Source organism: Microcoleus sp. T3_B1 (assembly GCF_036700445.1).
In the GTDB taxonomy this organism is placed as follows: domain Bacteria; phylum Cyanobacteriota; class Cyanobacteriia; order Cyanobacteriales; family Microcoleaceae; genus Microcoleus.
The window spans coordinates 1,365-44,699 of the sequence record NZ_JAUBOX010000067.1 but is presented as its reverse complement, the minus strand read 5'-3'; the positions used below and the strand labels follow the sequence as shown (position 1 = coordinate 44,699).

Below are 43,335 nucleotides of genomic sequence, written 5' to 3'. Positions count from 1 at the left end.
TTGGGGATTTTTCTCAAAGCTTTGTGGGATACCACCATACTCTGGGACCTGTCTGATGAGTGTGCTATATTCAGATTGTTGCCGATTGTCGGGGATTGTCTGGATTAAAAGTATCAGTAATTCTGCTCTACAAATACTAGACAAGTCTAGACATTTGCTTCTTACTTCATCGGGAGCATGGGAGCGGCTATCCCTCGGTAAGCTTTCACGGTTTAGCCAACCGCGATAAATTTATGGCTGCATTTAAATCCCTGTCCATCGAATGACCGCAACTTTCACAGTTGTAAATCCTTTCTTTCAACGGCATATCTTGGATGTGTCCGCAATTTGAGTTAGAGTCGATGGGGAAATCACTTTCCCCACCTCTCATTCAGAACCGGACTTGAGACTTTCACCTCATCCGGCTCCTCTTTGACTGAGCTTTTTACACAAGCACCATAACTACCATCGCTGGCAGTTTTTGTATCATGGCAATGACGATGAAGAAGTTGGAGATTGCCATATTGGTCTTTCCCTCCCTGAGATTTTGGTTGAATATGGTCAATTTCCATAACATCGTCTTGCTTGAAATAGTTTCCGCAGTACGCACATTTTCCTTTCTGCTTTTGGAGTAGCCTTGCCATTCTCATTGGAATTTCAGGATGTTTTCCCAGTCTGGTTCCCCAGTAGGTAAAATCTCCGTCATAAACACTTCTGTTACCTTGAACCTTGACGAACCTTGTGATTTCTGTCTCGCCGTGTTTGGCTAACTTCAATCCTTCGGTCGTGCAGAATCTCCAGTTGTCCGTGCCTACTGTTTTCCAATATCTTGAGAATATTTCGTACTTATTGCTTTTTGGGCAACGACGAATAGCCCATCTTTTTAATTTTTGCCAGACTAGATAATCCATGTTGCTGAATGTTTCCTGACTGACAACATGGGAGTAGTAGTTTGACCAGCCTTTGATAATTGGATTAAGTTCAAGTATTAATTCGGACTGTTTTCCGTTAAGCTGACGGTCTATCACTTCTCCCAGTTTTTTCTGGTGGGTGGCTCTTTTTTCTTTGCTTGGGGTGATGAGCGTATTAAATCCTAGTGGATTACCGTTTGAATTTCTGGCACTTCTATATTTGCCAGTGGGATATTGTCGAATGTTAAAGCCAAGAAAGTTAAAACCATTTTGGTCTTCTACTGCTTCGAGTGTGTGACAGATTCTGGTTTTGCTTGGTTTTAATTCTAATCCCATTTCGGCTAACCATTCGGATATAATTCTCTGACAACCTTCGACAACTTCTTTTTCTTCGTGCATACACACAAAGTCATCAGCGTACCTGATTAGTGCAGTGGCTTTCACTTTGTCTCTCGGTCTAATTTTGTAGCCGTTGACATCCTTCCTATCGATTGATTTGACATACTCTTTAACCAGCTTTTCTAAACCATGTAAGGCTATATTTGCCAGTAAGGGGGATATTACCCCACCTTGAGGAGTACCTTCATCGGTCGTGAAGAGTTGGTTTCCATCCATTGCACCAGATTTAAGCCATGCCTGGATCTGCTGGGTGCATTCTTGGGAAGCTGTTAATCTTCTTTAGCAACGCTTGATGATTGATTTTATCGAAGCATTTAGCGATATCCGCATCCAATACATATCGAGGCTTTTGGTTGATATGTATGTAGATTGCGACTATAGCATCATGGCAGCTTCTACCCGGACGAAAACCATAGGAATTTTCCTCAAATATGGCTTCCCATTCCGGTTCGAGTGCTAACTTAGCTAAGGCTTGAGTTGCCCTGTCCCTGATTGTGGGTATTCCAAGTGGACGTTTTTCACCATTGGATTTGGGTATCCATACTCTGCGAGTTTTTCGACTTTTATCCGTAAGTTGTAATTGTCCTGCAAGTTTGAGACGTGCTTCTGGGGATAGAGATTTAATTCCATCCACTCCTGCCGTCTTCTTACCTTGATTATCTTGTGTTACCTTTCTGGTAGCTAGTAGCTTGGCTGACCGTGAATTTATCAGAGTCTTTTGAAGCCTGCGGACAGCTTTGTAATCACCACGACTTTTGGCTTTGTAAATGCGTGTTTGTAACTTGTAGACGACTCTTTCTACCTGTTTCCAGTTGATGTCTCTCCATTGCTGGTTTGACTCTTGACCTATACAGATAGGGATGTCATTCTCCCATTCCACCCTGAACTGTTGTTCGGTTTTAGACTTATACATTACTAATTACACCTTTACAATCTGAGTCAAAGTGTCTACGTCAGCATATCTTCGATATTACTCAAAGCTTTGGCTTCTTAGACAATCCTTCCCCTCGATTCATGCGGATGGTTTCCTGCTCAGATTTCGACCATTCTGAGAGATTTTGAGGGGTTACTTCGTTCCAAATCACCTTTTGTTTGAATCCTTAGAGTCCCACTTTCCACGCCCGTTTATGGGTAGTGCATACTGGTCAGACCTGCAATTGCCAGCACCGTTATCTTTGCCTTTTGGCTTGGGCAATAACTGTCGTAGCCCATTAAGCATCACGATGGTTCAGACGTGGATTCAAGCCGCAGCTTTACTCATAAATTCATGCTCGATGGTGTTCTGCGTACAGTTCGCAGTTACCACCTTTCTACCCCGCTTTACCAATTTTGATAACCAATCTCCTCAGTAGGGGTAGTGCTGTCACTACTGCACTTGTAGGGTATGACTTCTGCTTTCTAGGGTACTTGCAGTCACATACAAGGTAATTCAGTTGTCATCTACAGGGGATTAAAGTGCGAACTCAATCCTTTTAAGGATTACCCCAGAGAAGCCAGTTATCCCCCGTTTTCACGGTTTCGACTGAACGAATCGCACACAGGTCTTGCTTGATGGGAACCAGCGGTCGGCAACGACGATCTCGCAGCCAAACTTTTTAGCTTTGTATTCTAACTGGCGCTTGAATTCGTGGAATCCGCAGTCAGCTATTACCATACCGCAAGTTTGTGATTCTTTAGCATTCCACAGACATTCAAATCTTCTACTACTATCGTTGCGTGGTTTTTGCATAAGTAAGTAGTGATTTGATGCAGAGTATCTTTTCTGAGGTTTGCTATTTTTGCATGATGCTTTGCTAGTTCAATTTCGGCAGTGCGCGAGATGGTGATTGACTTGCAAGTTGTATGAGGCAACCCTTCGTGAGTTTTTATCCAGCCGATTGTCGGTAACTTTATAGACGTACCACCTACGGGGATAGGCTTACCGCTAGCATCAATCGTGAAAGAGTCGTGATGCCCTTTCTTCTTAAACCTGGGATATCCACCTTTTTTTGAGAAAAATTTAGCAAACGCATCTCCAAGATTGTCAAAGGCGTATTGAGTTATCTTTTGACAGATTTCCGCCTCCTTTATCCACGTAAATTCAGGTTTTACATGATTGTTAAAGAATTTTTTGAGCAAGTATTTGTTGGGCTTCAATCCATCTTTATAAAGGCTGCTCCAAGTAGCCAGTCCCCAATTATAAGTAAATCTCGCTATGCCAGCGTGTTTACTCATAACTGTTGATTGACTTTTGTTTAGCTTTAACTTTGTTTTGATGGATAGAAGCATTGTTCGACCTCAACACTGGATTTCTTTGTTTAACTCTGCCACGTCCTGTACTGGTTTGTCAATAGCATTTTTTAAATTTTCTTTGATTTCCTTGGAGTAATTTCGCCAACCGTACAGCCGACAGGAGAAACAGTGAATTATTGCCATCAGGTCTTCTACTAATTCATGTTGAGGAGACAGTGATTCTTGGTTGGCGACTATAATTTCACATCCGACTGATACGGCAAGTTCTTGGATGAATTCAAAGGCAAATCTGCACATCCTATCTTTGTGTGCAATTACAATTATTGATATTTCACCTTTGAGCATTGACAGCATAATTGCTAGAAACTTTTTTCTTTTAAAGTTTAGTCCGCCACCAATTTCTGATACCCAGTCGTCAACGCTCAGTCCTCGTCCCAAGCAGAAGGCTTCCATCGCTAGCAACTGGTTTTTTAGCTCTGGCTTTTGCCCGCTGGATGAAACTCGACAGTAAACTACGATCTTTCGTTTGGCTTCTACGGGCTTCAAGCCGTTGGCTATCAAGAAATCGTCTTCTGTGTAGAACCGATGCCCCGACAGGGTGCGCTTGGCTGGTAGTTTTCCTGAAACATCCCAACGCTGGAGTGTTTTTACTGACAATCCGAGCTTTTTCGCGAATTCGTGTGGTTTAAACAAAATGGTACACCGTAGCTTTGTCTATAAGTGTACCATTTTGTCTATTTATTCGCTACCTAGGTACTAGCTCCCATCCCAAATCCCAAATCCCAAATCTAAAATCGGCTGACCATTTTTTCATGAATCATCTTCATCTGTGACAGTTCTTCCAGCAGTCCCTGCGGTAGAGGAATTTTCACAGATTCCAGCATACTTTGAATCCGATGCCTCCAATCGTGACGGGCTAAACTCTCAACATAGTTGCGTTTGTATATAGAATTAAGCCTCACCTCGTCCTGTAAAAGTTCATTAATGAATTCAACACTTTTTTGCGGGTCATCGGGCAACTCAATAGTAGCATCTTCCCAATTCATCAACTCATCCATTAGAGGTGTAGTTGGACGCTTCCCAACTACCGCACCGCCAGTCGCAGTACCATAAAACCAACGCAGTGTAATAAACGAGTAAGGAAACCGACGCATACCAGGATAGAGAGTGTCAAATGCCAAGGTGAGTTTGCTATGTCTGAGAATGTGAAATAGCAGCCGAGTATCTGGCTCGTCTCTACGCATTTCGTAAGGCAATTTCGGAAATTCCTCTGCTGTTCTGGGCGTAGATTTATAGTAAATTTGTTCGGAACCAGGTTGATTGAATTTATTTAACAACACAGTGTCATAATGTGAAGGTATCCGCCCGAAGCTTGTTAAATCTATTGAACGCTTGAGTTGACACGAACCCTGAGCGAGAACATCAGCAGCAAAAGGGATCAGGGATACTGGTATACCAAAACGTTTTTTCAGTTCATCTATAATTTCTGGAAGTGCCACGAATAAATGATCTAAATGATAGACATTTTTTGAATAAATTTCCGGTGCCCAAGAATCGAAAATATAAGCGATGACAACATCAAAACGCTCCCTCCACTTAGGTATACTTGAGAGTAGTTCCAGATCGGCTCCTGATATCCCAATCATCAGTAAAACATTAGGTTTGTCTGACAATTGAGGTAAAGGTGGTAAATTATATACACCTGTAGTAGACTTAACAGCTTTACGGATTACTCGACCAGCTAGCGGATAAAGTGTGGATGACCACTGGATTACATCGCGGGCAGATGGTACCAAAAGTTGTGCGTTGCAGGTTCGTACCACAATATTTTCTAATTCAAAAACAGGGTCCCAGGAAACGCTCGACCATAAACCCCGTGAAGAAAGTACAAAAATATTCATAGCTCGATTTTAATTTTATTAAATGATCCCGCACATTATACCAAAGACGAGGGGACTAGGGTAAATTCAATAGTTCTGGACGCAACAATCCTATGGATAGAGGCAACGCCGGAGGGATTGCCCCTACGAAACGCTATATGAACGCTATATGTATAGGCGGTGCGTAAGTCCTGTTTAATTAAATTTGAAATGCCAATTCCCCTGAATCGACTTCCCAATTTACCTAGCTACTAGCTAGCAAATCTAGCCGATCGCACCTATGGCAGCACTTGCAGTGGGTGAATCTATCCCGTAATCAGGGAAAACAATAACACATCTATGGTTTCAATGTCAATATTGATGATAATTTTTTAACAATATGTATTTTGCCGCGCTCGTCGCGATCGCGTCTAGAAAGAGCGGGTTGATAAATGCTAAAGTCCCTAGGATTTATGAACCTTTTCCTTCTTCCTATTTCCCCTTCCCCTTCCCCTTCTTGAGACTAAACATTTAACCACTCAAGGAGTACCCTGGGCGCGGGTAACAAAATCATTAACAAAAGCCCGATCGCCAGCAACCCCAAAAAATCCCGCCGATTATCCAATTCACTGACATCATTCAACGCCGGTTCGTCGTTTAGCGGCGTGAAAAACAAAATAATCGCCCACAGCAGCAAACCCTGTTCCAAAAAAGAAAGCAGCAGCATACAAAGTCTAGCAACTTGCCCGATCGCCATACTCGCTCGCTGGCCGAACATCGCGTGTACAATGTGCCCGCCGTCGAGTTGTCCCACCGGCATCAAATTAAACGCCGTCACGATCAAACCCAAATAACCCGCCACCGCTACCGGATGCAAATCGATCGCAGTTTCCGCATTGAAAGCACCACCCAAGGTTAACTTGCTCAAGAGACTCATCAGCAGCGAAAAATTGGGTTTGAAAGAGTCAAAATTTAACATTCCCGACTTGTCTGACAGCGGTACAATTGTCGAATGATCCAAACCCCAAATTAATAATGGCACTGCCGCAACTAAACCCGCCAGGGGCCCGGCAATACTAACATCAAATAAAGCTCGGCGGTTGGGAATTGGGCTCCGTATTTGAATGAAAGCGCCAAAAGTTCCCAAGAAAAAAGGAATCGGAATAAAATAAGGCAAAGTCGTGCGAATTTTGTAAAATCGGGCAGCTAAATAGTGGCCGGATTCGTGAATTCCCAAAAAAGTAATTAGAGCCAGCGAGTAAGGCAAACCCTGCAGCAACATTGATGGGTTGGACTGCAAAGCTTGTTCAGTAACTCCGGCAAGTCGCGCCCCGACAAGCGTAGTCGTAAACACCGTGATTAGCAGCAAAGCTAAGGCGAAAAATGGCCGGGTTACAGATTCGGTTGTGACAGGAGTTTCCCCTGATTGGTGGCTGGGATTGGGAACGATAGCAAAAAAAGGTTGACCGCTCAAGCTGTTTTGAAATACTACTAAAAAGCGATCGCCAAAAAGCCTCTCCACATTCTCCCGAATCGCCTGATAAGCCGCCTCCGGGTTTGTCCGCAACTGTCCGCGACAAATTACAGCCTGCGGCCGAAATTCCAAATCTCGCAAAAAGTAAATTGACCAAGGAAAACAATCGCGCAAACTCGCTTCTTCTTCTTGATTGATCGGGCGCACGGGCGGTTTTGGCTTTACAGGTTCAGTCGCAGAGTCTGCTACCTGCTCAACAGTTTCCGCCGTAATTTTCTTGCGCCCCAACTGTACCAAAAACCAATACAAAAAAGGGCAAACCAGAAAAGGTATAATTACCAACTCCGGCGGTACAGTTTTGCTGGTGCCGTACACTAACATCCAACCACTCCAAATCAGCGCGGGCGCCATCATTACCAGCCACAGCAGCCATATCGGAGTCCTGGTGATGCGGCTGGTGCCGTTCTGCAACAAGAAGTACGATATCAGCCCCAATACGAACAACCATAGTAAAAAGAACATAATATTTATCCCATTCCCTTCTGAAATACTTCCTTGAAACAACAGAGTTCAGTCTCCAAACAACCCAGGCCCGTGCTCGACAATATCCTGGCTTTCCCCCCTAACCGGGATACCCTGGGTGCAACAGCCTATTTCATTGTAGAAAACCAAACTAACATCCTGGTGGATTGTCCCGCTTGGGATGAGATTAACCAAACATTTTTGCGGGAACACGGCGGCGTGCGACTGCTGTTTCTCACCCACCGTGGCGCTATCGCCCAGGCGCGGGAGATTCAGGAAGCCACGGGGTGCGAGATCCTGATTCAAGAACAGGAAGCTTATTTACTGCCGGGTTTGAAGGTGACGGTTTTTGAGCGTGAATTTGTTGTGAGCGATCGAATGAAAGCATTTTGGACTCCTGGCCATTCTCCTGGTTCCTCTTGCCTTTATCATAGTGGCAGCGGTGGAGTGCTGTTTTCGGGCAGACACTTGCTTCCCAACCTCGAAGGTGCCCCAGTACCGCTGTTGACGGCAAAAACTTTTCACTGGCCTAGGCAAATTAACAGCGTCAAGTCAATTATCGATCGATTTTCGCCGGAAACTTTACAGTATATTTGTCCCGGTGCAAATACTGGTTTTTTGCGGGGAAAAGGATCGATCGATCGAGCTTTTGAGAAATTAGCCAATCTGGATTTAGCTGTTTGTTTGCAGTCAAAACCTGAACCCTAAATGTATGCTACAAAATCAAAAAATGATCTGACGCGCTAATTATAGCGGTAAGGTGCGCCTAAGCTGTTGTGCATTTAAATTGTATATTTCGAGTCCCGATCAAAAATCGTCAAATCCTCTCCCCCTCTCCCCTTCTCCCCCTCTCCCTCTCTAGTACCATAGGCAATCTAGATGCAACACAGCTTAGCGCACCCTACATTATTCTTCAGTCACTTAGAAAGGAAGTTTGTTGGTGAAGTAGCGGTTGAAACCGCCGATTCTTACCGTGGAAAAAACTGTGGAAAAAACCGAAAAACAAAAAATGCTTGCCGGCGAATTGTATTTAGCTGCCGATGAGCAATTAATTTTAGATCGCCAGCGAGCCCGCCGCCTCGCCAGAACTTACAATTCAACCCGCGAAGACGAACCAGACAAACGGTTAGAAATTCTCGCCGAATGGTTCGGTGCAGTTGGCCCAAAAGTTGAAATCGAGCCACCTTTCTACTGCGACTACGGCAGTAATATTTATGCGGGAAACGGATTGTATATGAATTTTGGCTGCGTGATTCTCGACTGCAATCGAGTTAATATTGGCGAAAATTTATTGTGCGGGCCCAACGTACAAATTTACACCGCTTTTCACCCCACAGACCCGGAAATGAGAATTTCTGGCCTAGAACTCGCCGCTGAAATTAATATTGGCAATAATGTTTGGATTGGCGGCGGCAGTATTATTTGTCCAGGAGTCACTATTGGCGACAATAGCACGATCGGCGCAGGCAGTGTTGTTGTCAAAGATATTCCCGCAAACGTTGTGGCGGCGGGGAATCCTTGCCGAATCATCCGGCATCTACCTTGATGTGGTACGATCGACACAATCGTGCGATCGGCTCCTTGGAGCTTAACCAAAAAATTTTAGGTATTAGAACAGCCGGTTTAAGATTTTTCACGTAAAATCCCCGAAAAAAACCGTGCAATAAATCTCAAATCTAAAATCTAAAATCGCTTAATATCAAATCCGTTAGCATCGGAATAGTAAATTCGAGTTCACGGTTGACTGTTGACAGTGAACAGTCAACAGTCAACAGTCAACAGCCAACATCATTCCGGTGTTACCGGAAATGATATAATTTCTCGTTCCCGGTTTCCACACTACCAAGCTTTTCTTATGACGACTGCAACAGTTTATCCCAACGCTCCTGATCTCGGCACCGACGACTACATAGCAGTCGGTGTAGCTACCTGCTTCATCAAAGAAGAAGGCGAAGTTTTTGAAGTGCAAGTAATCGAAGCTATTCCCTCAGCAGCTTTAGAAGCAATTGTGAAGGGAATTCCCACATCCTATTTAATGGTTTGCGGGACGACTTTGGGAGCAGTGCTCGACGGCGAAACACCCAAAATGTTGCCAGAATTCCCGACATCCGCTCAGTTTAGCGAAGAATTTGGCTTTCGGGCGATCGCTGCTGCCCGCACTTACAAAATCCGCCCCCAAGCTCAACTTCACATTCCCTTGGGAACAGTTCGCAACGACTTTACTTATTCCTTAGAACGCAAAAGGGTGCTCAACTCCGAGCGCATCATTCGCACTGAAGACAATGTGAAACAGCACGAACACACTCACAAGGTTCTTTAAACAAATCCCGCAACTGGGGCAATTTAGCAGTGCCTCAGCCAGCGGATGCACGGAAAATAGTTTTGATTGTTGAGATGTAAATTAAAGATTTAACAAGTTTTTCCTTCATTAATAATGAACGAAAAACTTTTAATATTTCGTTATTAAGCAATACTGCGGACAGTTTTTGATTACCAACCGTAGAATAACGGTTTCAAGGCGATCGCGTACTCGAAATACCAACCGAAAATCAAGGGTTTCAGACTACGAACTAAAAACAGTCTGGACTATTGATTAATACACACACCAAACATCTCAACCTAAAATGTCTACTGCTCACATCACCTAAATAACATAAATTATTAACGACTGTAAACAAAAATTAAGTAGTTGATAAACTTTTTTAATTGGTCAAAAATGTGGTATGATATTATTCCTGTTTAACAAAGTGATATCAAATCGGGTAGCCTCGGAATTAATATTACCCACCGCTAGGACACGGCAGTGCCGTGTCCCTACAATTAATCTGGGTAGGGAAACGGCACTGCCGTGTCCTTTATATCATTTCGGTGCAACCGGAAACGAGAGGATCTGCTCGGGGGGAAAAAATTAAAAAATCCCCGCAATTATTGAATGCTAGTAGTTTAAGACGACTGGCAGGCGGGCGAGTAGATAGTAGGTGAGCTAAGGATTTCAATCTCACAAATTGGTCAAACCATGCGAAGCTTTGCGAGAGTAAAGTGGTGGAAATTAACTCAACTATTGCCAGCGGGATTAAAGGGCGAATACCATCTTGGGTATCAAACTGCGCTCTTAATTTTGGGGGGAACAATTCTGGCAGCTAGCATTACGGGTTGTATCAGCTATCAAAGCGTTCGCCGCTTGATTATCACCAAAAGCGAGCGAAATGCTTTGTTAGAAGTTAGGGAGCGGGCAAACAAGATCGATCGCTGGCTCGGCACTAGAAAGGCTGAGATCGAAATCCTCGCCCACACTCCTCCCGTTCGTTCGATGAATTGGTCAGTGGCACAGCCTTATTTAAAATCGGAAGTAAATCGACTGCAAGAATTCCAGCACTTGGCATTAATTGATCCCGACGGTTCTTATTTCACCACAAAAGTGGGCAGATCCTTGATTAATGTTAGCGACCGCCAACACTTCAAAAAGGCAATGGCTGGGGAAGTCTATGTTTCAGATCCTACCATTTCTCGCACGCTCAAAAAACCAAGAAGGATTGTTCCCATTTCGGCTCCAGTGTGGTCAAGTTCGGTAAATTCTCTTGATAAAACAACCGAAAAGCCGATCGGAGTAATGAACGGCGTCATTAGCATGGATCGAATTGCCGAAGTAGTAGGAAAGCTGGAATATGGGGCAGGAACTTACGCTTTTGTTCTCAATTCTCAAGGAGTGCCAATTGTCCATCCCGACGCTCGATTAATCGGAAATATCCACAAGCCGGCTCCGAGTCTTTTAGAGTCCGCAGATGCTAATTTGGCGAATGTAGCGCGGGAGATGGTTTATCAAAAAACGGGCATTGTGCTGACTCAAATCAACGACGCCAGAGTTTATGTTGCCTATCTTCCTTTAGAACAAGCTGAATGGTCGATCGCCGTTGTAATTCCCCGCGACAATCTCGAAAAAGAACTCCTTCCTTTCAAGATACTAGCAGTAGCCGCCGGCGTACTTGCCGCCGCAGCTATTTTCGCAACAATGGTGGCGCTCAAGCTGTTTGTCCTAAATGGCATTCGCAGTCGCACAGAAGCCCTTCTCCACCGCTTGACCGGCCGCATTCGCGCTTGCTTGGGCCTCGATCGCATCCTCCAAACTACAGTAGACGAACTCGGTACTTTACTGAAGCTCGATCGAGCAATTTTCGCATGGTACGACCCCCGACAAGATACTTTAGAATTTGGCTGGGAATATTGCCGGGAAGGTTTGCCGGGGCGCTTGGGAATCTTTGGTGTTCCAGGAGGGCCCTCTGGAGATTTAGCTGCACGGCTTCACCGCTGCGAAACGATACTGCTACATAAAACCGCCGCCCCTGATGCCACAGCGTCTGAGGAACACGCCCATATCGAACTCACAAATCGTCACTACGCAGCAGTACCCGTACTAACTCAGAATCATCGGCTTGGATATCTGTTTGCCTGTGCAAAGCGCCGGTTTGCGACTCCCGACGAGGTGGAAGTTTTGGAAGCAATTGCAGACTCGCTGGCGATCGCAATTTCCCAATCCCAACTCCACGGGCAAATTCAAGAAGAAATCCAACTTTTGGAAGAAGTATTAGCCAAACTCATAATCACCGAAGAGCATTTAGTACAAAGCGAAAAAATTACAATTGTGGGTCAACTAGCCTCCGAAGTTGCTCAGGAAATTAATAACCCGATTAACTTTATTTACGGCCGCCTGATTCACCTCAATGATTATATCAAAGATTTGCTTAGTATAATTCGCCTCTATCGAGAACAATATCCTGAGCCTGTGCCACGAATTGCCAAAAAAATAGAGCGTTGCGACCTAGATTTTATCAGCAAAGAGTTGCCACAAATCCTCAATTTTTTGAAAATAGGAGCCGATGGCATTCGCCAGATAGTCCTGGCTTTGAGGAAATTTTCACTTCCTGACGAAGCCAACAAAGAACACGCCAACGTTAATGAGAGCATCGACAATCTTTTGCTGTTGCTGGCTCACAGACTGGAGCAAAAAATATTAGTAGTCAAGGAGTACAACAACCTGCCACCAATTTTTTGTTATCCCGGTCAACTGAGCCAGGTATTCGCGAGTCTGATCATCCATGCTATAGATGCAGTTAAAAGTATTGAAAATTCCGCTCAAATTATTACAATCAAAACCGATATTGTCGAGGAATATAAAGGCAGATTTATTGTTGTAGCGATCGCCCACAATGGCTCAATTATTCCGCCGGAAATTCAACCCAGAATATTTGAGGAGTTTGGTCATACTAAATCCTTTAAAAATTTTACCGGGTTGGAGTTGTCGGTTTGCTATAAAATTATTGTAGAATTGCACGGCGGCCGCCTGACAGTTGAATCTCCGGTTCAACCTCAAATTAAATCTCAAACTGGGGGCGGTGCTGAATTTAGGGTAAAATTGCCGATCGTTTGATATCGCATTTGGCCGCCAGAGAAACCCGTCGCAAATCTTGCTAGCAAGCTGCGCGAAAAGCTTAATTTCGGTTTGTACTGATACCAATTTTTTATGAGGTTGCATAGAATCTGATCCCCCCTAGCCAAGAGGGCGGGCACGGGGGCACCGCCCCTACAAAGGGGGGGACAAGATTCCTCTCAAAGTCCCCCTTCTTAAGGGGGATGCGAGGGGGATCGAGATATGTGCAACTTCACATTAAATTGGTATGAGGACTTTAGCCATAAAACAGAGGGCTGAAGTCCTCACTACAAACCTAACGATCATTTGTTAACCCAAATTGCTATGATAGGATTATGGAAATAATAAAGGTGCAACCACAGCAAACAACCAGCCTCCCATGACTAAGACTTCCGCAACAATTAATAAAATATTTCTGTTCATTTTCAAATTAAGCATTTTCACATTAAGAGCGATCGACCAAAGAGCGAATTTTCTTCCACCAAGCAGCGGGCGAATCCTCCGGGCGATACGCGGCATCAAACATCGACAAAATTAGTGGCAAACCCCCCACCTTCGCACTCATCAACAAGTGCATTGCCAGACAAAATACCAATACCACCCAACCAGAAGCGTGTAAATAATACCAAACCCGCGTCAATTCCCCAGCCGGCAGCCATTCTTCCTTAACCATACTGCCAGAAGCGATCGCCCAAGTCAGTGCCAGCAACATCAACGTGTTCACAATCCGGTGCAAACTGTACCACCAAATCGGTTTTCCCAACTGCGTTAGTTTCCCAAAAGAATCCGGCTGCACCAAGCGTTTTTGACCTGCGTGGAAACTGTACAATGCAAAAGCCGGCATTATTCCTAACAGCAACATCTTGCCAAAAGTGCCGTGAATCCCGATAATATCTGCAATCTGGGGCACGGGGACTTTGCCAAACCGCCCATCGTAGGTGTTGTAAACCAGAAATGCGCTCACAATTGCTAAAAGGGCGATCGCAGCGTTAACCCCGTGCAGTAACCTGAGCAGCAGTGGCTGGTACAATCTAGATGGCGGCATCGTTAATTCTGCTAGTTGATAAATAATCTTTTACATAATACAGCTAAGCGCAAATTTTTTCAACCCTCGCCAATTGTGAAATAAATCTGAAATAAAAATGAAAACATTATGATAAAAACGCAATAATATCAAAATTAAGTGTAAACTAAAACAGTCAAGAGGAACACTTTATTTATAACACCTAACACTTTACAAAAATGGATGCAGCCACTACCATCTTACTTTCCTTGGGACTAGCAGCAGATGCTTTTGCTGTCGCTGTTTCGAGCGGTTTAGCAATCAAACACATGAAGGTCAATAAAGCTTTAAAAATTGCCTTATTTTTCGGAGGTTTTCAAGCTTTAATGCCCGTAATAGGATGGTTAATCGGTCTTAGTTTTAGTTTTTTGATAACACCGATCGACCATTGGATAGCTTTTGGGCTGTTGAGTTTCATTGGCGGGAGAATGATTTACGAATCGCTGCAAGGCGAAGAATGCGAGAAAAAGTTCAATCCCTTAGATACGGGGACTTTGATAACGCTGTCGGTGGCGACGAGTATCGATGCCCTCGCAGTTGGTATCGGATTTGCTGTCCTGAAAGATTCTATTGCTCTTGCGGTGACTGCGATCGGATTTATTACTTTCTTTTTAGCCTTTGCAGGCGTGTTTATCGGGAACAAGTGCGGCAACTTGTTTGCTAATAAAATTGAGATATTGGGCGGAGCAATTTTGATTTTTATTGGCAGCAGAATCTTGTTTATGCACTTGACAGAACTGCCATTAGTCATTAGTCATTAGTCATTAGTCAGCAGTCATTAGTCAGTAGTCATTGGTAATGGAATGGGTAATTGGGAAAAAGGTAATTGGCAAAAAGATAATTGGGAATTTTCCCAAATGACAACTGACAACTGCTTTCCTAACAACTGACAACTGACAACTGACAACTGACAACTGACAACTGACCAAAAAATGCTATAACAGCAATATTGCGTTAAAGGATAAAAATTTTGTGCTGAAACTTTACGGCGGAGCCCGCAGCAGGGCCTCAATTGTCAAGTGGTATCTAGAAGAAATAGGAATTCCTTACGAATTCGTCACCCTGGATATGCAAGCAGGGGCACACTTGCAGCCAGAGTATCTCGAAATTAACCCGATCGGCAAAGTACCGGCAATTGTTGATGGAGATTTTAAACTTTGGGAATCCGGCGCAATTCTGCTATATTTAGCTCAAAAACATGGTAAAATGCCAGACACTTTGGAGCAGCAAGCTCAAATCGTGCAGTGGGTCACGTTTGCTAACGCCACCCTGGGGCCGGGAATATTTACAGAAGCAACTCGCGATCGCGAAACTCCCAAGTTGTTAAAACCGTTAAATGAAATCTTCGAGAAACAGCCATTTTTAATGGGTGATGAATTCGGCGTCGCCGACGCAGCAGTCGGGTCAATTTTAGCCTACATTCCGATGATGCTAAAACTCGACCTCAGTCCTTATCCGGCTGTTGTAGATTACATCAAGCGGATCACAGAAAGACCGGCATTCAAAAGTGCGATCGGCGGTAGCTGAAGCAAGGCACTACACGGATTAATTATTCATCTCTCTCTTCTCTTCCTCTGCGGTCTCTGCGGTCTCTGCGGTTAAATCATTCCGAAACAACCGTAAACGAGATCAGCCCAAAAACTCAACACGTAAAAGCAGGAGCAATTCATAAATTGCCCCTGCTTTTAGCAAAATCAAACTTATCTGAATCCTACAGCCGCCTGCCAAACAAAAGCCAGCAGCAAGAAAAATACGGGAATGACCGGCAAAACATTAACCAAAGGCTCAAAAATCGAATAAGCTTCGGGCAGTTTTGCTAAGAGTAATGCAGCTTCCATGAATCAACCTACCTATCCAACACAATTTTCATAATTGTCGCATATCTTCACCCACGGCAATCATGATCGATCGACTCTCGGTGCAAGCCAGTAGGCAAACTCTTCAGTAAATCGATCGGCAAAAATCGCCTCCCGCATCCTCCCAGTAAAGCGAATCAACTCCGTCACATTGTGAATCGCAAGCAAAGTATACCCCAGCACTTCGTTAGCCCGCGCCAAATGGGCCAAATAAGCCCGACTGAATTTTTGGCAGGTATAACAAGGACAAGACTCATCCAGCGGAGCAAAATCGTCCCGGAACCGAGCATTTTTCAAACTCCAGCGTTCCCCACCAACAAAAGCCGTCCCGTGGCGGGCCAGCCGAGTCGGAATCACGCAGTCAAACATATCTACCCCACTCGCCACCGCCAGCGCCATTTCCCGATAAGTCCCAATCCCCATCAAATAACGCGGTTTATTGGCCGGCAACAGGGGCGCAGTCACCTTCACAATCTCTGCGATCAAATCCCCCGATTCCCCCACACTAACGCCGCCGATGGCGTAGCCTGGTAAATCCAAATCTACCAACTGGTTCGCCGCGCGCGATCGCAAATCAGGGAAAACGCCCCCCTGGACGATGCCGAACAAAGCTTGATCCGGACGCGAGTGAGCTTGAATGCAGCGTTGCAGCCAGCGGTAAGTGCGATTTGTGGCCGCCTCCACCTCCTCCCGTGTAGCCGGGTAAGGGGGACACTCGTCAAAGGCCATAATCACATCGGCGCCCAACTGATTCTGAATTTCGATCGATCGTTCCGGCGTCAAATTAATCATGCGGCCATCGCGGGGAGAGCGAAAAGTCACCCCATTCTCAGAAATAGTCCGCATTTGGCTCAAGCTAAACACCTGAAAGCCACCCGAATCCGTCAGCATCGGGCCCGGCCAAGCCATGAATTTATGCAATCCGCCCGCGCCTGCGACAATTGCTTCCCCCGGCTGCAAGTGCAAGTGATAAGTATTTGCCAAAACCATTTGAGAACCCGCCGCCTCAAGATGTGCAGGTGTCAAAGTTTTGACATTAGCTAGCGTCCCCACTGGCATAAATTTAGGTGTTTCCACAACACCGTGGGGAGTAGCAAAAACCCCTGCACGCGCTTGGGTATGGCTGCAATTAGCCTGACATTTAAAAGAAAATTTCGCCTTGTCCTCAGTCATTAGTCCTCGATGCTCGTTAACCGCTACTCGGCCGTCCGTGTTATTTGAGATGTTGCACCATTCTCAATTACTTGTTTAGGAACAGGCTTTTCGGCCTGTTCCACAAGAAAATTCACTCTTTGTGGAACAGGCCGAAAAGCCTGTTAAGCGAGAATGGTGCAAGATGTGAGTGTTATTTAATCTATTGTTGTTGACATCGCGACAAAAAACTCATGACCGAGAATTTCTAGATGGTACCCGCCACGTGATTTATCCGTGGAATCAATCCAAAACCGACAATCGAAAATCCTCAAGCCCCCGAATTTATCTCGCGCAAGTCAATCCAAAATCGACAATCGAAAATCTAAAATCGAATGACCCCGCCCAAAAACGGAGACAAGTTTCCGACAATCGTCGTGGAGGGCAAAAAATTTTAGACCTTAGTTCTACCTCCCAGATTCACGGCGCTGCGAGTAAATCTAAAATCTAAAATCTAAAATCTAAAATCGACTGACCATTAAAAGGGGGAATCATCATCATCCAATTGCAGATCCCAGTTGCCTGAGAGTACCTGATCGACAACCGCATCCAAAGCCGCAGCATTTAAATTCCGGGCGAATTGTTCTTGCAAAGGATTGGAGAGGGGAATTAACCGCAACAGCCGTCCGTCTTGAACCAAGTCAAAATAAGCACCATCGACCGGGGACTGTTTCAGTTCCAGGTAATCAAAACTATACACGTTCAAATAAAGCGCATGATTGGCAATCAGGGTAGAACGGTGGGGGTTGGCGAAGACTTCGAGTACATAACCTTCCCCTTCGCTATAAATCTGGCCATCTTGTATGTGAAGGTAGCGGACACGTCCTAAATCAAACAGCAATCTTTTGATATCGCGTTTGTTGACGACAATCCCTGTATCGATGATGCAAGGAGCAACTACCCTGTTATTCAATTGATCGTGACTCATGGAGTAAAAGCCTCTGTTGTAGTGTATGTTCCCGTCTTGAAAATCAGGGAGTTAGCTAGAATTTTTGGGAAGGGAAACGCGGATCTTGAGTTTAGTCTTTTTAGATAGGGAGCTTTGGGATCGCTGCCGACAGAGGTTTTCCGGGGAAAAGAGCGGGCGACAGGAGGAATGCTCGATCCAAAAAACTAGGGTGTTACAGTCCAATTCTGGCACACGCTAATCGATTGACAACTGCATACCAGATGAAAAATTTTCTATCTTATGGTGCATGATAAATGGGTTCGCTCTACGATCGACTTTTTCCGGAATCAAGGCGCTGCCATCGCAGCCGCAGTCGCTTTTTATACTTGTTTGCCGGTACCGGTGTCTTGGACTTTGGAGTTTCGGGGCATTGCCCGCTTGGCACCGGCGATCGGGCTTTTGATTGGGGGGATGGTGGGACTGGCGGATGTTGGGTTGCAGTTGTTGGGAATGCCTGCTCTGACTCGATCGGCCTTGGTGGTAGTCTTGGGCATCGCGGTGACTGGCGGGCTGCACCTAGACGGGGCAATGGACGCGGCGGACGGGCTGGCTGTACCCGACCCCGTGCGTCGGCTGGAAGTCATGCGGGACAGCGTTACAGGGGCTTTTGGGGCGATGGCTGCGATCGCGATCGTGCTGCTGAAAACTGCCGCTCTCTCGGACTTGAATAACTATCGCTGGCTGGCTTTGATGGGTGTCGCGGGTTGGGGGAGGTGGGCCCAACTGGTGGCGATCGCCCGCTATCCCTATCTCCGGGCAGAGGGTAAGGGAGCTTTTCACAAGGAATCGATTTATTCTCCTTTTGATTTTATACCGGGAGTGCTGTTGCTGCTGAGTTTGAGCGTGGTGCAAGTTGTCTTGGAGGGCGATCGGTGGCTGTTGGCGGTGGGGATGGCTTTGGGGGGAAGTGCGATCGGGATTTTTGCCGGAGCCTGGTTTAACCACCGTTTGGGCGGCCACACGGGCGATACTTACGGTGCTGTAGTCGAGTGGACGGAGGCTTTATTGCTGTGTCTTTTGGCGGCTTTGGAAGGTTGATTAAAAGTAAGATTTTTTCTCACATTTGCTAACAATCAGTTACATTTGCCTTCTGGTGTTCATGTCATATAGAATGAATTTAGCCACTCAGATGTAGGTGAAAAACCTTGGTAGTACGCAACCGCTATATAAATAAGTTGCCTCTACATTATCAAAGCAAATAATCAGATTGGCGTGGGGCTGTAAGCGATAACCAAGCTGAAGGCAAGAATATAAGTGCTTGTAGAAAATTCTACGGGCATCGGTTGATACGCCTTGGTTGAGATCTGATCTCAACTTATGTATTTGTTAGCAAATGTTAGCAAAAAAGTATCGGTTAAATTGTTTCTGAGTTAACGGCATCATTCTGCATCATCCAAACGAAAAAGCTGAGGATTTGCTCGACAGGGGGCAGAGGATAGACGGATAAGTCGATCGTCACAGTTTGGTTTTCGAGTTGGATAAATTGCCATTGAATGCCATTACTCACGCTCCCATAAATGATGGGGATGTTTTTTTCTTTGGCTTGATTGAAGCGTTGAGCGGCAACCATTTCGGCAATACACTGACCCAATCCGCTTTTGAGGTCGGTCTTTTTAGCTTCGACAATTACAACGGCGGGGGCTTCAATTTCTAGGACTTCGGACGATCGCGTCAGCAGAAAATCAAACACTCCATTCAGTCCGACAGCTTCGTCGATGGTGAAATCTTCGCCGGAGAAGAGGCTAATTTGGCGATCGAGAATCCGCCTCACTTCCAGCAGTACGGGATAGATGATTCCTTCCGATCGCGCTTTTTCACTTCCCGATGTAGCGACGATGGGGAGGCTATCATTGAGAGTACCGCTGAGAATGTCTGAGGGTGCGATCGGGTTTAGCGGAGGTATAAAGCGAGTTCCCTCTTGGACTGTGAGACCGAAAGCTTGTTTCGCTTTGGCGATCGTAGTAAATTGACTGTATGGCATGATTTTTTTATTTTACACACTTTATAGGTTTGATTTCGAGCGTTTCAATACAGCGCTTCATTAAGGAACTTTCCTAATTATGCTAGGAAATTTATGTCATTGTTTTTTAATTCCTGAGTTTGATGGTTAAAGGGTGATTGAAACTTTACGGCACTTCCCACACTTGGATTGTTCGCTCATTACCCCCACTAACAATAGTTTTGCCATCGGCGCTCATGGCAATGTATTTACCCAAGTCTGAACCTGAAAGAGTTTTTATCAATTTTTTGTCCGGCAAGCTCCAAATTTTGATGGTTTGATCGCTACTTCCACTGACCATAAGTTTTCCGTTCTGGCTGATAGCTACCAAATTAACTGACCCTGAATGTTCTGTAAGGGTTTTACTCAATTCCCCAGTATGCAGATTCCAGACTTTGATGGTTTTGTCCCCACTGCCACTGACAATAGTTTCCCTATCCGGGCTAATAGCAATGGAATTAACTGAACCTGAATGCCCTGCAAGAGTTTTTATCAATTCTCCACTATACAGACTCCAGACTTTGATGGTTTTGTCCCCACTGCCACTGACAATAGTTTGTCTGTATGAGCAGATGGCAATGGATTTTACCGAAGATGAATGTCCTTCAAGAGTTTTTATCAATTGTCCGCTATGCAGATTCCAGACGTTGATGGTTTTGTCGTTACTTGCACTGAGGAGAATTTGCCCATCCAGGGTGATGGTGGCGGAATTAACTAAGCCTGAATGTCCTGCGAGAGTTCTTATCAATTTCCTGCTATGCAGGTTACAAACTTTGATAGTGCAGTCTTTACTCCCACTGATAAGAGTTTGCCCGTCCGCGCTAATAGCTAAAGAATTAACCGCGGTTGAAAGTCCTTCTATAATTGCGCTAAATTCTTTAGTATGCAGATTCCAAATTCCGAGCTTGTTGCGACTCCCACAGATAAAAGTTTGCCCATCCGGGCTGACAGTCACAGAATTAACGGATGTTAAATATCCTTCAATAGTTCTTATCAATTCCCCGCTATGTAGATTCCAGGCTTGGATTTTATAGTAACTCCCACTGACAAGAGTTTGTCCATCCGGGCTGATGGCAAGGGAAGAAACCAAAACCGAGCCTGAATGTCCTCTAAAAGTTTTTATCAATTCCCCGCTATACAGATTCCAGACTTTGATTGTACGGTCATTCCCACTGACAAGAGTTTGCCCATTCGGGCTGATAGCAAAGGAACAAACCGAGATCAAGCGTGGAGGTGTTGTAAGAGTTCTTATCAATTCCCCGCTATGCAAATTCCAGACGTTGATAGTATTATTATTACTCCCACTGACAATAATTTGCCCATCCGGGCTGATGACAAGAGAATAAAGCGAGCATGAATGTCCTGTAAGAGTTCTTATCAATTCTCCGGTATGCGGATTCCAAACTTTGATGGTGCAATCGTAACTCCCACTGACAAAAGTTTGCCCATCCGGGCTGATAGCAATGGATGTAACTGAAGATGAATGTCCTGTAAGAGTTCTTATTAATTCCCCGCTATGCAGATTCCAGACTTCGATGGTACCGTCACGGCTACCACTGACAAAACTTTGCGCGTCTGGGCTGATGGCAATAGATACTGTATCGGGGGATGAATGTTTTGTAAGAGTTCTCATCAATTCTCCGGTATGTGGATTCCAGACTTTGATGGTGCCATCGTAACTCCCACTGACAAGAGTTTGCCCATCCGGGCTGATAGCAATGGATGTAACCGAGTTTGAGTGTCCTGTAAGAGTTCTTATCAATTCCCCGGTATGCAATTTCCAAACTTTGATGGTTTTCTCGCTTTGACCCCCACTGACAAAAGTTTGTCCGTCCGGGCAGATGGCAACGAAATCAATTAAACCTAAATGCCAGCCAAAAGTATACGATTTCCCTCCCGTCCTCCACAGGTTGTATTCTTTTAAAATCTCTTCCACTCTCGGTTCCGATCTATCTCGAAGCGACAAATATGCAGCTTTTCTTACTTGCTCTGATTCATCTTCTAAAGCACGAATCACCAAATATAAACCAGCTTCTCCATACTTAAGAGCTTCGGAGACAGCGGCAATTTTTTGATAAATAATTGTACTTGCCAAGCGCTTTTTTACACCTTCAATACCTCCCAAAACAGCAGCGTTAGTTGGTATTGAGGATTGACCGCCAAGGACGGCATCGTATTCTTTAGGCTCATTATGATTTTGTGTCATAGCACTTTGATCAGTTTAATATACAAAATTTGATTAAACTTAACTCTTGTTTTTGAAGCTTTTACCTATTGTTCAAGCATTATTTTCAACCAATTTAACAAATAGTAGTGAGATCGGCGTGCGCCAAGACTTTGCAGGTGACGAGAAACCGGGTTTCTGCGACAAATTTCGGTTGAGTACGAAAAATACACTCAGAAACCCGGTTTCTGAGATCGTGCGCTATAATTCCTGTCGTTGGGTGGCGATAAACCGGATTTTTTCACCTAATACCCCTGAATGTCATGGCATATTTTGGTTAAAAACCCGGTGTTAAATGAATGGAAAATGCAACTGCAAATTTTCCATTCATTCTCACTTTTTACGCTTTCGGCTCAACCCAAACAGTCATCCCCTCAACCCTCAAACCTTTGCCGCGAGTGCCGCAATATTGACCGTTAGCAGTAACAGGAGTATCGCCCACATTCTGGATGTGAGCCGTATAAAATACGTCATACTTATCAGCTTGCGGCCCAGTCAGCCGCGCGGCAAATCCCTCAATCCGCTTGGCTTTGCCCCGGAATCCAGCTAACTCCCCTTCCGAGATCCAAGCAGTATCGCCAACTCCTTCAACGTGAGCCATGTACTGCAAATTTAAACCGGCAACGGGAGGCTCTATTTTAATTTGAAATCCTTCCACGCGGCGGCCTTGAGCTTTAGTACCCGCGTATTCTCGATCGCTAAAAGTTCGATCGCCAATTCCTTGAATATGCGCCAACACTTTTAAACCCACAGGCGCCGCAGCTTGCGAACTAGCAGACGGCGCGATCCAAACTTTGATACCCTCGATCCTCAAAGCTTTGCCACGAGTGCCACAATATTCGCCGTTGGAGGACACGTCGGTGTCGCCGATATTCTGAATGTGAGCGGTATAAAATACGTCGTACTTATCAGCTTGCGGCCCGCTCAACCGCACTGCAAATCCTTCAATTCGTTTCGCTTGACCCCGAAAACCGGCCAATTCTCCCTCGCTGAGCCAAGGAGTATCGCCAACACCTTCGACGTGAGCCATGTACTCGACATTTAAGCCGGGAATTGGGGGATCGATATTAATTTGAAATCCTTCGACGCGCCGCCCTTGACCCTTAGAACCCGCGTATTCTTGAGAACCGAAAGTTCGATCGCCAATTCCCTGAATGTGCACCAAAACTTTGATTCCCAAAGCGCCCTCTACTGCCACCGCTGGTTGAATGTCCCTAGGTGCTCCAAAAACAATGTTCCCGGAACCGGTTGTCTGAAGAGACTTAGGTACTTCCACACTGGGAACAATAATCACCTCGTGCATGGGGGCAGAAGGTGCGGGGGATTCCAAAATCTGGATCTGTGGCGCAACTGTAACTTGTTTCGGTGCCACATTTCCTGACGGGATGACAATCACTTCTGGCAAAGGTTCGGCGCTGATTTTTTGTTCTGGCGCTGGTTTAAATGCGGGTTCGACTTTTGCAGGTGCTGCTTTTACCATCTCAGCAATGGTTAATTTGCCTCTGGAAATGGCTACGGCTATTTGTTTGCCAAAAGCGGCGCTGACTGTTTCTTCGAGGATTACCCACTGTTCGTCGTCTAATTTGTCTTGCTGTTCCACCAGGGCGAGGACTGCTGAAACTGGGTGTTTGCCGCTGACTAAGGATTCTGCGTCTGAATGCAGTTGAGTTGGGGTTGATTCGGAAATTGCGCGCTGCAGTTCGCGGGCTCTGGCATGAACTGATTGTAAGGGCGCGAAGTCGCTTTGTTCGCGGTGGGCGATCGCCAATACTCGATCGATCACTTTCAATGCTGCATCGCGAATTTCTGCTTTACCTTCAGAAGCTGCGGCAGTCTCGACTAAGTTTTGAATGTCTTTGAGGGAAGTAATTTCCCCTGGGGCGATCGCGGAGTTGTTTGCTTCGAGAGCTTGTTTTTGGACTGCAGCAAAGTTGCGGCTGTAGGTGGCTACTTCTTGCAGCAAGCTGTCAGAGGGAGGAAGGCCGGAGTCTTGCAGTTGTTTTGCTGCTTGGGATAGGCGATCGGCCAAATTAGCATAAGTTTCAGATAGTCGGGCTATTTGTTGTAGCAAATCTTTATGAGCTAGTTCCATATGGGTCTTGCAGTAAATATTTAACTTGCTGATTATAGACGTTGAGCGTCTTCTGAAGGTAGAAGGCAGTAGTCATCAGTCATTAGTCCGAGGGAAGAAGAAAAATGCTCCCCCTCTCCGACTCCTCCACTCGGACACTCTCCGACTCCCGCACCCAGACACCCGGACACTCTCCGACTCCCCACTCTCCGACTCCTCCTCTGGCATCCCCCATGTGATCGCCGTCACAACCTTGCAAATAATTAGTCACACTCTGCGACTCCGGCTGTCACGAGTGGCCCGTCACAATGTCACACCGATCGAGCAATAGCCGTCACTGCTGATTCTGTGAAAAAAGTTGATACTGAGGCTTGAACCAATAAAATCCGGAAGTGTTATGGTACTAATTCGCGACCTCGCCCAGCAAGCTCTGGCTCTAGGCTATCTAACCCTTGAAGCCGAAAATCAACTGCGGCGGATGTTAACTACCACCAAATATGACTTGGAAGACTTAAATGCTTTTATGGCTTTGCAACTAGCAGCTATGTCCGGAGGAGTGAAACAAGAGTCTCGCGAGCTGAAAAAATTTGAAATCTTTGGCGAGACGGCTTCCGAAACTTCCTTTTAGTAATTAGTTGGCTTTTGATTAGTTGAAATTTAGTAAGGGACATTTCTACAGTGCAGGTTCGTGAAGTTGTAAAACAAGCTATTGCCGCTGGATATCTGAGTTTGGAAGCAGAAAATGAAATGCAGAAGATTTTTTCCTCAGCAAAGTGTGATTTGGAAGATTTGAATGCTTTTATGAGCTTGCAGTTAGCTGCGATGGCTGGTCGGGTGAGGCAAGAGTCTTTGGAAGTGATTAAAATGCCAATTTACCCGGATAGGAATTAATTTCTTGTTCACTTATCTGGCAAGATAACGATTATTTTCTATCCTCAACAAACGCGGAAAAGCTATAATTTTTGGATGACTTCTCTACTAATTAAATTATAAAATATTGGTATTTTGGTTCAATGGGTGTTGAGCAAATTAAATAAAATTGAAATAAATATTAAAATGAATATGTCAGTGGAGAGTGAGGACTTGACTCGTCAAAGGTCAGGCTTGGATGACTAGACCTGTCAAGGTGTTTGCTTCGTAACAGTTGAGCATTATGCTTGAAAAGTTATGTATTGTTAATTCTCTATCAAATGGAGAAGATTTATCGATCGCCCCAAGCAGAGATTTCAAGCGTTTGAGCCACTTTGTAGGCGTTGCATAATTGCGGGATAATTTTGATTGTTTTTTTGTGGAATGGGCTCTCGTAGTCCGAAGGCGTGTATTTTCACACCAGGCGGAACACCCCACAATATATTAGTGTCAACTTAAGCTTTTAGTCCGCCAGTCCTCCCGCTCACCCGGAAGTCCGCCAGGGAATGAATTCCCTGTCTCATAGCGAAAGTCCTCTCAAAGAGGACTGAAGAACTCATTAGTCCTCTTTGAGAGGACTTTGACTTTGAGACTCTTGCTGAAACCCCTGCCGGAATGAGGGTTTAACGTTAAGTTGACACCAATGCCCACAATAATCATCCTCAAATTGTGTAAGGCTCATTTTTCACTTTCTTGAGAGGTATGGCTGGGATGAGGGCCAACAATTTATGCTCAATGATTAACTGGACTTGGTATGAAACAGCTAATATTATTTACCCTCCATCGACCGCAATAAAATTAGTTGGTAGTGAGGATTTTGACCGTCATAAAACTCGCTCGTACTTCCCGTCACTACAAACGTTATAACGGTTATTATACCCACTTTTATATAATCCTTGAGACTATTTCCTACGAGCTCGACGCTCTAACTCTTTAATTACTCTCAGAACAAACAGCGACATTAAAGCGCCAATTAATGCCAGTTGCCACAACCCGCATCCGGCAGCAGTTCCTAAAGCTGCTGACACCCAAATAGCGGCGGCAGAGGTGAGGCCGTGAACTTCAACTTTGCCTCTTTCCTGGTGATTTTGCCGCAGGATTTCTCCGCCTCCCAAAAACCCAATCCCGGCAGCAATCCCTTGAATTACGCGCGCTACAGCATCTCCTCCGTTTTCATTTTTCCCCATTGCCAGCGGCATTAAAACAAACAGTGCACAACCCATACTTACTAGCATATGAGTTCTCAATCCCGCTGGTTTGTTTCTGAGTTGGCGCTCCCATCCAATAATTCCGCCAACAAACATGGCTAGGCACAACCTTAACAGTATGCCTAGCCAATGATCGGGAGACCACAAGTTAGCGATCGACAATGTTTTACTGCAAATAATTAATCCGAATAGCCCAATATTAGCGGAGCACGATGTCCGATCGCAATCTCACTGCCAAATCTTGTTCCGGGCGAATCACGAGCACGTCAACGCTGCGCCGCCCCAACAATACTCCAGCTAAAGCGCCGATCCCAGCGCCTCCTAATACTTCTTCAGTCGCGATCGCTTTGTCGCCGGTAATGCCTGCGAGTGCTGCTGCTGCTGCTGCACCCAAGGCTGCACCTTGCGCTACTGAACCTGTGCCAGCACCTTTTTGGACTCTTTCGGTTCGGGTAATAATTCCTGAATTTCCGTCAATCCGATAGCGTTGGCGGCGGCTGATAATTAACTCTCTGGCAACAAATTGAGTACCACTTTGATTGCCTCTTCTGACAGGTTGCAGTGCCCCGACTATCTGGCTGCCTGCAGGGATTAATACTCTGCCTTGAGGTGTGCGGATGTCTTGCGCTACTGTTAAAGTTAAAGGTGCCGTTTCTTCGCGGGTGACAACTATTTTGTCTTTTTCATAGCTAACTGGAATTACACTGCCCGACGGAATTCGGATGCTATCAAATTGGGAAATTCGTTGTTGGGCTTCTGCGGGAGTAGCTACCACCAGCGGCGCGCTGGTTCCCACTGTAATGCCCAGTGCGAGGATTGCTGCTGTTGCTGAACGCCATTTTTGAGAAGTAATCATATAAATTGTCTCCTTGCTGTCGTTTTTGTTTACTTAGGAACGCACTACTGCTAAATTTGTTTCTGGTTTCGCATTCATCTGATGTTTTGATTATGGCAGGCTGGAATTCTACCAGTTGGGAAGATAAGGTTGATAATCCAGAAGTTTAAAATTTGGAAAAATCGAGAAAATCCCCAATACAGGGGCGATCGGGAAGATAAGGAAGATAGTCAACAGTCAACAGCCAGTTGATTTGAGATTTGAGATTTGAGATTTGAGATTTGAGATTTGACTCCACAGATGGATCGGGAAGCTGGAAAGTAGGTGTAAAATATTTCGCTTGTCAACAGTCAACAGTCAACAGTCAACAGTCAACAATTAATTGTTGAGAGCGTTTAAGGCTAGCAATCCAGCACCGAAAGCTGGTTCGTATCGGGGCGAAATTACCTTAGCTTTTGGGGCGATCGCACTTATGGCCGCTTCAAACCGACCTCGGCAATTTGCCTCTCCACCCCACACACCTCCTACGATCACAATTTCAAATTCTTCTGTTTGGTTAAATAGCGCTGAAATGGCTATTTTTGTTGAATAGGTTAATTCGGCCACAGCATTATTGATAATGCAGTCAGCGACGCGATCGCCCTCTGCTGCTGCTCCCTCGACAATCGGCGCTAAAGCAGCAATTTCTTTGACTCCCCAACCGCGCCCGTAAACGACTTCTACCAATTCTTCTAGGTTATTGAGGCCTAAATGCTCTTGAAATTTTTCCGCAAGCACAGTAAAATCTTCGCGTCCGTCATAGAACTTCAAAGCAGCTTGCAAACCCTGAAGGGCGATGTTATATCCGCTGCCTTCATCGCCTAAAATGTATCCCCAACCGCCGACTCGTTTAGTTTTCCCTTGACGGTTTTGCCCAAAAACAATCGAACCGGTTCCTGAAATAACGGCGATACCCACTGGATGGCCTGTACCGCCAGCAAGTGCGATCGCGCAGTCGCTGGAAATTACTATATTCCTGGGCAGGAACGATCGGGTTACTGGTAAAGTATTCGTCAACTGCAAGTTCTGCACTACAAATTGCACTATTTCACGATCTTTTGGACGCCCGACGCCTGCTAGTCCCAGACCAATTGCTTCTATGTTGAGATTGCCTACAGACTCGACCTGAGCGGACAGAACTGCTCGTTCGATCGCCAATTGGATGGATTGTTTTGCTGTCTCAATTCCCAGGGTTTGATAATTTGACGGCCCTGCTTCACCCCGTCCTAAAACAAGGTGGTTGTCATCCATTAAAAGGCAGATTGTTTTAGTGCCGCCGCCGTCGATGCCGAATACGTAGCTCATGAATAATTTAGAGAAGAATAGAGCAACCCAGATTAACAGATATCTCTCTATTCTACGCTTTGTACAATCAGATTAAACTGAGATGTTGCACCATTGTCAAGAAGCCTTTTATGAACAGGCTTTCGGGCCTGTTCCACAAGAAAATTAATCTCCTGTGGAACAGGCCGAAAAGCCTGTTCTTCAGAATGGTGCAAGATGTGAGATTAAATCGACAGAGCAATGCTAATAATAATTAAACCTAATAATGCTAACCAAACCAGATGGCGCTGACACCAATTTTTGATTGATTGTGGCCAGCCGCCGCTGCTGTAACGGATCGTCTGTGGCACAAGTGGCTCAGCTTGATTGTGATAAAGCGTGCATTCTTTGGCAAAGGGACGCTGCGGGTAGTTGCAAGTGTCGTCTTCGTGATAAATACAGGTAGTGCACAGAAATTCTTCGGGTTTCGATCGATAAAGAGGGATACCCGGATGACCGAAAGCTTTGAGGGGGATTTTGCAGTGTGCACAGGCGAGCGCTTGGGCGTCTACAGGTTGGTGACAGCGGGGGCAATCAGGCATAGACAGCAGGGTGATGGGGTAATGTGGTGGGTAGGCTCATTAGGGGGTTTTCCGAACGCCGAGAATGGGCGATCGCCTCGCCATCAGGCGGCTGGATGCTCCAAAATAGAAAGGTAGGTGTGCGCTGATGTAACTTTAAGTTTACAGATGGTTTCGCAGCGACAGCAGGCGACCTGAGCCGATCGGGTATGAAAGGGCCAACATTAGGAAAAATCTATGGATAACAATAGCAACTTACTCAAACAACTGGTAATGCTGGGCATTGGTACTACCTCCCTGGTGGCAGAGAAATTGCAGGAAGTGAGCGAGCAATGGGTCAAAGATGGCAAAATCAATTCCGAGCAAGCCAAAACCTTTGTGGATGACATGACGGAGCACCTCAAGTCTGAACAGGGCAATTGGGATACGCAGTTGCAGCGGCAACTACGGAATATGCTGCAAGATATGGGAGTTCCCCGACAGTCGGAAATGGATGAGTTGCGCGGAAGGCTCGATCGTTTAGAACGTCAGATGCGGGATTTAGAAAACCGTAACTGGCGCTGAGTTCGATCCTCTTCTGCAAGCTTCGCTAACGCCCGCGAGAAGTTCGCTGCTATCTTGTGATAAGATTGTCACCCGAAGGCAGAAGGCTAAAAAAAGGCACTTATGTAGAAGCCACTTATGTAGAATTACAAACATTCTGACTTCATACTTTTGCCTTTCAAATTATCTGGAACCTGCCCTTTTTTGGTAGAAAAGTTCAGATAACATTTGGTATTTCTTGTTGTACGAGATGTCTTAGATATCTGAGATATCGCGGTTAAAAGTATTAGGAGGATTAATTTTGCGAGGAGTTCTAGTCAGCTTGGGAGTAATGCTGGTTTGCTTTTTGTTTTTGATAGTCGCTCAAATGGGCGGTTCTGGGTCCCAAGCAGTTGCAGCCGAATTGAACAATCTTTTACCCGAGACTGCTATTGAGAAGTTGTCAGCGCAGTCTTTGAATGAAAATAGCTTGCTAGTAGCTGATGCTACTTTACCGGAGGTACCAGCTACTATCGCTGGCAATAACATGACTGATAATACTGAGAAAACTGTTAATACTGAGAAAACTGTCACCACAGATTCAGGTCTGAAATATGTTGAATTGACAGAGGGTAAGGGGGCGACTCCAAAAACCGGGCAGACGGTTGTCGTACACTACACGGGAACTTTGGAGGATGGCACGAAGTTTGACAGTTCGCGCGATCGCAATTCTCCTTTTCAGTTCAAAATTGGCGTAGGTCAAGTAATTAAGGGTTGGGATGAAGGTGTCGGTACGATGAAAGTTGGAGACCGCCGCCAATTGATTATTCCCCCTGAACTCGGTTACGGTGCTCGCGGTGCGGGCGGGGTGATTCCTCCTAATGCTACGCTGATTTTTGATGTGGAATTGTTGAAAATCGCTGGTTAGGTAGCTCAATCTAATTCAACGTAAAACTTTTACGGTGTTTAGAAACCCGGTTTTTTTTAAGAAACCGGGTTTCTGTGTATGTTCTGGTTGATTTACGATCGCTTCGGAGATGCCAGATTGCGAAAGCAGGTAAATTGGGCGTCGAATAATAGTTTGATGATTCCTGTGGGCCCGTTTCTGTGTTTGGTAATAATTACTTCTGCAATTCCGCGATCGGGGGAATCAGGGTTGTAATATTCATCGCGGTAGAGCATAATTACTAAGTCGGCGTCTTGCTCTATGGAATTATGGGCATACAAACCTTGTGTGGCAAAGCTTTCAATATTTTCTACTGTCATATCGTAAACCATTTCTTCGCCACAAAAATTGATTTCTCTCACCTTATCCCAATAGATATCGCTAACAGCTAGCTTGAATATCTCTTCGGCATCCAAAATATTCCCCAACTGATATGCGCGTTCTCGACCAATATCACATTTGTAATCCGTTGTGGCTGAATAACGCATACCTAAGCAATCTTGCATCTGTTTGACGGTTAAACCAAGGCGCTTTTGGGCAAGATTGACTTGAGTTCGCCAAAGTTCATTCGGAATTAAATCCCGATTAGTCTTCCCACTATCAGCATTATTTAAATATATTTTTACCTCTTCCAAACTAGATTTTTTATAATTACCAACTGCACCAATTACATTCGCAAATATTTCTATGTCTGATTTCCCTCCTAACCAAACTTGATATTGTGCGCGCCCTTTTTTACCTTGAGAAATAACTCTGACAGCCGCATTGATGTTCAGTCTAAGCAACAGAGAACGGACTCCTCTGGCTAACTTCTCGCTACTAGAAGCATAATAAATAGCTGGATAAAGACATTTCTTCCCTTTAGTCGGTTTGATACAACCATCAGTTGCCCATAGGTGTCGAAGGAAAAGAGCGATCGATTCTTGCGGTTGGGTAAATACTAAACTGGGAATAAATTTTTCATGGGAAAGTAAACCAAATATTTCTAATTGTTCGAGCCATTTAGTAATCGGATTTTTAATATTGGGAGCGAGACGATAACTAGCGGAGAGATAAACTTGATACCAATCGCGTTCGCGTTTAATGCGGGGATTAATTTTATCACCAAATACTTCTGTAGCCAAATGTGCAACTAATTCAGCTAAATCTAATTCTCGCGTCGTGTACTGAATGGTATGTCGGGGTAAAGTACAACCATCACCAATTAAATGTCCTAGTAAAGCTAATTCAGCATTACCCATCGTCTGCACTTCAGTACAAGGAATTGATCGAGGTGTAGCAATTCGATCGCCTATTTTTAATTCATCTAACCGCTTCCAACCATCTGATGTAAAGAACTTATGATTGCCTGTTGCTGTAATCGAATTTCCCAAGCAAGTCGTCATCTCCCAGACGGGCTTGACTCCAGTACAAAAAGCATTAGTCACCATCGCTTTTTCCTGTTTCAGAGTATCTGAATTTAATCCCCAAACAGCAAAGCCAGATTTGCCGACTAAATCACGAATCGGGACTTCTAATCCACTATCCGCCAAGGTAACTAAACTATCGCCACCGAGACATCCGCTTTCGCGTAAATCAGACATCATCGGCCGCTTGTTTGTCCTGGCTTCCACACCCCGACTCAACTGAGATAAGGCAATAATCGGCACGTTGAGTTCGCGGGCTAAACCTTTAAGACTTCTGGTAATTCGAGATAGTTCTTGCACGCGGTTGTCGCTGGTACCTTCCATTAATTGCAGGTAATCTAGCAAGACTAATCCTAGGGTTCCGCCTTGTTCTGCTTGGAGGCGGCGGACTTTCGATCGTATTTCTGTGACGGTAATATTGGGAGTATCGTCAATAAACAGCGGTAGTTCTGATAAATTGCCAATGGCTGTACTGATTGGTTCCCATTCGTTTTGACTGATTCTACCCGATCGCAATCGGTTACTTTCTATTTTGGCTTCACTCGACAGGATACGCTGCACTAGCTGTTCTTTCGACATTTCTAAGCTGAAAACGGCAACCGGCAATTTTTGCTGTCCGGCGGCGATGTGATGGGCGATGTTGGTACAGAAAGCTGTATTGTGAACGCAGATATCGTTAGCCACAAAATTGTGTGTCTCCGGGATAGTTAAGTCGTAAACTTGCTTGTTTCCCATCGGTTCGATAGAAACTATTTCATCCCAGTAAACCTCGCTATCTGCCAGTTTTTTCAGCCATAAATTATCTAAAGCCGTTGCTAAAACTAAAAATCTTTCTCTGGACAGCGCACGTTTACCAACGTGGATATTTGAGTGACCTTTGATGTCTGCGCGTTTTGCTAAGGATGCCCAAGATTCGTTGCCTTTTGCTAATGCTAGGTATTCCCACGCCTCTACAGGAATCAAATCGCGGTTATTGTGAGATTCTTTATTTTCTAATGCTTCTTTTACTTTGAATAAGGCTACCTCTTTGCCAAAAATGCCAATTTCTGATATGAATGTTTTGATTGATTTTGCATCAGTAATATCGATTTGCCAAGCTGGTCTACGAGTATTTTTGTATTTGACAGAACGCTTTTTGAGGGCTGCAATGATGCCAAATCTCAGCAGTAGATGCTGTACGTGTCTGGCTAGTCCTTCGCTGACAGAACAGTAGCCTAGTTGAGATTGACCGCTGGTAAGTAGGGTTGCCCAGCCGTCAGTTGAAAAGAGGCGGTTGAGGAAAATGGCAACTTGCGATCGCCGCAATCTAAACACTATGTCCGGTACGGTTTTCTCATGAGCATTTTTTCCCATCAGACCTAACTTTTCTAACCAATTTCTCAGGGGATTTTTATGACTTGTATTAATAACATCCATTCCCTCATCGGCTAGGTGTTCTGGATCTACTCTTAAAACTCTGCAAATGCCACTAAATAATTCTTGATTGGGAAATGCTATTCCTTCCACCCAAGACCGGACTAATCGCGGTGGAACTTTCAATTCTCGCGCTAATTTTTTAGAGTCAAAATTTCGTTTTAAAAGGATTAGTTCTAAATTATAACCAAAGTTTTTTATACTATCTGTGTAACTTTCTCGATCGCCCATGACATAATATTCTGGTGCGCGTCTCCCTTTATCGTTAAATCGCAGCTTAAGACCTCCGAAGCTAGTAGCAGCTTCAGCAAAATCTTGTAGTATAGCAGTATTTCCATTGGTGAAGTGTGGCGCGCTGCGTGTCAAACACCCATCGCCAATTAGATAAGCCAATAATTTAACTTCACAGTCTCGGATGGTTTCTTTACCAAAAACATTCATCCTGCGGGGAACAGCAATCTTATCGCCTACTTGTATTTCCCTCAACTGCCGCCAGCCCTTAATTGTTAAAAATGGGTGTGTAATTGTAGTTTCTATAAATCGTCCCAGTCTTGTTGTAACCCGAAATACAGGCTTAATTCCATCATCTATAAAAGCTGATGGTCTAGTTAGGTGAAATTGCCAATCTTCTCCTAATGTTAGTAATTCAGCTTGACGTTTTTGATAGATTTGTTCTATACTAGAAACAGTTCCATCACTTTCTACTATTACGGTAGAGGCTGCTTGGCACTTTCCCATCGCCGGCCTGGCTGCAACGATGATTAAATCCGATCGCTGAAAGCCTCCTGTCATAGCATCTAAGTCATAAAAACCGCACGGAATACCGGGAAGTGTGAGGCCTTCATTGCGATTTTCTAGGTCTTGAAATGTTTGGTTTAATGTTTCGCCGATCGATACTAAATCCTGTTGCGGACGTTCTTGAGTGATGCTGAAAATTTCTTGTTCGGCGCGGTCTAAGACTGTTTCTAGTGGTGTTGCCGTCTCGTAACCTAATTGTACTATGTTGTTGCCAGCTTCGATTAATTTGCGGCGCTGATATTTGTCTTCTACTAAAACTGCATATTGGTCGATGTTGACTGCGGAAACTGTGCGATCGACTAATTGTGCTAATTTAGTTAGTCCTCCTACTTGCTCTAACTGGTTGCGGTCGGTTAGCGCAGTTGTTACCGTCATTAAATCGGTAGGTTGGCCCTGTAAAAATAGCCCTAATGCCGAGCGATAAATGACTTGATGAGCGGTGATGGCAAAAAACTCCGGTCGCAGCAGTTCGGCAATTCGGGAAATAGCTTCGGGGTCAATTAAAATCCCGCCCAAAATTGCTTCTTCTGCCTCTATATTTGTCGGCATCAAATCGCTCATTAGTCAATAGTCCTCAGTCAGTCGATTTTAGATTTTAGATTTTAGATTTTAGATTTACTCTACAGATGAATCTGGGAGCTTGAACAAGATCCTAAAATTTTAGGTTCGACTCTCATGAGCGTCGGGGCTTGTGTCCGTTTTTCCGGCGGTGTCATTAGTTATTATCAGTGTAAGGTTGTAGGAGTGCGCTCTGTCGCGATCTCGCGTTTATACCAGACTTACGCTCTCTCGATCTCGCACTCCTGAAAAAATGCTTCTTACTCTCTGGAGAGATGCTCCGGTTCTCAATCTGCAAGTTAGCGTTATTGAGTTCCTTACTTAGCAGTGCTTAGTTGTTAGCTAATGACTAATGACTAACAACTAATGACTGATAACTCTTAATTACATCGGAACAACTTGAATATCAACTTCGGCAGTAACTTCTGCATGTAGTTTGATTTCAGCTTTGTATGTACCAGTTTGGCGAATTTCGGGCAGAGTGATGCCGCGCCGATCGACTTCTTGACTGGTAGAGTTGAAAATCAGTTCTGCTACTTCTTGGTTGGTGACAGTACCAAAAATCGCGTCTGCTTCGCCAACTTGCTTGGAGATGATGAAAGGCCCAGCCGATTGGAGGGCGGTTTTGCGGACTTCAGCTTGCTGCTTGAGCTCTAGCTGGCGCAGTCTTTCTTCTTCACGGCGGCGCTCTGCTTGCTTGAGAATGCCCGGAGTGGCTTTAAATCCCAGGTTTTGGGGTACTAGATAGTTGCGGGCGTAGCCTGGGGCTACTTCTACTACGTCGCCAGCTTTGCCGAGTTTGCTGACATCTTTATTTAAAACTAATTGAACGCGCTTGGCCATGATCGTGGGTTGTGGGGTTTTAACTGCAACTTTTTATAATAGCGAAGTTTGAGGGGCGATCGCAAGGGAGTTCGGCAACGGATTATGTAGCGGATGTAACGGATTTAACGGATTTAATGGATGGATGTTGAGATTCGAGGTTCGAGATTCGACGTTCGAGGGAAGAAACAGGGATAATATTTTTAAGGGGCAAATTCAGTTTGAAATTACGCAAAACGCGGGTGCTGTAATGAGCTAAATCAACTACAGTGCAATCTCTTACCGATCGCTCAGGCTTTATTTTCAAGGCGCTCACGGGCGATCGATCGCGCTACAGTAGCAACTAACTGGGTCGAATTGATCGGCTTGGCTAAGTGTTGGTCAAATCCGGCTTGCAAAATTTGCCGCTCGTTCGCTTCTCCAGCATAGGCCGTTAAGGCGATCGCCAACAACTGCCGATACTCAGGCGCAAGCTGAGTGCGGATGCGATTTATCAACATATACCCGTCCATTTCGGGCATTCCGATGTCGCTGACGAGCAAATCCGGTGCAGTTTGTTCGATCGACTCTAGCGCCTCAGCAGCAGATGAGAGGGAAATCACCTCTGCACCCGCTTCCTCAAGCACGAAAGCCACAAAATCTCGCGAGTCGAGTTCATCATCTACCACCAAAATTCTCAATCCAGCTAGCGGCAAGGATGAGAGATCGGGACAAGCTGACCAATTGAGGGCTTCATCCTCCTGCCTTCTAGAATCATCATTTAATAGCGGTAATCTCACCGTAAACTTGGCTCCTTGACCAACTCCTGCGCTTTCTACAAACACCGTTCCGCCGTGAAGTTCGATCAGTTGGCGAACGATCGCCAATCCCAGTCCCAAGCCGCCAAATTTGCGCGTTGTAGCGCCATCTTCTTGTCGGAAATGGTCAAAAACATAAGGCAAGAAATCGGGAAGAATACCTTTACCCGTGTCCGTGACTTGAATTTGAGCTTGGCGTGCGATTTGCCCTAATCGAACTTCCACTCTACCGCCTTCGGGCGTGAATTTCACCGCATTTGATAACAAATTCCACACAATTTGTTGCAAGCGACTTGTATCGCCGAGAACTTGCCCGACATCGGGATTTAAGATTGTTTGGATTTGAATTTTTTTAGCTTCGGCTGCTAATTGCACGGTTTCCACAGCAGACGGAATAATGGTTGCCAGATTCACCGGAGTCACATTCAATCTGAGTTTTCCTTGCAGAATCCGAGACACGTCAAGCAAGTCTTCGATTAATTGAGATTGCAGTCTGGCGTTGCGCTCAATAGTCTCAAAGGCTTTGGCACTTTTACTCGCGTTCAGCTTGCCGCCGACGAGCAGTTGGGACCAGCCTAAAATCGGATTCAGGGGCGATCGCAACTCATGAGAAAGCACCGCCAGAAACTCGTCTTTAATGCGGTTAGCTCGCTCAGCTTCCGCGCGGGCAGTTTGTTCTAATTGCAGAACCATATCGCGCTCAGTTTCCACTTGTTTGCGCTCTGTAATGTCGATAACAGAGCCGATATAACCCTCAAATTGTCCCCTTTCGGAAAATCTGGGAGCAGCCGCATCAATCACCCAAGAATATCTGCCATCCTGGCGCCGGAGGCGATATTCCACGCGGAAAGATTCCTGGCGTTCGTTGGCGGTCAAGAACACATTTTTGGCCTGTTCTCGGTCTTCTGGATGCGCCGCGTTTACCCAACCCAATCCCAAACCTGTTTCCTCAGTTTGACCTGTGAAGTCATACCAGCTTTCGCTCAAGAAAGTGCAATAGCCTGTGGAGTCTGTTACCCATACCATAAATGGAGCGTTGTTAGCCATATTGCGGAATCGTTCTTCGCTTTCTTGCAGCGCTGATAAAGCTTGTTTGCGTTCTGTGATATCCCGACAGACAATCACTCCGCCTTTGATTTCGCTGCTAATATCAACTACCGGATAACCGCTGATACTGATCCAGCGATTTTCGGCATCTTCGCGGCGGACAAATACTTCTACATCATTGACATATTCACCTTTGATGGCTCTGGCTAGAGGTAGCTCAGCGTTGGGGAAGAGGGTTTTTTGGTCTGGCAAAAATAGCCCGTAGGTGCTCGACCATTCCTCCCAGGATTTTTCATTCGATAGCTGACCGAATATCGCCACGGCGGCTCGGTTAAACAGCACAAACTCCCCTTGTTGGTTGGCCAAAATCAAACCATCACCAATGCTGTCAATGATTACTTGCAGTAACTTAGTTTGTTCTTGCATGGCGACTTCTGCTCGTTTGCGATTTGTGATGTCGCTGGAGATGCCAATCAGGCCGATGACTTCTCCCGCCTGATTGCAGTAGGGAGCTTTCATTGCCACGAATGTCCGAATGCCATCGGGAGATTCTTCGACGACTTCTGTTTTGCCGGATTCCATAATGCGCCGATCGTTTTCCGAGACTATGACTCCAAGTTCTGCTATTGGGTATAAATCGCGATCGCGCCGGCCAATTACTTCAGCAGCAGGTTTTCCCAGTACGTCCAGCGTAGCTGGATTGGCATAAATAATCCGTCCTTCTCGATCTTTGACAAAAATTGGCGTGGGTGCTGACTCGTTAATCACGTTCAAAATCGCATTCTTTTGCCGCAGTTCTTCTTCAGTGCGTTTGCGATCGCTAATATCGATCCAATAAGCCGTAAGTCCTGCGGCCGCTGGGTAGGCGCTCACTTCTATATACATCTGGAGCGACGGCGAAAATTCTTCAAACTTGACAGGAACTTGCTCGTTAACGACTCGATGAAATTCTTGATATACCATCGAATTCGATTCTTTATCGGCGGGGAATAGCTCCCAGATCGATCGACCTAGCAACTCGTTTCTCGAACGAGAAAGCAGTTTTTCTGCTGTGGCATTAACGTAGGTATAGCGCCATTGCGAATCGATCGCCATAAAGGCATCGGTAATACTTTCTATAATATTGCTGACTTGTTGGTTGGCAGTTTGCAGCGCGAGTTCAGCGTTTTTGCGCTCGGTGATTATTTCGCAAAAAATCATGATGCCGCCAATCTCATTGGTGTTGGTTCGCCAAGGGTGAATTTCCCAGCGCACCCAGTCGATCAAGCCATCAGGGCGGGGAAACTGATCTTCTTGGCAGATTTCGACTGATCCCGCCAGACAGCGCTGGTGGATTTGTTTGAAACGATCGGGCAAATTGGGAAATATCTCGTAGTGCGATCGACCCACAATGTTTTGATCGCCGAGCCCGTAACTTGCCAGCCAGCGGTCGCTCACCAGCATATACCGCATCTGGCGGTCAAACATCGCCACCCCCGCAGGCGAATGTTTTACGAACAGCCGCAGTTGCTCTTCCTGTTGCCGCAGGAGATTCTCCGATTGTTTGCGATCGCTGATGTCTTTGAAAAGTATGGCGACTTTGCGGCTGTGCGGCTCAGGAGTGCGGAACGCCGAAACATCAAACCAGCGGTTCATGGGTTCCGAGCCGTGTTCAAAGCGCAAGGGTTCCCCCGTGAGCGCGACTTTGCCGTACACCTCAAACCAATAATTTTCGTGATTTGGAAGGAGCTGTCGCATCGTTTTACCTGTAGCTTGTTCGAGTCCGGTTTGTTTGACAAAGGCAGGATTGACTTCCAAAAAGCGGTAATCGATCGGCTTTTCGTTTTCGTCAAACAGCATTTCGATGACGCAAAAACCTTCGTCTAGGGACTCAAACAAAGTGCGATAGCCTTCCTCGGAACGACCCAAAGCAGCAAGAGCTTGTTTGCGATCGCTAATATCCATAAAGGCCGCCACACAGCCACGAACTGCGCCCTGTTCGTCAAATAACGGCACCGCATTCACCAACCAATCAAAGGCTACCCCGTCCTCGCGCACCATTTGAATTTCCACATCTCGCACTTGAACGCCGGAAGCCACGGCCAGTTGCATGGGCAGTTGTTCTCCCGGAATTTCTTCTCCGTTGCGGAGTCGTCTAAAGGGAAGGACTGCCGCTTCCTCTCCGGTTCCAGAAACATTGGTATCGGGCGGCACTTTCAACATCGACTGGGCAAACCGGTTAGCGCGAATTACTTTACACTGTGGGTCGCGGGCGATCGTAATACCGACGGGTACAGCATCAAGTATCGATTCGAGTTCATTGACTCGTCGCTCTAGTTCTTGGTTGAGCCGTTGAATTTCTTTTTTGGTAGCTTTGCGATCGGTAATTTCTAGCACCGTCACATTCACGCCCAGCACGCGATCGTCCTCGGCTTTCAGCGGATAGAGACTCAACAGCCAATCGCGATCGACTCCCGGCTGTGCTGAGTTCGTCCCGCGAACTTCGAGCTGTTTGAGAGGAACTTTAGTTTCAATAACTTGTCGGTAAAGCGGCTCTAACTCATCTGCTTGTTCTGGCAAGATTTCGCGCAATGTTTTGCCGATGTGGGCGGCGGCTGGAACTCCGTTAATTTCTGCTAGGCGATCGTTGATGCGGACAAACCGCAACTCAGTATCGAGGAAGCAAAGTCCGATCGGCGCACTAGCATAAATCGCCTCGATTTCTGCTAGTTGTTGCTGCACAGTTTGTGCTTGTTTAATTGAATCAGCCCGATCCGCTTTCTGCTCGGTGACATCTTGAAAATAAACGGCAAGTCCCGATGGGATGGGATAGGCTCGTACCGCATACCAAGCATTGAGTGGCGGATAAAAAGATTCAAAACTAACCGTAATTTGTTCCCGAACAGGCAAGATGCCTGTTCCACAAGAAGAAAATTCATCTTTTGTGGAACGGGCATCTTGCCCGTTCTTGAGAATGGTGCAAGATGCGATCTCAAACAAACTGCCCGCTGATTCGGGAAACTCTTCCCAAATGTTGTTGCCAATCAAATCTTGCGAGGGTCGATTTAGCCACCGCGCTGCTTGCGAATTGAGGTAGGTAAATCGCCAATCTCGATCCAAAGTAAAAAACCCGTCCGAAATACTTTCGAGGGTGTCTGACAGTTGGGGCGCGGGCGCGTTACAGACTGGTTCAGGCTTTTGTTGAGCGATAGGAGTGAAGGTGGTTACTACCGCATAGGGAGTCGATCGATCTCCCTGAAATAAAGGTTGAGAATTGAGCCTCAACCAAATCAATTCTCCCTGTGGCCGATCAAAGCCCATGATGACATTTGAGCATGGTTGCCCGGTTTGCAGCGCCACCATCGCCGGATGTGTCTCGCCGGGAAAATCCGAGCCATCTTCACGCAGAGTGTGCCAGCGACTGTTGATTGAAGTCCAGCCCTGCATCTGTTCTGCTGTCATCCCCAATAGCTCCTGGGCGTGAGAATTGCAGCCCTGAATGCTACCATCTGCCAATTGCAGAACCATCCCTACATCAGTTGGCAAAGGCGCGGCTGGGTAGAACGCTTTGTTAGAATCCGTTGAAACAGAGGGGTCGATTTTTGCTTGGGGTTCAGTATTGGGGGGGTTTTGCATCGGTTTCTAACAACGCTCATTTTACTTTGGGCAAAGCACATGGCGGTCAATAATAGGGAAATAACCAGAGGAACTTTTGATTTGAGCAGGGTGACACTTCAAACCTAAGATGGATGTCGATCGTTCTGCGGTAATATCGATATCTAGACAATTTATTTTATCGTAGAGTCCCACGTCTGAACCAGTTGCGGGATTCAGCACAGGCGACGGGGAATTTTCTGGCTGTTTCAAATGCCAGGTTAGTCCCTCTCATTATTTATCGCGTTGCTGCATATTACCAATGGCTGTTGCTTGTTTTCGGGCGCGCACAGATGGCACTTGCACACAGGTAAATAAGTAGATGAAGCTTGAAAATACATAACCCCTCTCTCGCAGCGAGTGAAACGAAGCAATCGCTCTTGTTACGCCCGCCTTACATTCTGTTACATTGTAAACTTTATTTGCGCCTACCTACTTAGAAACCCCGTTTCTTTGTGTAAATCTAACCGGAAATTTAGGCAAGATTTTGTTCGTCTCAACGGTAAACGGGCGATCGCATTTACCTCAATACAGGGTCGCCTGCTTCCTCCAGTCCCAACGTTTGTGTCACGTTTGCCGTTCATCTCACAAACTTAATCCTATGCACATATTCACAGCCGCCGATCGCACCTATATTCTGGGGTTAGCAGCACTTCTCAAGTCTGTAGATCTGAATGTTAGCCAATCTGGGGAGGAGGAGGTCAAAATTACCGTTGTATCTACCAGGATATATTCACCGCAAAAGGAACAGTTACAGAATTGCTGCAAATACCCGATTGAATGGCAAGAATTGCAATCTAATTACGACCAACTTCTTTCGGTATCAGGTTCTAAACTTCCTTACGTTAAATTGGAGCCGCGAAAATATACCAAAGAAACAGAAAGGCTGATTTGGCTCGACAGCGATACGATCGTTCTGGACAGCTTAAAGTCGCTGTGGAACCTAGATTTTCAAACTATGCCGATAGCAGCCGCCGCCAACTTCTGGGGAAATCCCAACAATTATCAAGCTCGAAACCCTTATTTCAATAGTGGTGTTTTAGTTTACAACATGAAGCTTTGGGAGGAAGAGCAACTGTCGGAAAAGTTGCTCCAAAATGCTAGAACCCACGTTTGGGGCGATCGCGATCAAGGTGCATTAAATTCAGTTTTAGTGGGAAGGTGGAAGCAATTAGACCAAATATGGAACAACCACAAGACTGATGATATGTCAAGTAAAGTGATGCACTTTATGTCAAGACCGAAACCGTGGGAAAGCTCCGCCCCCAATCAATTATGGCTCGATATGTTGTCTCAGACACCGTTTAAGGATGAACTGGAAAAAATCCCAAATAAGTTTAAGGGGCTGTCGAGCTTTCACCTAAAATACAAAAGACTTGACCGATGGTTGAGCGAACCGATACTCAAGTTTAAGAGTTACCTGAAACAACAAAAACGTTAAGTTCAAAATTGGTCTTTCATGCCGCGCAATCGAGCGAAGGTTTGCACTGGATCGCGGGTGTTGGTGGCTGATTGGATGTTGGGAAAATCCCAGCGCAAAAATGGGTTTGTGCTTTTTTCGAGCCCGATCGATGATGGTATTGTAGGTTGCGATCGACTGCGCGCTTCCTTGACTTCGGCGAAGCGCTGCTGTAAATCGGGATTGTCGCCATCCACACTCAAGGCAAATTGCAGGTTGTTCAGCGTGTATTCGTGGGCGCACCAGACTCTCGTACTATCAGGCAAGTTTCGCAGTTGCCGCAGAGAGGCTAACATTTGGGCGGGAGTGCCTTCTTTGAGCCTGCCGCAGCCTCCAGCAAATAAGGTGTCGCCGCAGAACAATTCGCCGGTTTCGCTGGGGTTGTTGGGGGGGAAATAGTAGGCGATGTGAGCTTTTGTGTGGCCGGGTAGGAAGAAGACTTCGGCGGTTCTGTTGGCGAAAGAAACTCGATCGCCCGCTTGTAAAAACACTTGCTGTCCGGGTATTCTGCCTCGGTCTTCTGCGCCGCCGTAAACTTTAATTTGGGGAAAGCGATCGATCAGTTGCTGGTTGCCGCCTACGTGGTCGCTGTGGTGGTGCGTATTGAAAATTGCTGTTAATTCGGCTCCGAGCGAGATCAGTTGCTGCAAGACCGGCTCTGCTTGCGCTGGATCGACGACTGCTGCTGTGTGGCGATCGGGGTCGTGCAGCAAGAAAATGTAATTGTCGGACAGTACCGGAAGCCGATAAACCTGCATAGAAAAGTGCCTCTCTCGGAAAAATATTATATAATTAAGTTAGTCTGAACGCTATCCGAAGGCTGATTGCAGATTTATTAAGTCCGCATATCTATCTTGGGAAGTAAAACTCTGATACGTTTCTGATACGTTTCTGATACGTTTCTGATACGTTTCTGATACGTTTCTGATACGTTTCTGATACGTT

36 protein-coding genes are annotated in these 43,335 nt (G+C 45.6%); 12 read left to right on the top strand and 24 right to left on the bottom strand.

Annotated features, from left to right (window positions below):
• Nucleotides 1-205: 205 nt before the first annotated feature.
• The 8 genes from QT990_RS26795 to QT990_RS26760 form a co-directional block, all read right to left on the bottom strand.
• Nucleotides 206-370, bottom strand: coding sequence for a zinc ribbon domain-containing protein (locus tag QT990_RS26795; protein ID WP_445252100.1), 165 nt, complete (start codon nt 368-370; stop codon nt 206-208).
• Nucleotides 351-1,505: a group II intron maturase-specific domain-containing protein gene (locus tag QT990_RS26790; protein ID WP_333148347.1), complete on the bottom strand. Its 1,155-nt coding sequence runs from the start codon at nt 1,503-1,505 to the stop codon at nt 351-353. The genes QT990_RS26795 and QT990_RS26790 overlap by 20 nt, the downstream gene beginning before the upstream one ends.
• Before the next feature lie 10 nt (nt 1,506-1,515).
• Nucleotides 1,516-2,202, bottom strand: coding sequence for a reverse transcriptase N-terminal domain-containing protein (locus QT990_RS26785; RefSeq protein WP_333148350.1), 687 nt, complete (start codon nt 2,200-2,202; stop codon nt 1,516-1,518).
• Between the two features lie 597 nt (nt 2,203-2,799).
• The gene (locus QT990_RS26780) at nt 2,800-2,943 is read right to left on the bottom strand and encodes a zinc ribbon domain-containing protein (protein WP_333306747.1); all 144 of its coding nucleotides are present in this window, start codon (nt 2,941-2,943) and stop codon (nt 2,800-2,802) included.
• Entirely contained in the window at nt 2,937-3,557 is a 621-nt protein-coding gene (locus tag QT990_RS26775) for a transposase (RefSeq protein WP_333306745.1), read from the bottom strand. The genes QT990_RS26780 and QT990_RS26775 overlap by 7 nt, the downstream gene beginning before the upstream one ends.
• 9 nt (nt 3,558-3,566) lie before the next feature.
• Entirely contained in the window at nt 3,567-4,217 is a 651-nt protein-coding gene (locus QT990_RS26770) for an IS607 family transposase (protein ID WP_333306749.1), read from the bottom strand.
• A 92-nt stretch (nt 4,218-4,309) separates the two neighbouring features.
• The gene (locus QT990_RS26765) at nt 4,310-5,422 is read right to left on the bottom strand and encodes a glycosyltransferase (RefSeq protein WP_333105143.1); all 1,113 of its coding nucleotides are present in this window, start codon (nt 5,420-5,422) and stop codon (nt 4,310-4,312) included.
• A 481-nt stretch (nt 5,423-5,903) separates the two neighbouring features.
• On the bottom strand, nt 5,904-7,376 hold the full coding sequence (locus tag QT990_RS26760; protein ID WP_333144759.1) for a site-2 protease family protein: 1,473 nt from the start codon (nt 7,374-7,376) through the stop codon (nt 5,904-5,906).
• A gap of 33 nt (nt 7,377-7,409) precedes the next feature.
• Here QT990_RS26760 and QT990_RS26755 point away from each other — a divergent pair, with 33 nt between their 5' ends.
• The 4 genes from QT990_RS26755 (at nt 7,410) to QT990_RS26740 (ending at nt 12,801) form a co-directional block, all read left to right on the top strand.
• A complete protein-coding gene (locus QT990_RS26755; protein ID WP_333408598.1) occupies nt 7,410-8,084 on the top strand; it encodes an MBL fold metallo-hydrolase in 675 nt (224 codons plus the stop codon).
• 277 nt (nt 8,085-8,361) lie between these two features.
• Nucleotides 8,362-8,922 carry a sugar O-acetyltransferase gene (locus tag QT990_RS26750; protein WP_333144761.1) on the top strand — a complete coding sequence of 187 codons (561 nt, stop codon included), beginning with the start codon at nt 8,362-8,364 and terminating at the stop codon, nt 8,920-8,922.
• 309 nt (nt 8,923-9,231) lie between these two features.
• A complete protein-coding gene (locus QT990_RS26745) occupies nt 9,232-9,696 on the top strand; it encodes a hypothetical protein (RefSeq protein WP_333144762.1) in 465 nt (154 codons plus the stop codon).
• A 696-nt stretch (nt 9,697-10,392) separates the two neighbouring features.
• Nucleotides 10,393-12,801, top strand: a complete 2,409-nt coding sequence (locus tag QT990_RS26740) for a cache domain-containing protein (protein WP_333144763.1) — start codon at nt 10,393-10,395, stop codon at nt 12,799-12,801.
• 445 nt (nt 12,802-13,246) lie between these two features.
• On the opposite strand, the gene QT990_RS26735 is transcribed toward QT990_RS26740, so the two are convergent.
• A complete protein-coding gene (locus QT990_RS26735; RefSeq protein ID WP_333144764.1) occupies nt 13,247-13,846 on the bottom strand; it encodes a cytochrome b/b6 domain-containing protein in 600 nt (199 codons plus the stop codon).
• A gap of 197 nt (nt 13,847-14,043) precedes the next feature.
• On the opposite strand from QT990_RS26735, the gene QT990_RS26730 reads away from it, so the two are divergent.
• Nucleotides 14,044-14,625, top strand: coding sequence for a manganese efflux pump MntP family protein (locus QT990_RS26730; RefSeq protein ID WP_333144765.1), 582 nt, complete (start codon nt 14,044-14,046; stop codon nt 14,623-14,625).
• A gap of 211 nt (nt 14,626-14,836) precedes the next feature.
• On the top strand, nt 14,837-15,391 hold the full coding sequence (locus tag QT990_RS26725) for a glutathione S-transferase family protein (RefSeq protein ID WP_333144766.1): 555 nt from the start codon (nt 14,837-14,839) through the stop codon (nt 15,389-15,391).
• Between the two features lie 173 nt (nt 15,392-15,564).
• Here QT990_RS26725 and QT990_RS26720 read toward each other — a convergent pair whose 3' ends face one another.
• From QT990_RS26720 to QT990_RS26710, 3 genes are all read right to left on the bottom strand, one after another.
• Nucleotides 15,565-15,702 carry a photosystem II reaction center protein K gene (locus QT990_RS26720; RefSeq protein WP_006634808.1) on the bottom strand — a complete coding sequence of 46 codons (138 nt, stop codon included), beginning with the start codon at nt 15,700-15,702 and terminating at the stop codon, nt 15,565-15,567.
• 60 nt (nt 15,703-15,762) lie between these two features.
• Complete coding sequence (gene tgt, locus QT990_RS26715; RefSeq protein WP_333144767.1) at nt 15,763-16,893, bottom strand: tRNA guanosine(34) transglycosylase Tgt; 1,131 nt, start codon at nt 16,891-16,893, stop codon at nt 15,763-15,765.
• A gap of 496 nt (nt 16,894-17,389) precedes the next feature.
• On the bottom strand, nt 17,390-17,839 hold the full coding sequence (locus QT990_RS26710; RefSeq protein ID WP_333144768.1) for a hypothetical protein: 450 nt from the start codon (nt 17,837-17,839) through the stop codon (nt 17,390-17,392).
• Nucleotides 17,840-18,100: 261 nt separating this feature from the next.
• Here QT990_RS26710 and cobS point away from each other — a divergent pair, with 261 nt between their 5' ends.
• Nucleotides 18,101-18,898 (top strand): adenosylcobinamide-GDP ribazoletransferase, encoded by a 798-nt coding sequence (gene cobS, locus QT990_RS26705; protein ID WP_242722367.1) that lies wholly within the window; start codon nt 18,101-18,103, stop codon nt 18,896-18,898.
• Nucleotides 18,899-19,214: 316 nt separating this feature from the next.
• Here the strand turns inward: cobS and QT990_RS26700 are convergent, their stop codons facing one another.
• The 4 genes from QT990_RS26700 to QT990_RS26685 form a co-directional block, all read right to left on the bottom strand.
• Nucleotides 19,215-19,841 carry a hypothetical protein gene (locus tag QT990_RS26700; protein ID WP_333144769.1) on the bottom strand — a complete coding sequence of 209 codons (627 nt, stop codon included), beginning with the start codon at nt 19,839-19,841 and terminating at the stop codon, nt 19,215-19,217.
• A 145-nt stretch (nt 19,842-19,986) separates the two neighbouring features.
• Entirely contained in the window at nt 19,987-22,065 is a 2,079-nt protein-coding gene (locus tag QT990_RS26695; RefSeq protein WP_333144770.1) for a WD40 repeat domain-containing protein, read from the bottom strand.
• A 358-nt stretch (nt 22,066-22,423) separates the two neighbouring features.
• Nucleotides 22,424-24,175, bottom strand: a complete 1,752-nt coding sequence (locus tag QT990_RS26690; protein ID WP_333144771.1) for a hypothetical protein — start codon at nt 24,173-24,175, stop codon at nt 22,424-22,426.
• Nucleotides 24,176-24,257: 82 nt separating this feature from the next.
• The gene (locus tag QT990_RS26685) at nt 24,258-24,425 is read right to left on the bottom strand and encodes a hypothetical protein (protein WP_333144772.1); all 168 of its coding nucleotides are present in this window, start codon (nt 24,423-24,425) and stop codon (nt 24,258-24,260) included.
• 126 nt (nt 24,426-24,551) lie between these two features.
• On the opposite strand from QT990_RS26685, the gene QT990_RS26680 reads away from it, so the two are divergent.
• Nucleotides 24,552-24,782, top strand: coding sequence for a hypothetical protein (locus tag QT990_RS26680; RefSeq protein ID WP_333109616.1), 231 nt, complete (start codon nt 24,552-24,554; stop codon nt 24,780-24,782).
• A gap of 50 nt (nt 24,783-24,832) precedes the next feature.
• Nucleotides 24,833-25,045 carry a hypothetical protein gene (locus QT990_RS26675; protein ID WP_333144773.1) on the top strand — a complete coding sequence of 71 codons (213 nt, stop codon included), beginning with the start codon at nt 24,833-24,835 and terminating at the stop codon, nt 25,043-25,045.
• Nucleotides 25,046-25,965: 920 nt separating this feature from the next.
• Here the strand turns inward: QT990_RS26675 and QT990_RS26670 are convergent.
• From QT990_RS26670 to QT990_RS26655, 4 genes are all read right to left on the bottom strand, one after another.
• Nucleotides 25,966-26,367 (bottom strand): MgtC/SapB family protein, encoded by a 402-nt coding sequence (locus QT990_RS26670; protein WP_333144774.1) that lies wholly within the window; start codon nt 26,365-26,367, stop codon nt 25,966-25,968.
• A 103-nt stretch (nt 26,368-26,470) separates the two neighbouring features.
• Complete coding sequence (locus QT990_RS26665) at nt 26,471-27,127, bottom strand: hypothetical protein (protein ID WP_333036218.1); 657 nt, start codon at nt 27,125-27,127, stop codon at nt 26,471-26,473.
• A 357-nt stretch (nt 27,128-27,484) separates the two neighbouring features.
• The gene (locus tag QT990_RS26660; protein WP_333144775.1) at nt 27,485-28,450 is read right to left on the bottom strand and encodes a BadF/BadG/BcrA/BcrD ATPase family protein; all 966 of its coding nucleotides are present in this window, start codon (nt 28,448-28,450) and stop codon (nt 27,485-27,487) included.
• Nucleotides 28,451-28,653: 203 nt separating this feature from the next.
• Nucleotides 28,654-29,010, bottom strand: a complete 357-nt coding sequence (locus QT990_RS26655; protein ID WP_333144776.1) for a zinc ribbon domain-containing protein — start codon at nt 29,008-29,010, stop codon at nt 28,654-28,656.
• A 216-nt stretch (nt 29,011-29,226) separates the two neighbouring features.
• Here QT990_RS26655 and QT990_RS26650 point away from each other — a divergent pair, with 216 nt between their 5' ends.
• Entirely contained in the window at nt 29,227-29,553 is a 327-nt protein-coding gene (locus QT990_RS26650) for a phasin family protein (protein ID WP_333036214.1), read from the top strand.
• 280 nt (nt 29,554-29,833) lie between these two features.
• Nucleotides 29,834-30,439 (top strand): FKBP-type peptidyl-prolyl cis-trans isomerase, encoded by a 606-nt coding sequence (locus QT990_RS26645; RefSeq protein WP_333465952.1) that lies wholly within the window; start codon nt 29,834-29,836, stop codon nt 30,437-30,439.
• A 92-nt stretch (nt 30,440-30,531) separates the two neighbouring features.
• On the opposite strand, the gene QT990_RS26640 is transcribed toward QT990_RS26645, so the two are convergent.
• The 3 genes from QT990_RS26640 to QT990_RS26630 form a co-directional block, all read right to left on the bottom strand.
• Entirely contained in the window at nt 30,532-34,635 is a 4,104-nt protein-coding gene (locus QT990_RS26640; protein WP_333144778.1) for a replicative DNA helicase, read from the bottom strand.
• A gap of 381 nt (nt 34,636-35,016) precedes the next feature.
• Nucleotides 35,017-35,475, bottom strand: coding sequence for a 50S ribosomal protein L9 (rplI, locus tag QT990_RS26635; RefSeq protein ID WP_333144779.1), 459 nt, complete (start codon nt 35,473-35,475; stop codon nt 35,017-35,019).
• Nucleotides 35,476-35,744: 269 nt separating this feature from the next.
• Nucleotides 35,745-40,913: a PAS domain-containing protein gene (locus tag QT990_RS26630; protein WP_333465951.1), complete on the bottom strand. Its 5,169-nt coding sequence runs from the start codon at nt 40,911-40,913 to the stop codon at nt 35,745-35,747.
• Between the two features lie 619 nt (nt 40,914-41,532).
• Between QT990_RS26630 and QT990_RS26625 the strand changes: the two genes are divergently transcribed.
• A complete protein-coding gene (locus QT990_RS26625) occupies nt 41,533-42,372 on the top strand; it encodes a glycosyltransferase (protein ID WP_333144781.1) in 840 nt (279 codons plus the stop codon).
• A 2-nt stretch (nt 42,373-42,374) separates the two neighbouring features.
• On the opposite strand, the gene gloB is transcribed toward QT990_RS26625, so the two are convergent.
• On the bottom strand, nt 42,375-43,148 hold the full coding sequence (gloB, locus tag QT990_RS26620; protein ID WP_333465950.1) for a hydroxyacylglutathione hydrolase: 774 nt from the start codon (nt 43,146-43,148) through the stop codon (nt 42,375-42,377).
• Nucleotides 43,149-43,335 lie beyond the last annotated feature (187 nt).

Excerpts from the sequence above, each read along its gene's own strand:
- QT990_RS26655 (WP_333144776.1), bottom strand. The coding sequence starts at position 29,010 with ATGCCTGATTGCCCCCGCTGTCACCAACCTGTAGACGCCCAAGCGCTC.
- QT990_RS26795 (WP_445252100.1), bottom strand. The coding sequence starts at position 370 with ATGAGAGGTGGGGAAAGTGATTTCCCCATCGACTCTAACTCAAATTGC.
- cobS (WP_242722367.1), top strand. The coding sequence starts at position 18,101 with ATGGTGCATGATAAATGGGTTCGCTCTACGATCGACTTTTTCCGGAAT.
- tgt (WP_333144767.1), bottom strand. The coding sequence starts at position 16,893 with ATGACTGAGGACAAGGCGAAATTTTCTTTTAAATGTCAGGCTAATTGC.
- QT990_RS26760 (WP_333144759.1), bottom strand. The coding sequence starts at position 7,376 with ATGTTCTTTTTACTATGGTTGTTCGTATTGGGGCTGATATCGTACTTC.
- QT990_RS26745 (WP_333144762.1), top strand. The coding sequence starts at position 9,232 with ATGACGACTGCAACAGTTTATCCCAACGCTCCTGATCTCGGCACCGAC.
- QT990_RS26690 (WP_333144771.1), bottom strand. The coding sequence starts at position 24,175 with ATGGAACTAGCTCATAAAGATTTGCTACAACAAATAGCCCGACTATCT.
- QT990_RS26730 (WP_333144765.1), top strand. The coding sequence starts at position 14,044 with ATGGATGCAGCCACTACCATCTTACTTTCCTTGGGACTAGCAGCAGAT.
- QT990_RS26775 (WP_333306745.1), bottom strand. The coding sequence starts at position 3,557 with ATGCTTCTATCCATCAAAACAAAGTTAAAGCTAAACAAAAGTCAATCA.
- QT990_RS26790 (WP_333148347.1), bottom strand. The coding sequence starts at position 1,505 with ATGGATGGAAACCAACTCTTCACGACCGATGAAGGTACTCCTCAAGGT.
- QT990_RS26640 (WP_333144778.1), bottom strand. The coding sequence starts at position 34,635 with ATGAGCGATTTGATGCCGACAAATATAGAGGCAGAAGAAGCAATTTTG.
- gloB (WP_333465950.1), bottom strand. The coding sequence starts at position 43,148 with ATGCAGGTTTATCGGCTTCCGGTACTGTCCGACAATTACATTTTCTTG.
- QT990_RS26720 (WP_006634808.1), bottom strand. The coding sequence starts at position 15,702 with ATGGAAGCTGCATTACTCTTAGCAAAACTGCCCGAAGCTTATTCGATT.
- QT990_RS26785 (WP_333148350.1), bottom strand. The coding sequence starts at position 2,202 with ATGTATAAGTCTAAAACCGAACAACAGTTCAGGGTGGAATGGGAGAAT.
- QT990_RS26700 (WP_333144769.1), bottom strand. The coding sequence starts at position 19,841 with ATGCCATACAGTCAATTTACTACGATCGCCAAAGCGAAACAAGCTTTC.
- QT990_RS26680 (WP_333109616.1), top strand. The coding sequence starts at position 24,552 with ATGGTACTAATTCGCGACCTCGCCCAGCAAGCTCTGGCTCTAGGCTAT.
- QT990_RS26695 (WP_333144770.1), bottom strand. The coding sequence starts at position 22,065 with ATGACACAAAATCATAATGAGCCTAAAGAATACGATGCCGTCCTTGGC.
- QT990_RS26650 (WP_333036214.1), top strand. The coding sequence starts at position 29,227 with ATGGATAACAATAGCAACTTACTCAAACAACTGGTAATGCTGGGCATT.
- QT990_RS26780 (WP_333306747.1), bottom strand. The coding sequence starts at position 2,943 with ATGGTAATAGCTGACTGCGGATTCCACGAATTCAAGCGCCAGTTAGAA.
- QT990_RS26765 (WP_333105143.1), bottom strand. The coding sequence starts at position 5,422 with ATGAATATTTTTGTACTTTCTTCACGGGGTTTATGGTCGAGCGTTTCC.
- QT990_RS26630 (WP_333465951.1), bottom strand. The coding sequence starts at position 40,913 with ATGCAAAACCCCCCCAATACTGAACCCCAAGCAAAAATCGACCCCTCT.
- QT990_RS26670 (WP_333144774.1), bottom strand. The coding sequence starts at position 26,367 with ATGTTTGTTGGCGGAATTATTGGATGGGAGCGCCAACTCAGAAACAAA.
- QT990_RS26735 (WP_333144764.1), bottom strand. The coding sequence starts at position 13,846 with ATGCCGCCATCTAGATTGTACCAGCCACTGCTGCTCAGGTTACTGCAC.
- QT990_RS26625 (WP_333144781.1), top strand. The coding sequence starts at position 41,533 with ATGCACATATTCACAGCCGCCGATCGCACCTATATTCTGGGGTTAGCA.
- QT990_RS26660 (WP_333144775.1), bottom strand. The coding sequence starts at position 28,450 with ATGAGCTACGTATTCGGCATCGACGGCGGCGGCACTAAAACAATCTGC.
- QT990_RS26710 (WP_333144768.1), bottom strand. The coding sequence starts at position 17,839 with ATGAGTCACGATCAATTGAATAACAGGGTAGTTGCTCCTTGCATCATC.
- QT990_RS26665 (WP_333036218.1), bottom strand. The coding sequence starts at position 27,127 with ATGATTACTTCTCAAAAATGGCGTTCAGCAACAGCAGCAATCCTCGCA.
- QT990_RS26740 (WP_333144763.1), top strand. The coding sequence starts at position 10,393 with ATGCGAAGCTTTGCGAGAGTAAAGTGGTGGAAATTAACTCAACTATTG.
- rplI (WP_333144779.1), bottom strand. The coding sequence starts at position 35,475 with ATGGCCAAGCGCGTTCAATTAGTTTTAAATAAAGATGTCAGCAAACTC.